Origin of the sequence: Flavobacterium sp. LHD-80, assembly GCF_030929605.1 — a bacterium.
Lineage (GTDB): Bacteria > Bacteroidota > Bacteroidia > Flavobacteriales > Flavobacteriaceae > Flavobacterium.
The window spans coordinates 57,672-115,342 of record NZ_JAVFVS010000008.1; the positions used below are offsets into that span (position 1 = coordinate 57,672).

Consider the following 57,671-nt stretch of genomic DNA (forward strand, 5'->3'; position numbering starts at 1 on the left):
GGAGTAAAGAATCAGAATCAAATTTTCATAGCCTTTTCCTTCATTCTGAAAAACCTTTAATTTTTCTTCAAAAGAAAGTTCAAAAAATGGAATCAGAATTAAACAAGCGAATACAAAAGGCAAAAAATGCAAAAGATTGTATTTTTTATGCCGATTTTGATTGGTCAATGCCGAGGTATATAAAAACAAAAATGGTCCTTGGAGCAATGGCATTGGAAGTTCAAAACCTAACAAAAACGGAAATGAAGCAAAATCATTTTTATAATGCAGATAGTACAAAAACAAATGAAATCCGGTAAAAAACAGCCAGAACGCCAGAATTTTATCCGCTTCACTTTTATTTTTTTTGCTTGCAAGAATAACAACCAGAAAAAAGGTAATTATTATGCCCGTTAAGTACAACATGGTTTGGATTTTTGGTTAAAATCGTTTGTTGGAAATAGCTGGCAAGATAAAATATTTCTTGCAAATATTTGAAAATGAAATATTTTCTAAATATTATTTTTCAGTTTCTGATGTTTCGTCTGTTTTTTTGGTGTTTTCTTTTTTAAAACTTTCGTACCATTTTTCAATAGAAGGATAAACAAACGCAGCAACTTTTTTTACTGGATTGTAAAAAATAGATTTATCTAAAGTTTCTTGTTTCGCAAAAGTATTGTTGAAGTTTATTTTTTCGAATAAAGCAATAAAAATACTCATAATCAAGATGGTTTTTAAAACTCTGAAAAAACCGCCACCCAATTTATTTGCCCAGCCAAGGAAAGCAAAATCAGCAATTCCGGTTAATATTTTGGCTAAAAAATAAACACCAATTACAACGAGAATAAACGTTAAAATGAAAGCCGTAATTTGAATTGTGTTAGGATTCCACGAAACATGCTTCATGATCATTTCTTTCATTATAGACGAAAATTTAATCGCAAGATAAATTCCTAATAATAAGGAAATAAAAGAAGCAACTTCTACAAAAAGTCCGTTTTTAATTCCCTTGTATAAACTAAAAGCCAGAAGTGCGGCAACAATAATATCAAAAAAACTCATGTTTTGGTTTGGTGTTTAATGAGGCGCAAATATATATCTTTTTTTAAGGTTCAGAGATTCAGAGTTACAAAGTGACAAAGGTTTTTTGAGAACAAAAACGTGGCAACTTTTCATTGTGTTTATTTTTTTAAGGTCTTTGGAATCGAAGTCCGTATCTTTGCCAACTAAAAATTTATGTTTTGAAATTTATAATTCACAATTCATAATTCACAATTATAAAAAATGTCTAGAGATACACAACTAAAAGAGCGCTGGGAAAAGCTCGTCGATATACTTTCAAATCAATTTTCGCAAGGTGAAGATTTAGATTTGGATGCCATAATTTACCTAATTGGAGTTCAGGAATTCGGGAAAATTCACCGTGAATTTAAAAAAGATGAAAAACTGAATTTAATGCACATTGCAATTTGCAGATTATTAGAGCCATACGGATTTTACGAATTCGAATATTTTGACGAAGACGGCTGGCCACATTACAAAGTAAAAGAGCAATTACCGCCACTAAAAGCCGGAGAACAATCGGTTTTGATGAAAGAAGCTATTGTAAGTTATTTTTTAGAAAGAAATCTGATTGAGTAGTTTTAGCCACAATCGCAGTCACAGTTTTTAGAATTATTGATTTGTAAACTGAAATCTGCGACTGTGACTGCACACTTTAAACTAAAAACACTAAATTTGTATTCTCAATTATCGAAGGAAAAATGATAGATAAGATAAAACAGCACATAGAGGAAGCTAAATCCTTTAATGAGAAAAATAAAGAATCGTTAGAACAATTCCGTATTAAATATTTAGGAAGTAAAGGTTTGTTGAAAGAACTTTTTACTGAATTTAAAAATATTCCGAACGACCAGAAAAAGGATTTTGGGCAAGTAATCAATACTTTAAAAGCAGTTGCTGAAGAAAAAGTAAGAGTAATTCAGGAAGAGCTTGAAAGCAAAGAAGAAACAAAAGGTATTTTTGGTGATTTAACTCGTGCTGCAGAACCAGTAATTGTTGGTTCTCGTCATCCGATTTCGATTGTTAAAAATCAAATCATCGATATTTTTGCCAATATTGGATTCAATGTTTCTGAAGGTCCTGAAATCGAAGACGATTGGCATAACTTTACTGCGTTGAACTTGCCAGAATATCATCCGGCGCGTGATATGCAGGATACATTTTTCATTCAGACAAATCCAGATGTGCTTTTGCGTACGCATACATCATCGGTTCAGGTGCGTTATATGGAAAATCATAAACCACCAATTCGTACTATTTCACCGGGACGTGTTTTTCGTAATGAAGCAATTTCATCACGTTCGCACTGTATTTTCCATCAAGTGGAAGGATTGTACATTGACAAAGATGTTTCTTTTGCGGATTTAAAACAAACGTTGCTTTATTTCACAAAAGAAATGTTCGGGAAATCTAAAATTCGTCTTCGTCCGTCTTATTTTCCATTTACAGAGCCAAGTGCCGAGATTGATATTTACTGGGGTTTAAAAACCGAAACAGATTATAGAATCACAAAAGGAACGGGTTGGTTAGAAATTGGAGGTTGCGGAATGGTAGATCCAAATGTTCTTAAAAACTGCGATATTAATCCAGATGAATACAACGGTTTTGCTTTTGGAATGGGAGTAGAGCGTATCGCAATGCTTTTATACCAAATTGGCGATATCCGTATGTTTTATGAAAACGATGTTCGTTTCTTAGAGCAGTTCAAAGCAAATATTTAATTTTAAGTCCAAAGTCGAAAGTCCAAAGTCGAAAGTCTCACTATGATGACTTTACAACTTTTGACTTTCGACTTTTGACTTTATGACTTTTGACTAACATGAAAAAAGATATAATAATTCCAGAAGTTGAAAACGTTTTTCTTGCAGCAGTGCAGGAGTGGAGTGACGATTTTATGGAAAAAGTATGGTACGCGTACTTGGTTAACGACAGTGATTTTAATTTAGATAGCGTAATGGTGGTTTCAAAAGCATTTGGAACTATTGACGGCGAAATGAAAAAAACATCCGTTTTGCGTCATGCTTTTGTTGAAGTTCCTTCGGTTTCCGTTGTGAAAATAGAATTGGTAGAAAAAAGCCTTTTAGCACTTAATAACGAATTTATGGTAACTTTCTTCATCGGAAATACTTTGTACGATAAGAAGTTCATTTTTAAAGCGAATTCAATCAATGAAAACAGTACCGAAGAAGTACCGATTTTGTTTGTTGAAGGGATTATGGTGAAGTAGTGTTCAGTATTCAGTTTTTTAGTGTTCAGCCACAGTCACAGTATTCGCTAGAATAGGAGTCTGAAATTTTAAAAAATAAAAAAAGTCCGAAAAAATATTTTTTCGGACTTTTTTATTTTACTGTAACTGATCACTAAAAACTGACCACTGAATACTTAATCCAAAGACTCCGTTAATTTCTTAAAAACAGACTTCGCATCTTTTCCTTCGTATAAAACCGCATAAACAGCGTCTATAATTGGTGTTTTTGCTCCGTAGCCTTGATTTAGTTTATAAGCACTTTTTGTTGCATAATAACCTTCGGCAACCATGCTCATTTCCATCATAGCGCTTTTTACTGTATATCCTTTTCCAATCATATTTCCGAACATTCTGTTTCTAGAAAAAACCGAATATCCTGTAACCAATAAATCGCCTAAATAAGCTGAATCATTAATGTTACGTTTCATTTTATGCACTTTGCGGATGAATTTTTTCATCTCACGAATTGCATTACTCATCAAAACGGATTGGAAGTTGTCGCCATAACCTAAACCATGAGCGATTCCGGCAGCAATGGAGTAAATATTTTTAAGCATTGCAGCATATTCAGTACCAATAATATCATCAGAAATTTTGGCTTTGATATAATTTCCAGAAAGCGTTTTTGCCATATTGCAGGCTTTTTCTGGGTCACCACATGCGATTGTCAAATATGAAAGTCTTTCTAATGCCACTTCTTCAGCATGACAAGGACCTGTTATAACACCAATATTGTAATATGGAATATCGTATTGAATATGGAAATGTTCTCCAACAATTAAACTTGTTTCGGGAACAATACCTTTAATAGCCGAGAAAATGATTTTGTCCGATAAAGAAACGGTCATGTTTTTCAGTTCGGCATCTAAAAAAGCAGATGGAATAGCGAAGATTAAATAGTCTGCGTATTCAATTGCTTCGTTGATATTGTTAGTTAATTTAAGTTTTTTGATATCAAATTCAACCGAACTTAAATAATTTGGATTGTGTTTGTATTTTTGAATGTGCTCGATTGCAGCGTCATTACGCATATACCATGCAATCTCAGATTGATTAACGCATAACATTTTTGCAATTGCCGTAGCCCAGCTTCCTCCTCCAATGACTGCAAACTTTAAATTTTCGCTCATTATTTTAATAATTTAAAACAAAAGTACTTAATAATGTAGTAATAATACAAAATCTGTTTTAAGAAATTTATGAAAAGCCTTTAAAAACAACGGTTTTTCAAAAGGTTAGAAAAAAAATAAAAAAATATTTCGTCTTCTATACAATAAAATAATAACCCTTACGTTGTAAGTGATTATAAATTAGAATTTTAATGAGTTTAATAAAAATTGAGTTAGTTAGTTTTGTTTTAGTATTTTAAAAAGGCGCTCTTAAACTAGTTAAGAACGCCTTTTTTCATTAGTTGGCAGTTTTCAGTCTTTTAGTGTTCACTGTTTACTTTAACTGACCACTAAAAACCTGACCACTGAATACTTAATAACTAAGTTCAACGATAGATTTTACTTTTTCTAAAGTTACTAATTGATTTTCTCCTAAACCTTTCCAGCCTCTTTCGTCAAAACGATTTACAATAAAATCAGCTGTTTTTGAGTAATCATCAGTGTATTGAGAAAGTTTTGTGTCCATTCCCATTGTATGGAAAAACTCCACAGTTTTATTAATTGCTTCTTTTGCTACTTCGTCATCAGAACCAGATAAATTAAAAATTCTTCTTCCGTATTGCGCCAATTTGCCTTTTTTGGTTTCAAACATTACGTTATACAAACTTGGTCCAATAATCGCCAAAGTTCTTGCATGGTCAATTCCGTAAAGTGCAGTCAATTCGTGTCCAATCATATGGGTTGCCCAGTCTTGCGGAACACCTTTTTGAATCAATCCGTTTAACGCCATGGTACAGCTCCACATAAAATTCGAAGCCAAAGTATAATCTGTTGGATTTTCAACAACTCCTGGACCAACTTGAATTAATGTCTGAAGAATTCCTTCGGCAATTCTGTCTTGGAGAAATCCTTCGTGCGGATACGTTAAGTATTGCTCCATTACGTGCGTGTAAGCATCAACAACGCCGTTTTGAATTTGTCTTTTAGGTAAAGAAGCAATTACAGTTGGATCGCAAATGGAGAATTTAGGGAATAACGCGCTTCCGCCAAAAGCCAGTTTTTCTTGAGTTGATTCAATCGTAACTACAGATCCTGAATTCATTTCACTTCCTGTTGCCGGCAATGTCAAAACAGTTCCAAAAGGAATTGCATTTTCCTTAATCAAAATTCTTTTTTGAAGAATATCAATTGGGTTTCCTTCAAAATTCACTGCAGCCGAAATAAATTTCACACCGTCAATTACAGATCCACCGCCAACAGCAAGAATAAAATCAATTTTTTCTGCTTTGATGATTTCAACAGCTTTCATTAAAGTTTCGAATCGCGGATTTGGCTCGATGCCACTAAATTCTACAATTTCAAAACCTTTTAAGTTTGCGATTACTTGATCGTAAACACCATTTTTAAAAATACTTCCGCCACCGTAGGCCAATAAGATTTTAGCATCTTTTGGAACTAAAGTCGAAAGTTTCTCAATTTGTCCTTTTCCGAAAATCAAATTTGTCGGATTGTATAATTCAAAGTTTAGCATTTTTTTTAAGGTTCTAAGATGCTAAGGTTTTGAGGTTCTAAGTTTTTTTCTTTGAACTTATTCAGTAAACTTAGCATCGTTAATTATTTAATTTTTTATTAATTCGAGAGAATAAGGGAATGAGTCATTAAGTTACTAAGAGAAAAACTTAGAACCTTAGCAACTCAGTTCCTTAGTCCCTTTTTTAGTTCAATTTCTGTAATAATTTGCCAGCCACTAGTTTAGATGATGCTGGATTTTGTCCTGTAATTAAAAGTCCATCTTCGACTGCGTATGGTTGCCAATTTGGTCCTTTTGAAAAAATTCCTCCATTTGAAGCTAATGCATCTTCTAATAAAAACGGAACTACTTTAGTTAAACCAACAGCTTCTTCCTCTTCATTAGTAAAACCGGTTATTTTTTTGCCTTTTACTAAATAAGCACCATTAACTTTTACATTTTTTAATACAGCAGGTGCATGGCAAACAAAAGCAACGGGCTTATTGTGTGTGTAAAAAGATTCGATCAAAGCAATTGAACTTCTGTCTTCGACTAAATCCCAAAGCGGACCGTGACCTCCTGGATAAAAAACAGCATCGTAGTCTTTTTGGTTTACTGTCGAAAGTTTTAAAGTATGTTTTAATTTTTCTTGTAAAACCTTATCTGCATCAAAACGTTTTGTGTCTTCAGTTGCAGAAGATGGATCGGCACTTTTTGGGTCAATTGGAGGTTGTCCTCCAAGCGGTGATGCAATTGTGATTTCCACTCCTTGATCTAATAATTCATAATAGGGTGCAGCAAATTCTTCTGACCAAAATCCTGTTTTTTCTCCTGTATTGCCCAGTTTATCATTGCTGGTGACAACAAATAATACTTTTTTCATACTTTTTTTATTTGATTTTTGAGCCAAAGCAGTTGTGCTTACAGCTGTAAATGCAATTATTGCGAGTAATGCTATTTTCTTCATAAGATTAAATTTTTGTCAAATTTACGTCTTAAGTGATATTAGTAAAAATAAAATAAACTATGTTTGTTATAAATAAATTTATGTCATGGTAAATCTAGAATGGTACAGAACATTTAAGGCTGTTTATAAAAATGGAAATTTTTCAGTTGCAGCAAAAGAATTATTTATGAGCCAGCCTGCGGTAAGTCAGCAAATTTCTATGTTAGAAGCTCATGTTGGTAATAAATTATTTAATCGAAAGTCAAAAGGCGTAGAACCAACCGAATACGCTAAGTTACTGAATAATTTGATAATAGATGCGCTGGACCGACTCGAAAGCGTCGAAACTGGTTTCAGAGCAAAGGCCGAAGATGCAAATCGGTTAATTTCGGTTGGAATTTCTAGACATCTTTTTGACTGTGTCGGTGCGCTTTTAATTTCAAAGTTTGATTTGATTGATTTTACCTTTGCAGAAAATGATGAGCTTTTTGATTTGGTAAATTCTAAAAAGCTTGACTTTGCGATTACGACAAAAAGATTTGACACTTTTGATACCATTTACGAGATTGTCGGCAAAATAAAACTGATATTGGTTGCGCCATCAAGTTTAGATATAACAGAATTTCGTCAAAGATTAAAAGCCGATAACTTTACAGAAATTGAACAATGGCTAAATGCCCAGAAATGGTACAGTCATGATGCTAGAATTCCGCATATAAAACTTTTTTGGCTTCATGCTTTTAATAAAAAAAGGCCGTCAATGGTTCCAAATTATATTATTCCTTCGGAATCAGAAATGCTTAGGCTTTTGGCTAAAAATGAAGGAATAGCAGCAACGTGGAATTGCAATGCGAGAAATTATATTAAAGAAAATAAATTGCAACTGGTTTGGAACAGTTTTCACGTTCCAGAAGAATTTGTGTATTTATTGGCTCCAAAAAATAACAACTTAAAATCGTTTTTTGATACTATCGAGAAAGAACTGAAACTGTTTTTTGGTAATAGATTGTAATTTGTAATCAATTGAAATGCAGAAAAATAGTGATTTTAAAGTGTGAAAATTCTTTAATTATGTTTTGAATTTGTTTTTTAAAGAGATAAATTTGAGAAACGAACCACTAAAAGTTTTCAATTATGAAAAAGATCACAACAATTTTGATGCTTACTTTGATGTTCTTTATGAATAATTCTTGCAGTAAGAGTGACGATGCTGCAATTGTAGATTGTTTTGGAGAGTCAATTTTAACTGAATTAAAACATTCAGCAGATGCTGGTAATTCGAAAATTATAAATTACTCAATTCAATATAGCGGAAGCAATTCTGTAGGCTCTGTAAAATGGAATTTTGGTGACGGAACTCCTGTTCAAACCGTAAGCAGTGCGACTGGAGCGGTATCGCATACGTACACAACTGCTGGTACTTTTGAAGTAAAAGCTGACGTGGCAATTTCAAAAGGCGGAGGAAGCTGTACAGTAAGTCCAAAGAAAAGTGTCACAGTGAATTAGTATAAAATAAAAAAGCCTGAATTTTAAATTCAGGCTTTTTTATTTTATTGCTTTGTATTTGTCAAATGACAATATTATGTATCTACTTTTTATAAAAATTATTGTGATCAATATAATCCCAAACTTTTGGCGGTAATAAAGGTTGAATATTTTTTCCTTCTTTAATGCTGTTTCTTATAAAAGTAGATGAAATTTCAACAATTGGCGCATCAATAATATGAACTTTTGGATGCGATTTCAATTCGATATTTTCCTCTTCTTCAGAAATGCGAGGATAAACGTAAATGTCGTAATGATCTAAAATTACTTCGTAGTTTTTCCATTTATGAAGCGTTTTTAAATTGTCTTCGCCCATAATCAAAGAGAAATCATGATTTGGATATTTCTCCTGCAAATGAACTAAAGTATTTACCGTATAATTAGGCTGTGGTAATTTGAATTCAATATCCGAAGGTTTAATTTTTGGATAATCTTCAGTTGCCAAATAAACCATTTGAAGGCGCTGTTGGTCGTCTAATAAAGTTGCCTTCTTTTTTAACGGATTGTGAGGCGTAACCACCATCCAGACCTGGTCTAAATCGGCAAACTCAGCCATGTGATTGGCAATGATTAAATGACCGACATGAATAGGATTATATGTTCCGAAATAAAGACCTATTTTCATAGTTCAAGTGACTAGTAATTAGTAAAAAGTGATTAGTCTTTTAATGTCTTGGAAAAAGCATTAATCATTTTTGATTCTTCTTCAATTTGATTTAAAATTTCTTTGTAAAGAGTTTGGCTAGTAATAAAACCAAGATCATTCGCAATCAGTAATTGAGTTTCAATTTCGAATAATGAACCTCTAGAAATATTTAAAAAATGACTAAAAGATTTACCTGTATTTCTACCATAGCCTTCTGCTATATTTGACGGAATCGATACAGAAGCTCTTTTTAATTGACTAGTTAGAGCAAATAACTCTTCTTTAGGGAATGATTTTACCAATTGATAAACTAGAAACAATTTTAATTCCTTTTTGCCAAATCAATAAATCTTTATAAGATCTAATTTCACTCATTTTTTATTGCTATTTACTAATTACTCCTCACTAATTACTATTTAGAAACAAAATCTTTCACCAGCTGATATGCTTCTTCTTTAGCCGTATCTAAATCGTAATTTTTGATAATAGTATCAAATTGTGGAGCAGTTGCCAATTCAACAGAAGCTTTTGCAATTCGCATATTAATTTTATCGTCGCTTTCAGTCGAACGTTGTTTTAATCTTCTTTTAAGTTCGTCAACACTTGGTGGCTTTACAAAAACTGCCAAAGTTTGGTCAGGGAATTTATGCTTGATACGCAATCCTCCGGCAACATCAATATCAAAAATTACATTTTTTCCTAAAGCCCAGATTCTTTCAATTTCTGCTTTTAAAGTTCCGTAGAAATTATCGCGGTAAACTTCTTCCCATTCTAGAAATTCTTCGGCTTTAATGTGTTTTTTGAATTGTTCCAGCGAAATAAAATAATAATCCTTTCCGTGTTCTTCTTCTCCGCGTGGGTCGCGTGAAGCTGCAGAGATCGAAAATTCTAAGTTTAAATCTTCTTTCCCTAATAAATGTTTTACTATAGTTGTTTTTCCTGATCCCGACGGTGCCGAAAAAACAATTAATTTTCCTTTATTCATTATTGTTATGCTTTAGGCTTTAAGCAATATGCTTTAAGCTTTAATATTTGTGCGGTATTTTGCCTATAGCTTATTGCTTAAAGCTTACAGCGTTTAAAGAACATTTAAAACCTGCTCCTTAATTTTCTCCAATTCATCTTTCATCATCACCACCAATTTTTGCATTTGAGCGTGATTTGATTTAGATCCCATTGTATTGATTTCACGACCCATTTCCTGAGTAATAAAACCTAGTTTACGGCCATTAGCTTCTGTTCCTTTAATCGTTTCTAGGAAATAGTCTAAATGATTCGTTAAACGTACTTTTTCTTCCGTAATATCAAGTTTCTCTAAATAATAGATTAATTCCTGTTCAAAACGATTTTCATCAACATTAACCTGTAATTCTGAAATTGCAGTTTGCAAACGATCTTTGATAGCCTGAACACGTTCTGGATCAAGAGCCAAAGCGTCGTCCATATATTGACGAATATTTGCAATTCTAAGGTTGAATTCTTTTTCAAGCGATTCACCTTCGTCTTTTCTAAAAGTTAAGATGTTCTGTAAAGCTTCTTCAATGATAACCTGAATTTGTTCCCAGTCATTTTCGTCGATTTCTTCGCGTTCTGTTTTTAATGTATCTGGCATACGAACAGCCATTTTCATTAATTCAGTCACATCAGCGTCTGGATATACTTGTTTAAGTTGCTCAATGTAGTTTTTTACAACAGGAACGTTTACTTTAGTCGAAGTTTGTTCAGCAGTGCTTTCAATATAGATTCCGAAATCAATTTTTCCTCTTTCTAGTTTCGTAGAGATTTGCGTTCTTAAACCTAATTCCATTTCGCGGTAAAGCGACGGCATTCTTACGTTTAAATCTAAACCTTTGCTGTTTAGAGATTTTACTTCAACGGTAATTTTTTTTGTAGGCAATTGCAAAGAAGCTTTGCCAAACCCTGTCATAGATTGTATCATATAATTGAGTATAAAGGCGCAAAGATAATTAAAAGTTTGCTCTGTTTATGACGTAAAATACTATTCTATTGTATAGAAAGGCTGTTTAATGATTTTTTTCGACGAATTTTCCAATTTTGAAAGACGTTGTTTGGTAATAAAAGATAATTTGGGCGTGACCCTATTTACAAAAGGCGCTATTTAACCAGCCGCTTATTGTGCGCCTTTCGTAAATAAGGTCGGGCTATCCGCGCTACTTCGGTAGCCAGCTTCTATCCCTCACGCGAGCAGTCGTATTAAACAAATCTTGTAATTTAACTTAAAACCTTTATTACCTCTGCTACATTTTTTTGGCTGTTGCCAATGTAGATCTTCCCATCAATAATAAAAACCGGACGGCTTAAAAAAGTGTAATGTTCTAAAATATACTTTTTAAAATCAGCCTCAGTAAGAGATTTGTTTTTTAAATCCATTGATTTGTACAATTGTGCTTTCTTGCTAAATAATGCCTCATAGCTTCCAGAAAGCTTGTACATCTCTTCCAGTTCAGCCTCCGTAATTGGGTTTTGTCTGATGTCCTGAAAAACTAAATTGTTTTCAGGTAAACTTTTAATGATTTTTCGGCAAGTATCGCAAGACGCCAAGTAGTATATTTTGTTCATTTTTTGAGAATTTTGTTAGACATACAAAGAAAATCCATTTAAATCTTAAAATTGTCTAATTTTAGAAAAAAAATATAATTATGAAATCTGTTTTTGAAGTTCAAAAAACCATTAGAGAAATTCTTTTGAAGATTTTAGACAATCACTCATTAGAACAATTAAACAAAATTCCGGAAGGATTTAGCAATAACCTGATTTGGAATATTGCGCATTGCGTAGCATCACAACAAGTTTTAGTCTATAAATTATCAGGTTTGCCAACATTAGCTTCTGAAGAATTTATTTTGAAGTATAGAAAAGGCACAAAACCAGAGGGAGATGTTTCTCAAACCGAAGTTGATGAAATCAGGAATTTACTTTCAATAACTTTAGAGAAAACGATTAAAGACTTTGAAGCAAATGTTTTTGTTGATTATAACGAATATACAACTAGCTTAGGTTATACGCTTAAGGATATTAACGGTGCTCTCGATTTCAATAATTATCATGAAGGAATTCATACCGGAATTGCAATGAGCATCAGAAAGTTTGTTTAAAAAAAAATCCTGCTCCAAGCAGGATTTTTTTTTTTATTCTATAATCGTTTCGATCGTTACTTTCATAGCGCCGGCACCTTTGCTTTTTGTGATTTCCATAAAAGCTCGTTTTGAAAGGTCAATTTCACGAGTCCTTACAAACGGACCACGATCCGTAATTTTTACAATTACAAATTTTCCGTTAGCTTCATTCGTTACCTTAACTCGGGTTCCAAAAGGAAGTTTTTTGTGTGCTGCAGTGTATTTGCTGTTGCTAAAACGGCTTCCGTCTGCTGTTTTCTTTCCATTAAAACGATCTGCATAGTAGGAGGCATGAGCGTTTTTTTTGTAAGTTTTTAATTTTAATCCTTTGTCCGTAAAAACAGAGTCTGTTGGCATCGGAATTAAATTTGGTTTTGTCAGGGTGTCTTGAGCTTTTGGCTCAATAACCGGTTTTGTTTGGCTTATAACGTAGGTAAAGCAACTTATAAAAGCCACCGTAAGCGTTGTGAGTATAAAGTTTTTTTTGTTTCTCATGGGTTATTTTTTTCAGACTTGGGGAGTTTGTACAAATAATATGCCATTATAAAAAAAGTCCTACAGAATTAGGACTTTTTTGTTTAGAACCAAAGGTTCCAAGGTATTCTGCTTAAAATAAGCAATAATCCTAAACCATAAAAAATAGCAAACGTTTTAAATTTTGCTTCACTGTTTATTAGTTTTTTATGTTTAGACCATCCAATAGTAATTAAAATGATGGCAATAATGTTGATAAGAGGGTGCTCAAGCGAAGTAAGTCTAAGCTCAGCATTAGTCATTTCTCCAAAAGCAGCTTTTCCAAGCGGAGACACAAAATAAAGAATTAAACCAACCAATAATTGAGTGTGCGTACCAATTAAGGCAAATAAAGAAATTTTACGGTCTTTGGCTGTAAACTCTTTTTTAGAATTTAGACCTATCAATGCATTTATAACTGCCACTAAAAGAAGCAGTAATGCCAAGTAAGCCCAGCCTGAATGGAATTTTTGTAGAAAATGATACATAAATTATGTTTTTTGTTTTAAACAAATATAGAAAAAAAGGCCATAAAAAAAACGGCATTAAACTAAAAGTCAATGCCGTTTTATTATTTATTAAGATTCTAAATTTTAGAAATCGTAACGTAATTGGAAGTTCCAAGTTCTTCCGAATCCAAAGAATACTTGGTTAGCAGTAGCTACACCATCGTAAAGTAATCCTTTAGAAGCGTAAGTTCCGTTTGCTCCTGGTTGTTGTGTACCAGAAACTGGAAGGTTGTCATCAGCAAAGATGTTAGTTCTAGACTCAGCGATGTAAGTTTTGTCAAACACGTTGTTGATGTTTAATCTGAAGTTTACAGATTTGTCTTTGTTTTGACCAACTAACATTTTGTATGACCAACCAGCATCAACTAAACCATAAGCAGGCAATTGTAAAGAACCTTTGTTTGTTGCTGAAGTAAAGTTAACTGGGTTGATACCAGCATATAAATTGTCATTGTAGTTGTAGTTAGCATCTAAAAAGAATCTTGTTAAAACTTCGTAAGAAGCTCCTAAAGATGCTGTCATTTGAGCTGCATCACCAACTTTTACACCATCCATGTAAAGAGTAGCTGAAGTATATCCAGGAACTGGAGTGTTGTCAGCTGTATAGTAAGCATTTGCTTTAGCGTTTCCTTTGTACTCCCAGATTCCGTAAGAGAACATACCTGTGATTTTTAATTTCTCAGTAATGTTTGAACTACCTTCAAACTCAATTCCTGAGTGAACTTCGTTAAGACCTACATACTCTGTATAAGTTGTGTTTGCAGGAAGACCAGGAACTGCGTTAGCTGGAAGAGCATTACCTCTTAAGTATCTATCATCCCAGTTTGTGTTGTAAACGTTTAAGCTACCAGTAAAGAATCTAGAACGGAATCCGTAACCTGCTTCAAATCCTAAGATTTTCTCGTTAGTTAAGTTAGGGTTAACTGTAGATCTGTTGTTAGGATAAACTGAGTTAAAGAAAGGTTGTTTTGAATAATAACCTGCGTTAACAAATACATTGCTTTTTTCGCTAATGTTGTAGTTTGATCCTGCTTTTACGTTACCACCTAATACATTTTCGTATGGAGTAGATCTTAATGGATCTCCAGCTTTGTATACGAAATCATCTTCTCTTTTGTATCCTTGTTGAGAAATAGCTCCTTGAACAAATGCACTTAAGTTATCTTTAGAGTACTCTAATTGAGTAAATAAACCATACCATTTTACATTACCAGTACTATTGAAAGAGATTTTTTCATAGTTCTTTTTGTCGAAAGGATTCCATTGAACACTTGTTGGGTAAGTAGTTGTAAGGTGTCTTCCGTTTGGTTTTAAATCAGCGATGAAATTATCGAAATATTCTCCACCACCTAATAAGTCATTTAATACAGTATAGTGGTATCCTTTGTAAGTTCTTCCGTCAAAACCGAAATCTAAAGTTAAAGTATTAGATAGTTTTTTGTTTAAATTGATTACAGCACCATACCAGTCATGAGAGTTGATAGATGAAGTTTGAGAAATACCTGAAGTATTTGTAGTCGTTTGTGCATTCCAATCAGTGTTTGATCCACTGAAGTATGAACTGTTTTGGTAAACTCCACCAATTTTTGTTCTTGTTTGAAGACCATTAAGACCTCCAATTGTTACAGATTGTCCTGAGTTGTAAGCTACAATCTTATCATAATCAATTAAACCGTCAGCTCTTCTGAAAGCCAATACGTCATTGTATGCTTTTCCTTTGATACCTCCAGTTGCACTAGCTCCTGCACCACGTCCCCAAGATGCATAAAGCACTGTAGAAAGTTTTGTAGTTTCGTTGATAGCATAATCCCAGTTAAGAGATGCAATTGGTTTGTGGTAGTAGTTTTTTCTGATGTTGTATTGCTCACCATTCAAATATCCTGTATCAGCATTGTATCTTGTGTTTGGTTCATCAAGAGTACCATATTGTTGGTAAGTTGCAATAGTAGAAGCAGTAGTTCTTTGGTTGTGCCATTGTGGCGCACCAGTTACTGTTAATTGAATATCGTGTTTGTTATTTTTAGTAGAATATCCTAAAGCAACAAAATAGTTAGATCCTTCAAATTGAGTTCCTTGGATATATCCGTCTCCCATTGTTTGAGATAATAATACAGAAGCTGAAAGTCCGTTGCTTAATTTACCTGTACTGTATGAACCTTGAATTTTGAAATTTCTTGCATTTCCAAATCCAGAAGAGAAAGATCCTCCTTCTTTTTTGTCAGAAGTTCTTGTGATTACGTTGATTGTTCCTCCAACAGAAGGTGTAGCAAGTTTAGAAGCTCCTAAACCTCTTTGAACTTGAATAACAGATGCAACATCTGATAAACCAGCCCAGTTACTCCAGTAAACAGAACCATTTTCCATGTCGTTAACCGGCATACCATTAATCATAACAGCGATGTTGTTTTGGTTGAAACCACGAATGTTAATTCTCGCGTCTCCAAAACCACCACCTGATTTAGTAGCATAAACTGAAGGAGTGTTTTTTAAGATCTCTGGAAACTCTTGAGTTCCAAGTTTTTGCTGAATTTCAGCTGCTTTAATTGTAGACACAGCAACCGGAGTTTTTCTGTCTTTAGCAACGTCAATTACAGTACTTTTAACTACAATTTCGCTTAATTCGTTTGAGTTAGAAGCTAAAACAATCTCGCCTAAGTTTGTAGTTGAGCCATTTGATACTGTAAATTTTACAGTTTTGTTGTCATAACCTATGAAAGAGATAACAATCTCTCCCGAACCTGTTGTTGAATTGATAGTAAATTTACCATCGAAATCTGTTGAAGTAGCTGTAGATGATCCTTTGATCGCTACGTTTGCTCCTGGTAATGAACCGCCCGTTCCGTCGGTAATTGTACCAGTCACTTTTCCTTGAGAAAATACGGTTGAAACTATCATAAAAAATAGTCCAGTAAGTAACCAATTTTTCATTTTCTTCATTTGTTATTTAGTTTATTGTTTTTGGCAAAATTATAACATTAAAATCAGATTATGTTATCAAAATGTTAAGAAAAATTAGTTTTACGTTTTATGCTGCGCATTAAAATGATTTTTTCTTTTTTAGTTAAATTAAATAACAGTTTTTTGAATTTAAAGTGCTGTTTTTTGTTAAAATGATAATGATTTGAACAGTCATGTAGCCGTAAACCTGCAAAAAGATATGTTTTGTGGCTTTTTTATAGGTGTTTTATACGAAAAAACGCCTTAAATTTTATTAAATTAAGGCGTTTCAGTTTGTTATAAAATTAAGATTTACTTGTTTCTCAAAAAGTGATTTAGTAAAAATGTAGTTGAACTGTCATGTGTCTTAACAGTTTTAGAATTTATTTCGTCTAAAATTGAATTCGCTAACTGTTTTCCTAATTCAACTCCCCATTGATCAAAACTGAAAATATTCCAGATAATTCCTTGAACGAATATTTTGTGTTCGTATAAAGCAATTAACGAACCTAAGCTTTTTGGAGTTAATTTTTCAATCAAAATTGTATTTGTTGGTTTGTTTCCAGTAAATACTTTGAAAGGCAATAAATAAGAAGCTTTTTCTGCAGAAAGCCCTTGTTTGTCAAATTCAGCTTGAACTTGTGCGGGCGTTTTTCCGTTCATTAAAGCTTCAGTTTGAGCAAAAAAGTTTGACATTAATTTGTCATGATGATCTTCATTTCCGTAAAGCGGTTTAATAAATCCAATGAAATCTGTTGGAATTCTCTTTGTTCCTTGGTGAATTAATTGGAAGAAAGCATGCTGTGAGTTTGTTCCTGGCTCTCCCCAAATAATTGTTCCAGTTTGATAGTTAACTGGTTTTCCGTCACGGCCAACACTTTTTCCGTTGCTTTCCATAGTTGCCTGTTGCAAGTACGGAGCCAATTTTGATAAATATTGTGTGTACGGAATCAAAGCTTCACTTTCGGCATCATAAAAATTATTGTACCAAACACTTAATAAAGCTAGAATTACCGGAATGTTTTCATCAAATTCTGCCGATTTGAAATGCTCATCCATTTCATTTGCACCAACTAATAATTGGTTATAATTGTCAAAGCCAATTGCTAAAGCTATGCTTAAACCAACTGCACTCCAAAGAGAAAATCTTCCTCCAACCCAATCCCACATCGGGAAAACATTGTCTGGATTAATTCCGAATTCCGTTACTTTTTGAATATTTGTAGAAACGGCTGCAAAGTGTTTTGCAATATCTTCTTGCGAAGCCGATTTCAAAAACCATTCTTTTATTGTTTCTGAATTCGAAAGTGTTTCCTGAGTTGTAAAAGTCTTAGAAACAATTACAAATAAAGTAGTTTCAGGGTTTAGTTTTTTGATAACTTCATTTACGTGATCTCCATCAACGTTTGAAACAAAATGTAAGTTTAAATGATTTTTGTAAAATTGTAAAGCTTCAACCGCCATAACTGGTCCAAGATCTGAACCTCCAATTCCAATATTTACAACATCTGTAAATGCTTTTCCTGTAAAACCTTTTCTTTGTCCAGAAATTACTTCTTCTGTAAAGTTTTTGATTTTATTTTTTACTTCATAAACTTCCGGAATTACATTTTCTCCGTCAACATTAATTACTGCCGATTCCGGAGCGCGTAAAGCCGTATGTAAAACTGCACGGTTTTCTGTTCTATTGATTAATTCTCCTCCAAAATAAGCAGTAATTGCATTTTTTAATCCAATTGAATTAGCCAATTCTAACAAAAGAGAAATAGTTTCTTGACTAATATTGTTTTTAGAATAATCAACTAAAAAGTCGTTCCATTGTAAGTTGAATTTTTCAGCACGGGCATTATCTTGCTCAAATAATTCTTGTATCGTAGTTTCGTGAATTGCATTATAGTGGTTTTGCAGATTTTTCCACGCCTCAGTCCCAGTTGGGTTTGTTGTGTTTAAAGCCATTTGTATTTTATTATGTGGTTTGTTTTTTCAGAAACACAAAAATACTGAAATAACTTTTAAAAGGGTAGCGGTTCACGATTATATAACAATTAGTTACGAAAACGTTTTATTGATTATGACTTGAAATTGTTCAAAATTTTAAAATTAATCAGCAATAAGAATTCTAACTAAAAGCGCTAACGGGAAAATTATTGAACCAAGAATAAAGATAGTTTTGCCATGTTTTCGGTCTGCTTCATTATAGGAGTAAACACGTTCACCGTTTGGTAATGTTTTTTTAGAAGTCCAAAGAGAATAACCAATAACAATTCCTATTCCGCCACCCAAGAGTGAAAATAAATATCCGGCAATTATCCAAGGTTTTTGATTCTCTTCTGGTTTTGCTAAAATTTCCAGACGTTCTTTTTTTAAAGAAGCCAGCATATCTGGATCGATATTTTTGCCTCGTTCTGTCAAAAGTTTTTGTGCTAATTTATAATCAAAAACATTCCATTCGTCTGATTTTAAAAGAACATCATATAATTCTTCATTCGAAAAACTTAAAAGATAATAATCTTTGTCAACATGATTTAGAAGGTTTTCGGTGTCTTTTTCTAAAATTTCTTGGGCTTTTGTAAAATCAGCTGGATCAATCTTAATTTCATACTGATTTTGTAATGTGCTTCCTGAAAAAGTAATATCAACAGGTGCTATATTATCTGCTAAAACTGTTTTGATATTGTTGTTATTTAATAATATTTCAAATTCTTTGGCTTGAATTCGAGTTGGGAAATTCTTAAAAGCAATAAAATTTTCAGTCATTATTTGGGGTTGGTTTTTGATGTTTTTATTCTATTCTTAAAAGTTTAATTTTCACAGAAGCAAAAGATTTCATTTGTAGATTTTTTTCTTGCAATATAATATCTATCCGTTTTTATAATTTCAAAATCTGTGTTATTTATTTCAATGTAATTTGGGAACCAATTTGGTTTTAGTTCGTCGTATTTTTTTATTTTTTGTTGAAATGAAAATAGAGGAACTTTTTTACTGTTCAAGAATAAGGAATCGTAACTCTTATTATTAGAGTAATTAAATTTTACAAAGTTGCAAGAGCCAAGTAGAGAACTGCTTTTTAGATTATAAGAATCCGATTTTATGATATTTGGAAACCAACCGGTTAACCTCAAATTAGTTTCTGTTTTATAATCATTATATGTGTCAAAACTAATTTCAAACGGTTTGTTTTGACATGAAATTAAAGCAAAAAGGAGAAAATATTTTAGCAGTTTTTTCATAAATCAGATTACCAAACCTTCCACCAAGGTTTTTTATTTACTTCGATAGTTTTCTTTTCGGTATCAATTTCTATTCTTTTTGAAGGTTCCATTTTAATTTTCGAATCATCAAAAAATAGTTCTCCATTTTCATTCATTCCAATTGGAAGTTTGGTTCTTTCTTTCCAATCTTCGGTTTGTAATTCGGGAATTAGAGGTGAATTGACTTTGTCGCGGAATTTTTTTCTTGCCTTTTCTATAATTTCTTCTTCCAGATTTGAAGATGAATTTTTAAAAAGCGTTAAAGAATTGTCTGGAATATTTAAAAGAAAAACTTGAGTTTTATCTCCAATTTTCTGAATATCCAAAACTTTAAAATACGCAATTGTGTCCAAAAGGAAATGTCCAATTTTAGCAGAATCAGGATTGAATTTTGATAAATCTTTGGGATGGGAACTTGCAATTAAATATCTGAAATTTCCCGAAAGCCCACCGCCAATGGAAGTCATATCAGTAAATCCTTTTTCCTGAATGATCTGTCCGACTTTGTAATTCGAAATTAAATTTTCAGATAAATTGGTGTCTCTGTAAAATAGCTTTAAGCCAGAAAAAGTTTCACTGTAAATTGCTTTAAGTCGAGCGTTTTTCATGTTTTGCTATTTTTTGAATTGAATTTTAAAGATTCCCAATACTATCCAATTCTCTTTTCAAAGGTTCGATTTGTTTTGTAAAACGAGTTTTGTCATTACCAGTTAAAGATTCTCCCGTTGGCAAGTTGAGACGAAGTGCATCAACCTGAACACCATTTTTCCAGAAACGATAACAAACGTGTGGGCCTGAAGCTAAACCTGTGCTTCCAACTAAACCAATTGTCTGTCCTTGCGTAACACGTTGTCCGCGGCGAACCAAGATTTTAGACATATGTAAATATTGAGTAGAGTAGGTTCCGTTGTGTTTTACTTTTACAAAGTTTCCGTTTCCTGCAGTATATCCAGTTGCTTCAACAACTCCAGAGGCAGTTGTAGAAATTGGAGTTCCTCTTGGAGCCGCATAATCGGTTCCTTTATGTGCTTTCCAAGTATGTTGAACAGGGTGAAATCTATTCATTGTGAATCTAGAAGTGATTCGGCTGAATTTAATTGGCGTTTTTAGAAAGAAATTTTTAAGTGTTCTTCCTTGATCATCATAATATTCAATTTTGCCTGAAAGTGTATCTTTTTCAAAAGGAAATGCATAGATTATTTTTCCTTTGTATTCAAAAAAAGCTGCTTCAAGTTCCTCAACACCATCATACGTTTTTCCGTTGATGAATCTTTCAGTAAAAATTAATCCGTAGCGATCCCCTTTTTTAAGTTTGAAGAAGTCAATCGACCAAGAAAAAACTTTTGTAATTCTGCTGGCAAGCGCTGTCTCAACACTTTCGTTTCCTAAAGTTTCAGATAAAGAACTTTTTAAAACGCCACCAATTATTTTGCGTTTTAAAGTAACAGGTTTTATTTTTTTATATGCTTTTGCAATACTGTCTCTTAAATCAATAACATAATATGTTAGCGCATCAGGCTGATAAATAAAAACGTCAAGGTTGTTTGTTTTATTTTTTGAACGAAGCAAAGTGAAAGGTTTGCCGTAACGAATTGATCTAACATTAAAAGAATCTTTTACCTGTTCTACAATATCGTGTACTTTTTTGTTGCCAATATTTTGACTCTGAAAAATAGATCCAAACGAATCACCTTTTGAAATGGTGTCGTTTACAACATTAAAGTCTGCGTAATTAAAACCAAACTCTACTTTTTTAGTTTTTGGCTTCGTGATTTTAGTTTCAACTTTTTCATCCGTTTTATTGCATGAAAATACTGAGAACAAAAGGATTATAATTACAACTGCTTTTTTCAAACTTATACTTTTTTTAGGAAACTAAAGTGGTTATTCATTTCCCCAATTGGACAATTCTTCTTCGGTCCACAATTTAGGAAAAAAGATGCGTCTTTGGTATTTTGGATGCATATATTTTTGCCAGTCACTTCCTCCGGTCGCTTCACCGTTGCCTTTTCCACTTTCCAAAATATATTTTCTCGCAGTATTAAGATGCTGCATTACCCAAGTAATATTTACAGTTTTGTCATAATGGCGCATTGCCTCAATCAATTCTGTATTTTGTTGATCTTCAATAGGAAGCTGTGTGAATTTTTGCCAAATATTTTTCGTTTTAAACGATGACATTTGTCTTAAAAATTGCTCTTTGTATTTTTTTTCAAACTCGTTAAGCAAGTATGATTTTTCGCCAGTATGATAATCTTTTCCAGCCGCTTGCCAATAAAGATGTTCGAAACTGGTTTCTAAATCGGTATTTTCGTCAAAGTTTGCTTTGTATCTTCTGTCGGTCAAATTGATAACATCTGTCGATGCAAATTCAATCATTCTGTATTGTGCACTTTGAAAACCACTGGCAGGAGTAAGTGTGTTTCTGAATTTCATATATTGATCAACCTCCATTCCGTTTTCCATAATGCTGAAAGAGTTTGTTAGCATGTCGAAATAACGTGTAACTCTAGAAAGCCTTTCGCTGAAAAAATCTACCTGAATATTTTGTTCTTCAGCGATTTGATCGATTTCCCACAAAATCATTTTAAAGATTAATTCGTTTACTTGATGGTACATAATAAAAACCATTTCATCAGGAAGTGTGGTGCGCTGTATTTGTAAATTTAAAAGCGCATCGGTTTGAATGTAATCCCAATATGTAATTGGTTTTGACCAAAGCAATCCTTCTAACTGAACATCAGTTTTTTGATTTATAGCTTGGAATTTTTGATCAATTTCTTTTAAAATTGATTCGGAATGATCAGTAAGGTTCATTATTTTTTAACTTTAAATGGATTTTTTAATCCTTTATATTCATCAAGATCTGCTTTGAGTGATCCTACGGCAAGATCTGCTTTAATTCTAATAGGAACTTTGTTGTCGTCGTCTGTTATCCAGAGTGTTAGACTTTCTTTTTCTTTGAAGACTCTGCCAGTCTGTACAAGAGGTTTGAAAACCATTGTAGAAACGGTTCCAAATTTAGTCGTAATATCTTGACGGCCTACATATTTTAACTTAAATTTTGTGATTTCGTCATCAAAAAACATGTCAATTGTTATTGCTTCGCCTGATTTTAATTTGTCAATATTAGGATGATTTCTTAAGTAGTAAAATGAGGATACAATATCTTGCACATTATCAGTGATTACAATCGTTTTTTCAGATTTTCGTTTGTAATCTTTTACCAAAACCCTATTTTCTGCCTGATTAAAAAAACCTTCTTGATTTTTGGTGTAGCCACCTTCGTCAATTTTTCTAACATATCGGTATGGACTTCCAGATTCTTTGTCAAAATAGCTTTCGTACAAATCTTCGACTTTAAAGAAAAATTTTGACATACCAGTTGTGTAACCTTTACCCACGGCATGGTATACTTTTTTATTGTTTACCGTGGCATCTTTAACTTCAAGTGTGGCGTATCCGGCGTTTACAATTCCGTAATGAATTCTGAATTTAAAAAACTCTCCCGTTCCGAAAGCGTCTTCTTTTTGTGTGTCAAAACTAAAGGCTGTGAGGATGAATATAAAGAGGATTAATTTTTTCATAGTACTGTTTTACAAATATTTATGAGGATAATTGCAAATTCTATTCCAAATGTACCAAAACAAAAAAACTCAGTCAAGTAATGACTGAGTTTTTATGCTATTAACTAACCAAAAAACTATAAATTATGAAATTTATATCAATCCAAAAGGAAACCACCCCTTTTGTTTTGCGAGTGCAAAGATAGATAGAAAGTTCAAAAAATAAATAGTAAAAGTCAAGTTTAACATAACATTTGCATAAAAACCATCGATTTACAGAGAATTTTTCTACATAATGTAAAAATAATGCGTTTTTATAGTGTTCCTCTCAATTCTTGTTCTCTTTCAATTGACTCAAACAGAGCCTTAAAGTTGCCTGCGCCGAATCCTTTTGCACCCATTCTTTGAATAATTTCGAAGAAAAGGGTAGGTCGGTCCTGAACTGGCTTCGTAAAAATTTGTAAAAGGTAGCCGTCTTCGTCGGCATCGACCATGATAGCTAATTTTTCAATTTCATTAATATCTTCTTTCATCATATCCATGTGAACGCCCAATCTTTCTGGAATTGCTTCATAATATGTATGAGGAGGAGCTGACAAAAATTCAACGCCACGAGCTCTTAATTGTGATACTGTTTTAATTATATCATCTGTAGCAATAGCAATGTGCTGAATTCCAGGCCCACCATAGAAATCTAAATATTCTTCAATTTGAGATTTTTTCTTTCCTTCGGCTGGTTCGTTGATTGGGAATTTGATTCTTCCGTTTCCGTTTGACATTACTTTACTCATCAATGCAGAATATTCTGTTGTGATTTGTTTGTCATCAAAAGATAAAAAGTTTACAAATCCCATTACGTCTTCGTAGAATTTTACCCAAGTATTCATTTCATTCCAACCCACATTTCCAACCATATGATCAATGTATTTTAATCCTGTTGGTTCTGGGTTGTAATCCGATTTCCATTCTTTGTAACCTGGCAAGAAAACACCATTGTAATTTTTTCTTTCTACAAAAATGTGAACCGTTTCTCCGTAAGTGTAAATTCCAGAACGGATTACTTGACCAAATTCATCTTCTTCAACAGTTGGTTCCATAAAAGAACGTGCACCACGTTTCATTGTTTCTTCGTAAGATTTTGTAGCATCTTCAACCCAAAGTGCGGCAACTTTTACTCCATCACCATGTTTTTTCAAATGTTCGTTTATTGGAGAATCGGCTGTTAAAGGCGTTGTTAAAACAATTCTGATTTTGTCTTGTTTTAAAACATATGACGCTTTGTCTTTTACTCCAGTTTCCAAACCGGCGTAAGCCAATGACTGATATCCGAAAGCTGTTTTATAATAATGTGCAGATTGTTTTGCATTGCCTACGTAGAATTCTACATAATCTGTTCCTAATAATGGAAGGAAATCTTGCGCTCCTTCAAATATTTTTTCTAATCCGTATTCTACTGATTTAACTTCTTTACTCATGATGTTTATTTGTTTAATCGGTTAATCGTTTAATTGATTTTTCCGAAATGTTGTGTTTAGATTTTTTAACCGCAAAGTACGCAAAGGCAATCGCAAGGTTCGCAAAGGTTTTATAGCGATCTAACCGCAAAATCCTTGCGAACTTTGCGGTTAGATCAAGACGATAATTACTCAGTCCATGACTTGTAGTAATGACCATCGTCCAATCCCATAGCTTCTTCCGTTACCATTAATGGTCTGAAAGTATCAACCATAACGGCTAATTCCTGAGTTTCTTTGTGGCCAATACTACGTTCCATTGCGCCAGGCGCAGGTCCGTGCGGAATTCCTTTTGGGTGTAAAGTGATGTGACCCTGCTCAATATTATTACGGCTCATAAAATCGCCATCTACATAATATAGAACTTCGTCAGAATCTATATTGCTGTGATTGTATGGCGCTGGAATGGCTTTCGGATGATAATCGTAAAGTCTTGGGCAGAATGAACAAACGACAAAAGTTGCCGTTTCAAAAGTTTGGTGAACCGGTGGCGGTTGGTGGACACGCCCCGTTATAGGTTCAAAATTGTGAATTGAAAATCCGTATGGGAAATTATATCCGTCCCAGCCCACAACATCAAAAGGATGTGTAGCATAAACCACTTCGTGAATCATGCCTTCTTTTTTGATTTTAATTAAAAAATCACCTTTTTCGTCGTGCGTTTCCAATTCGCTTGGCAAAATAAAATCACGCTCACAAAACGGAGAATGTTCCAAATGCTGACCTGATTGATTTTTGTATCTTTTTGGAGTATAAAATGGAGAATACGATTCTACATAAAATAGTCTGTTTTCTTCCGTTTCAAATTCTATTTGATAAATGATACCACGCGGAATAATTAAATAATCGCCATATTCAAACGGAATATTTCCTAACATGGTTCTTAATTTTCCTTTTCCTTTATGGATGAAAAGCATTTCATCGGCATCGGCATTTTTGTAGAAATAATTTCGAAGCGATTCTTTCGGCGCAGCCAAACCAATAATACAGTCTTTATTGACTAACATTGCTTTTCGGCTATCTAAAAAGTCGTTTTCCGGTTTTAATTCAAAACCTTTAAAAAGTAATGATTTTATATTTTTTCCGATTGCAATTTTTGGTTCAACCGAATACGAGTTTAAAATTTCTTTTACCTGCGTTGGTCTGTGAACATGATAAGATAATGATGAATGTCCGTGAAAACCTTCAGTTCCAAATAATTGTTCGTAGTAAAAACCACCGTTTGGTTTTTCGAATTGGGTGTGTCTTTTTTGAGGAAAATCTCCAAGTTTATGATATAATGGCATGGCTTTTCAATTAGATAATTTTTAAATTAATTAGATAATTCGAAAATTTGAATTGTGTGAACAGATAATCAAGTCAACTTTAGTATTGACTAATTATCTCAATTCGATAGCTTCATTCAGGATTTCTCTTGATGAGGAATTGAAGATACTCTAATAAACCTGTCCAATTTGTTTTCATTATAACAAATGTCGTAAATTTTTGCGAGTAAAAATAGAAATTATATTATTTATAACTAAAAGATATTTTAATTTTTTTGATATAATTTTTTGATAGCAAAAAAATAGCATGATTTTATTGCACTATTCTCGTTTAAATTCTAAAACAAGAATCCAATGCTAAACCATGTAAAGCTTTTAGACATTTCTGGGGACCAAGATTGTTTGATTTCAATTGGGCCAATAATAGTTTCCAAGCCGTAACCTACAGCGTAACCCGAATATTTTGGCATCGAAATCCAATCGACTGTGGTAAATATGTCATCGCCTAGATTGGCATAATTTGCAGAGAAATTGATATGATTTTTTTTGATGAATTCGTAGTCAAGCGTAATATCGGTTTTTATATAACTGTTTCCAGCGATGCTCAAGAAATCATAACCATAGAAATAATTAAAATTATTGATTTTGCTGTAGCCGTAACCACCCAAAATAAAATCAAAATAAGGAACACTATCACTGCCAATATTAAATCCGGCGTCCGCACCAATTTTAACAGTAGCTCTTCTAAATAATGTTTTGGCAAATGCAATTTCAGCTTTTGCCATTGAAAAAGGTTTGAAATTATTGTTATAATCAGATGAGGCTAAATAAGTTTGCACGTCACTTGAGAAGTATAATCCAGAACGCGGAAAGCTTTTTTTGTCAAGTGAATCATATTTTAAATATCCAAAAACGCTGAAATAATTACTTTTATCAATTGTGTTGCCATTATTTGAAAGTGTTGGGGAATCAATTTTTAAATACTTGTATTCCAAACCGCCACCCATTAAGAATTTCTGAACAAAAATGGTCTGAAAATAGGCTTGATTAGTAAGGTCAAAAAAGTCAACGTTAATTAGATTCACATTTGGATTTGATACTTCGAGCTGACTAATGCTTCTAGTCACATTTCGGTTAAATTGATTCAATCTTGAACGAAACCCAAAACTGATGTTGAATCCGTTTTCAATATAATAGTTCAAATCGTATCTAAAGTTGTCTCCCAAAATAATGTCGAATGAAGTAACATCATTTTTTAGAAATGTTTTTTTATGAGTGAGGTTCAATAAAATGGCACTTTTATACAATCCGTCATAATGTAATCCGAGTTTTAGATACGTTTGCGTTGGATTTTCTTTTAAAACCAAGTCTAAATTATCAGCTTCGCCATTTGGCTCTAGACAATATGAAATCGTACTGAAGTTTTCAGTAGCATTTAAATTGTTAATTCCGGTTTTTAAATCGTGATAGGTAATGGTGCTTTCTGGCTTGAAACGCAATTTACCATTGATGTATTCTTTGGTATAATTGTCTAATTGGTCAACATTTATTTTTTTAATTTCTAAAGTATCCGAACTGATTTTTAGCTTGGGTTTTTTATAAAAAGTTTCTTCGTTTACCAATGATTTGATTTTTTCGTAAACAGCAAAAGTAGCTTCTTCACCTTTTCTAACTATTTCTTCGCCTTTGTCAAAAGAAATCACACCAAAATCACGAATATCTGGTTTGATATAAATATCCGTGTCTTTTACTTTGCTTTTCATTTTTTCAATGGATTGAAGATTAGTGATCTGAACTAATATTCTTGTGGCATTTTTTAATTTTTTACGATTCATCAAATCGTCTTGAACGTCAACTCCAATAATAATGTCAGCACCAAGATTTCGTACTTCTTTTATCGGATAATTGTTTACAACGCCACCGTCAACAATCAAATTGCCATCAATTTCAACTGGAGTAAATAAAGACGGAAAAGCCGCACTGGCCATCATAGCCTGTACGAGATTGCCTTTGTTGAGCAAAACTTCTTCGCCGGTTTCAATATTTGTTCCAATACATAAAAATGGAGTAGGCAGTTGATTGAAGTCGCGTACATGACGAACATTTCGGGTCAAACTGCTTAAAAGATTGTAATTGTACATTCCTTTTGAAAGCGCTTCAGGAATTCCGATTCTGAAATTACTAAAAGGCAAAGTAATGGCGTACAACTCATCATTTTTTTTGCCGTAAAAGTTTTTAGAGGAACGTGGAATGTAGTCGTTTATTAGTTCGTCAAAATTTGTTTTTTTGAAAATCGAATCAATTTGTGAAGCATTATAACCAGATGCATAAAGTCCGCCAATTACAGCCCCCATACTAGTTCCGCCAATATAATCGATTTTGATTCCAGCTTCTTCCAAAACTTTCAAAACACCAATGTGTGCAAAACCTTTTGCGCCTCCACCGCTTAAAACCAAACCAATTTTTGGTCTTTTTACGCTGTCTTGTTTTTGTTCTTGCGAAAATGATTTTTCAGGAAAAAATAAAAATATCAAAAGCACGACCGCTACGCACCAAACAGAATTTGAGAAAAATCCTTTTGATTGATTATATGCAATGTAAAGCTCGTTTGGGCGCATAAAAAATAGCTAGTTGGTTTTGTAAAAGTCGACAATTTTTTTGGCTTTTGAAACTCCTATAACAGCAGATATTTCTTTTTCTGATGCTAATTTTAATCTTTTAACACTTTTAAAATGCTGAATCAAGGTAAGCATTGTTTTTTCGCCAATGCCCGGAATACTTTCTACAGATGAATTGAGCGCTGCTTTGCTTCGTTTATCGCGATGAAATGTAATACCAAATCGGTGCGCTTCATTACGCAATTGCTGAATCACTTTTAACGTTTCTGATTTTTTGTCAAGATATAACGGAATTGAATCGCCAGGATAAAAAAGCTCTTCAAGTCGTTTTGCAATTCCAATAATGGCAATTTTTCCGCGCAAGCCTAATTCATCAATACTTTTTAGCGCTGCAGACAATTGTCCTTTACCACCATCAATGATAATTAATTGTGGTAACGGTTCATTTTCTTCTAATAATCTTTTATAGCGTCGGCCAACAATTTCGGTCATCGAAGCAAAATCATCTGGGCCTTCAACGGTTTTTACATTAAAATGTCGGTAATCTTTTTTGCTTGGTTTGCCATCTTTAAAAACCACACAAGCCGCGACCGGATTTGTTCCTTGAATATTCGAGTTATCAAAACATTCAATATGACGAGGTTCAACAGGCAATCGCAAATCTTTTTGCATTTGCGCCATAATTCTGTTAACATGACGATCTGGATCTACAATCTGTAATTGTTTCAATTGTTCGATTCGGTAGAATTTTGCATTTCGAATAGATAAATCCAGAATCTGTTTTTTGTCTCCAAGCTGTGGAACGGTTGTTTTAATATTTTCTCCCAAATCAATTTCGAACGGAACAATGATTTCTTTTGATAATAATTGAAAACGTTCACGAAGCTCAACGATTGCCAATTCTAGTAATTCTTCATCCGTTTCATCCAATTTTTTCTTCATTTCCAAAGTATGCGAACGAATAATAGAACCGTGTGAAATCTGTAAAAAGTTAACATAAGCCGCACTTTCGTCAGATACAATTGAGAAAACGTCAATATTGGTAATCTTCGGATTTACAATTGTTGATCTTGATTGGTAATTCTCAAGAACTTCGATTTTTTCTTTGATTTTCTGTGCTTCTTCAAACTGTAAATTTTCGGCATATTTTATCATCAACCGCTTGAAATCTCTCATACTTTCTTTGAAATTCCCTTTCAGAATTTCGCGGATCGCATCAACTTGCCTTTGATATTCTTCTAAAGGTTCCAAACCTTCGCACGGACCTTTGCAATTGCCAATATGATATTCCAGACAAACTTTAAATTTCCCCGAATCAATATTTGATTTATTCAAATCATAATTGCAGGTGCGTAGCGGATACAATTCTTTGATTAATTCTAAAATGGTATGAACCGTTTTGAAACTGGTGTACGGGCCAAAATATTCAGAACCGTCTTTGACCATTCTTCGCGTTGAAAATATTCTCGAAAAAGGTTCTTTTTTGATGCAAATCCAAGGATAACTTTTATCATCACGAAGCAACACATTATATCGTGGTTGCAATGTTTTAATTAAATTGTTTTCTAATAAAAGTGCATCGGTTTCAGTGGGAACAACGATGTGTTTTATAGTAACAATTTTCTTGACCAAAACATTCGTTTTGGCTGTATCATGAATTTTATTGAAGTAGGATGAAACCCTTTTTTTTAAGTTTTTTGCTTTTCCAACATATAAAATCTTCCCGTCTTTATCATAATACTGATACACGCCAGGATTATCTGGCAAGGTTAGAATTTGAAGGTCTAAGGATGATTTTTGCATTCTTTTTTGTTTCTGAGGAAAGGTGATGAGCATTTTCAAAAATCATTCCGATTTCTCAAAAAAAGCGCTGCATCGATTTAGTTTCAAATTTACAAAATCAAAAGAATAATTTCTATATTTAGCTTTTATAATTCTACATGAAAAATAGTAAGCCTTTGGTTATCTTCGACGAGACAATTTTGCCTGGAGAAAGCAGAACAATTAATGTCGAAATCGCAAGATTGCATACCACTACAAAACTGAACATTCCGGTAATTGTGCGCCGTTCAAAGATTGAAGGTCCTGTTGTTTTATTTTCGGCAGGAATTCATGGCGATGAAATAAATGGTGTTGAAATTGTGCGGCAAGTTATCAGCAAAAAAATAAATAAACCAGCCCGCGGTACCATTATTTGTATTCCAATTATCAACATGTATGGTTTTGTAAATAAATCGCGCGAGTTTCCTGATGGACGCGATTTAAACCGAGTTTTTCCGGGAAGCAAAAAAGGTTCTCTCGCAAGCCGATTTGCTTATCATATCGTTGAAGAAATTTTACCAATTTTAGATTACGCAGTTGATTTTCATGCCGGAGGTGCAAGCCGATTTAATGCTCCGCAAATTCGAATCACCGAAAACAATCCTGAATTGAAAGTTTTAGCCGATGTTTTTAACGCGCCTTTTACTTTGTATTCAAAAAATATAAGCGGTTCGTTTAGAAAAACTTCTGAAAATGCCAATGTCAAAATGCTTCTTTTTGAAGGTGGAAAATCTTTAGACATCAATAATGATATTGCAAATGAAGGTGTTCTTGGTGTAAAACGATTATTGAATTATCTTGGAATGCTCGACTCAAAGCAACTTGTCGAAGCTGCACCAATACCTTCTATTTATATTAAATATTCTTTTTGGCTACGAGCTAAATGTTCAGGTTTACTGCATGATTTTAATTTGGTTGGAAAATTTGTGACCAAAGGAACTATCTTGGCCATTATCACTGATCCCTTTGGTAAGTTTGAACAAAAAGTAAAAGCGCCTCACGACGGTTTTGTAATTAATGCCAATCATTCGCCAATTGTGTACGAAGGCGATGCGATTTATCATTTATCTAAAAATAGCCCTGTACATGACGACGAATAAAAAAGAACTTAGATTGCATTATAAAAACCTCAGAAAAGCACTTTCTGAAGAGGAAATTGAAGAGAAAAGTCTGGCTGTAGCCAATAATTTAATTCAGTTGCCAATTTGGGATAAAACTTATTTTCATGTTTTTCTTCCAATAGTAGAACATAAAGAAGTTGATACGGAATTTGTACTGCATTTGCTTTCGGGAAAAGATAAAGAAATTGTGATTTCGAAAAGTGATTTTGAAACCAGAGAAATGACTCATTTTTTACTGACAGATAATACCAAAATCAAAAAAAACGAGTATAATATTCCAGAACCTGTAAACGGACTTCAGGTTCCGAGTTCAAATATTGATGTTGTTTTTGTGCCGCTTTTAGCATTTGATATCCACGGAAACCGAGTGGGTTACGGTAAAGGTTTCTACGATAAATTTTTATCTGAATGCCGACAAGAAACTATAAAAATTGGACTTTCTTTTTTTGAGGCCGAAAATCAAATCGATGATGTTTTTGAATCGGATGTGAAATTGGATTATTGCGTGACGCCTGAGAAGGTTTACGAGTTTTAATAAATCTTCTCCAACGATTGTCGATATGCTGGACGTAGACGCACTGCTGGGCGCCTCTACGATATGCGTTGGGTTGATAATTTAGATAGCAATAATTTCCGCAATCAAAATCGTAGAGACGCACAGCAGTGCGTCTACACAAAGTTTGTCAATATGCATTGAGGAAATAACTATTGGTATAAATAAATTTTTAATTGATTCTGAATTGAATTTATATTTACTTATATCACTTATATGGTTTAAAACCAAAAAAAAGAAAATCCCAAACCTCAATTTTACAATTGGAATTTGGGATTTTTTATTTGAAATTTTAAAACTTATTTCACTTCTTTAATAGTCGAACCATCAATCCAGCCTTCGGTTCCATCGGTTAATTCGATTTTTTTCCATTGGCCTAAAACTTCGGTTACATACACTTTTGCACCTTCGTGTAATAAGAAAATGGCAGAACCACCTTTTTGAGGTTCACTTCGAACTTCGCTCATTTCAGCAAATACAATTGCCGGACGATCATTGTCAAAATGGCTTTTTTCAGACATTCCAGCCGAAACACTCAATGCCAACGCCACCAAAAGAACAAACATTCCGATGAAGTAAATTCGTTTTGAAAGTGTAAGCTGTGAAAAATAATAACCAATAAAACTCAGCAAGAAAAGAAATGCAATTCCAACAGAAATTTTTGCCCAAGTATTATAATTAAAAATGCCAGTAAAGTTCTGGATCAGCTTTGCAAAACCTACTTTTGGAACTTCTTTAATCTCGTCGATTGTTAGTTTTTTGGCAAACTTTAAATTGTTCAGCGTTTCTGGATCATGAGGTTTTAAAACTAAAGCTTTCTCATAATTATAAATTGCTGGAGCCACTTTATTCAGCTTATAATAACTATTAGCCAAATTAAAATACAACTCAGCCGATTCTTGCTTGTTTTCTTTTATAACACCTTCATATGCCAGAACAGCTTCCTGATAATTGCCTCTTTGGTACATCGCATTTCCTTTTTCAAAGCTGCTCTGAGCAAAGAAAACTTGTGTGATTAATAAAAAGAGATATACTATATTTTTCATTTTCTAGATTTGTAATACGATTTTCAACTTTGCGAACTTAAAACGGCGCAATCTAAATCAAATTTCTTAGCTCCCGATAGCTATCGGGATTGCGGTTAAAAAATTAAACAATTTGCTTTTCTAATTCTGAAATAATCAAAACAGCTTTATCAAAATCCTGCTGAATCGAAGCACTTGATGCCGGAGCATATCTTGCAAATTCGCAGTTTTCAGTCAAATTAATAAAACTCTGAACCGATTCTGGATTTGCATTTCTAGATAATAGCAACTCGCGAATATTGTCTTTGCTCATTTCCGAAGTTTCAATATGCAGTTTTGCTTTCAGGAAATTATGCATCGCTTTCTCCAAAGCAATATAAAATGGCTCTTTATTATTAAGCTGTTTTTTAGCTTCAGATAAATATTTCTTCGCCAGTTTGTTATTCATTTTAATTCGGTTTCCAGCAACGTCGCCATCAATAGCTTCTTTTTTCTTCTTAGCAATAATGATAATTGGCAAAATAATGAAAGGCGATAAAAGCAATGCATAATATAAATCAGAACCGTAAAAATCATCTTTTTCGACAGAAACTAATGTAGTTCTAGATTTGATGTATTTAAACTGATCTGTTTTTGAAATAATATTTTTAGCAGCACTTGCTGTACTGTTTGCTTCCGCCTGCATTGGTCCGTCTAAAACGTCAATCGCAATTTCTTGTGAAGTAATTGTTTTGTATGAACCTGTGCTTAGGTCAAAATAAGAAAACTGCATTGGTTTGATAATGTATTTTCCTTTATACTGTGGCACAATAGTGTACTTGTCAGATATTCTTCCTGACATTCCAGCTAATGAAGTTGTAATTTTTTCATCATGAACGGGGTCGTACATTTCCAAGGCATTTGGCACAACTGGTTTTGGCAAAGTAAACAATTTCATGTTTCCAGTTCCATTTGCACTCACAATTAAATCAAGACCTTCGCCACTTTTTACACTTGTTTTTGAAGGCGTAACCACGAAATTAAATTTACCAACTGCACCGCTGAAACCTTCTGGTTTTCCAGTTTCAGGAAGTGGTCTCACGTTTATAGTTTTGGCTCCAGCCGAAACAACTTTATTATCATCAACTACGATTTGCTGGCCAAACATATCACGACGATTTGTAGGCAATTGTACGCCAATGTCTAATGAAAGTGGTTCGATCGTTAATTTTCCTGATTTTTGAGGATATAGAATGGTTTTTTTCAAGATTACAAAATAACATCTCTGACCTTGAAAAGTTCCTTCTTCAATGGATAATTGTTTGATGTCAATATTTTGATTCCAGAAATCATTGTATTTTGGTTTTGCCAATTCTTTAAAACCGGTAACGCCAATATTATTGAAATACAATTTATAAACAACCGTAATTGGTTCGTTTAGATACGGATTTGTTTTTGAAATTTCGGCAACAAGATTAAGTGTTTCACTGCCTTGTCCTTGAGGTCTGTCATTTGGATCTCTTTCTTGAGCAACGGCATTTGTGACAACAATTTTTATAGGAGAAGTTTTGTAGATCTGCCCATTAAATTCAATTGCAGCCTGGCGTATCGTTACATTCCCTTTTTTGTCAGGTTGTAAAATATAAGAGTATATTTTTTGAAAAGAGCTTCGGCCATTTATCCATGATTGACTAATCTGCTGGCTTGGCCCGGCTACAATTTTAAATCCTTCAAAATTAGGTTGTTCAAAGTTGTCTCCATCAACATTCATGATGAAGTCAATTCGAAGCCTTTCATTGAGTCCAAGCGTGTTTTTACTGACTCTGGCTTCAAACTGAACTTGAGCCAAAAGTCCTTGAAAAGTGAATAGAAATAAAATTAAAAATCTTTTCATTAAGTTGTTTAATCGTTTATTTGTTTTAACCGTTTAATCGTTTTTTATATTGTTTAATCGTTTAACTGTTTATTCGATTAAACAAATAAACGGTTAAACGATTAACCCAAAAATCCTACCAGTCTTTTTCAGCTTTCTTAGGGCTTCCTTTTACTTTTTGGGCGTTTACTTTATCTTGAATTTTCTTTTCTTCGTTGTTTACGGCATCCAATAAATTCTGAACTCGTTCTTTAGATATTCCTCCAGGCTGTGGTTTCGGTTGTCCGTTGTTGTCTGATTTGTCATCTTTCTTCGGATCATTTTTACCATCTTTTTTGTCCTTATCTGGATCGCCTTTGTCGTCTTTTTTATCTTTATCCTTGTCCTTGTTTTTATCTTTGTCCTTGTCTTTGTCTTTATTTTTATCCTTGTCTTTATCCTTTTTGTCTTTGTCCTTATTTTTATCGTTTTTAGGCGGATTTTCTTTTAGTTTTTGTTTGGCTAAAGCATAATTATAACGCGTTTCGTCATCTGTTGGGTCATTTCGAAGTGCTTCTTTATACGCTTCAACAGCTTGCGTATAATCTTTTTCTTTCATGAAAACATTTCCTAAATTGTGATATGCTTTGTGTTTTTCAGGACGTGTTTTGGCATTTTTTATCGCTTTCGCAAAAGCATATTTAGCTTCCGAAATCTGGTTTTGTTTGTATATCGTATTTCCTAAATTGTATGAAGCAGCCGCTTTTTTTGGAAATTTTGACTGCGAAATTCTGTAATTAGCTTCGGCATCAACAAATTTATTCTGTTTATATTCTTCGTTCCCGTCTGGCAATGTTTTGTCTTTCTCCTGAGCAGAAACTGCTAAAGAAAACGTTAGTAAAATATAAAGAAGTAAATTTTTCATTCTAAATTTTTATTTTTTTGTTCCAAGATTTTAGCAGAACAATTATTTCTTTTCGTTAAATAAATTCAACTCTTTTATCCAATTTGTTTTTCTTTCCAATAAGAAAATGTCCAAGAATAATAGCAGAAAAGCAAAACAAAGGAACCATTGAAATTGCGATTGAAATTCGGCCATTTGTGTTGCTTCAAATTCTGTTTTCTGGATATTGTTCAAAGCGTTTTTTACGTAATCCAAAACTTCTTTAGTATTTCCGCCGTAAACATAACCACCTTTTGTTGCTTTTGCAATCGTTTTTAAGCCTTCTTGATTTAATTTAGTGATTACAATTGCTCCATTTTGATCTTTTTGATGATTTCTTACAATTCCATTTTCTTTTAATGGAATAGTACCTCCTTTTTCAGTTCCAATACCAATTGTAATGATTTTCATTCCCAATTTGTTGGCTTCTTCTGCGGCAGCAATTGCGCCTTCAGAATGATCTTCTCCATCAGAAATCAAAATCAATAGTTTGCTTGTTTTGCTTTTTTCATCAAAATAAGTTGCTGATAATCGAATTGCTTCATCAAGCGAAGTTCCTTGAGACGAAACCATATCTGGACTCATACTTTGAAGGAACATTTTAGCAACGCTGTAATCGGTAGTAATTGGCAAAACCGGGAAAGCACTTCCTGCGTATGCCACAATTCCAATTCGGTCGCTTCCTAACTGATTGATAATTTGCGAAACAATTTGCTTGCTTTTTTCTAAACGGCTTGGTGCAACATCTTCAGCAAGCATACTTTTAGAAACGTCGACAGCAAAAACAATATCAATACCTTCACGTTTTACGGTTTCCATTTTAGTCCCAATCTTCGGATTCACTAAACCTATAATTAAGCAGGCAAGTGCTAAAAGTATAATCGATAATTTTAATACTGGTTTGAAAACAGAACTTTCAGGGCTCAGCTTTTTGACCATTTCGACATCACCAAATTCGCGTTGTTTTTTTCGCTTCCAATATACATTGAAAAGAAAAATACAAACCAAAATTGGCAGTAAGAATAAAAGGTATAAATATTTTTTTTCGTCTAATTCCATTTCTTAATTCTAGTTTTCAGTTTTCAGTTACAGTTTTCAGCTGTAAGCTGAGAACCGTGACTGTGACTAAAATATTAAATAAAGCTTCTGTAAACTGTATTTCTTAAACCAACTTCTAACAGCAATAAAAGAACTGCGAATGAAACAAAAAATCTATATTTTTCGTCATAATCGTAGAACTTTAATTCTTGTATTTCGGTTGTTTCTAATTTGTTGATTGCGTTGTAAATTTGGGCAAGTCTGTCGTTGCTTGTTGCTCTAAAATACGTTCCATCCGTTTTGCGGGCGATGCTTTTCATTAACTGCTCGTCAATTTCTACTTTTTGCAATTTAAATAGGAATCCGCCGTTAGGTCCATACGCATATGGAGATTCAGCCATTCCATTACTTCCAATTCCAATTGTGTAAACTTTGATTCCGTATTGTTTTGCAATATCGGCAGCAGTTTCTGGCTCAATAAATCCGGCATTATTAACACCATCCGTCAATAAAATAATAACACGGCTTTTTGCTTTGCTATCTTTAAGACGATTTACTGCTGTTGCAAGGCCCATTCCAATTCCGGTTCCGTCTTGCAATGCATTATCATACTTAATTTCTTTAATTGCTTCTAAAATAATCGCTTTGTCACTTGTAACAGGTGTTTTTGTATACGCTTCAGAAGCATATAAAACCAACCCGATTCGATCATTTGGTCGTTCTCCAACAAAATCTGCAGCAACTCTTTTTAAAGCTTCCATACGGTTTGGCTTTAAATCTTTTGCCAGCATACTTCCAGAAACGTCAATTGCCATTACAATATCAATTCCTTTAGTTGTTTTGGTTTGATTGCTCACATCAACCGTTCTTGGTCTTGCTAAAGCAATAATCAAAGAACATAATGCAAGAATTCTGAAAACATATAAGCTAGGTTTTAGTTTTACCAGCAATGATTCGCTGTTTTTAAAACCTGTTGTCGAACTCATTTTTAAAGTTGCAGATTGCTGATTTCTTTTCCAAAAATACCAAGCAATGACAACCGGAATCAAAAGAAACAGCCAAAAGAATTCTGGATTTAAAAAAGTGATCTTTCCCATTAGTTGCTAGCTTTTTTAAGTTCAACAGAATTTAAAATTCGGTCAGTAATAGTATTTCCATAGCTGTCGCCTTCTTCATGCGAAATGATAATTTGCTGTAATCCTTGTTCTTGTTTGAACAGAAGAATTTCATAATACACTTTTGTACTGCTTTTAGTAATAGGATTTATAACCGTCATTGTGCCGTATCCTTTTAAGCCCTGGACGCCTTCGTTTGTTTGATAATCTTCTTGTTTTACAATAATATTTTGTCCGCCTTGAGCTTCAATGATTTTTAATGAACCTTCTAACGTTTTAGCCAAATCAATTTCTGTTGGAGTTTTAAATTTACTCGTTGAAATTGCAATATAAAAATTGTCAGTCATGCCTCCATAAACAAAAAGTTGCATTTCCTTAATCAACGCCATGGCATCTTTCGGAAGAACTTTCAACGGATCCATTCGTTTTAAAACTTTTGGAGTTTCAATTAAAACGCCAGGATTTCCGTATTCACTTTTTACCCATTCGCTTTCTAGAAGACGCTTGGTTGGGTTCAATAAAATGGTATCTTTTACATTCGTGAAACCTTTTACAGCAATCCAAACGGCTGTTGTTGCAATCAATAAACCAATAACAGAGGCTACAGCAATAGAAATACGTTTGTTTCTTTGTTTCTTTAATTGAAGTTTTATCTGCTTTTGTCTTTGAGCTTCATTTAGTAATTCATCTTCTTCTGATGGAATTTCAGTCGGAATTGCATTATCCAGCGTTAAAATTACTTTTTGGATTTTGTTTCTGTCATCAGTAATTTCAAAATCTAATGGTTTTGATTTTGCAAATTTTACTAAATCGGCCTGACGTAAAACGCGTTCTAAATTTTCAACCGTTTCCGGCGTTAAAGTCATTTTCTTTTTAGTCGATGCTGTTCTGATGGCTTGAATTAGTTCTGAAGTTGTGCTTTCCATTGCTGGAATGTGAATGGCTTCTTCGATATAATTTCTGGCAATATCAGTTAGTTCGCTGTAGTATTCTTTGATTTCACCTTTTTGAACCAATTCTTTTTGTTCCAAGTTGTTTAAAAGGCTTGTCGCTTTTTCGATTGGCGTTTTATAAACTTCTTCTTCGATTTTCTTTTGTTGGCGTTTTTTTACGTACCAATACACAAAAGCACCGATTCCAAGAATAATTAATACTGCTAAAACATATTTCCACCAATTTCCAAGACCTTCGTCTCCAGTACTGATGTCTTTGATGTCGTACATTTTTTGCTGTAAAGTATCGACTTTTACATTGGCAACTTCAACTTTAATAGAATCAGAGAAAAATGGCTTTTTGTCGATTAAAATCTTAACTGGCGGAATAGTATATTTTCCAGAATCAAATTGTGTTAGTCCATATTTTTTGATCAGCTCATAATTGCCGTCTTTCTTTACCGTATCAATAGGATAAGATTGAATAACTTCTAAAGGCCCAAATGTTTTTTGTTTAGGAAAAACAACTTTCGATTTTGAACTTACAACTGTTTTCAGCGTAAGTTTAAACTCGGCGCCAATTTTGTTTTTAGTAGTATCGATGCTTGTTTCAACTTGTTTTTGCTGCGCAAAACCTGCCGAAGTAAGTAAAAATAAAAATATGTAAAATTTTAATTTCATTTGATTAACGATTGAAGATTAACGATTTTTGATTTTTGATTTTTCCTAAGATTGTCAATAGTTTCTAAAATGGTAATCTTTAATTTTTATGAATTATTTTTTGATGTTTTAATACTTGATACAAAAATTGAGATTAATTGATTCGCTTCTTCTTTTGCTTTTGTTAGACTCTCTAAATCTGCTGTCAGGTTTGCTTTTTCTATTATTTTTAAACAAACAAATGTTTCTCTTAATTCTTTCAGGCAAATTCCCATTTTATGAATAAAATCTTTTTTGCTTTCTGCACTTTGCGCTTCACCATAATTTAAAGCTGGTGATGTACTAGAACGGGTTATTTGTCCTAATAAATGATTCCCAGCGTAGTTTTTTTCAAATTTAATAGTGAGTCTTATTATGCTTGCGGCAAAATCAATCAATCTATTTTCTAATTGTTGTTTATTCATTTTTTAAATCTTAAGCATCTACATCCATCAAAAATCAAAAATCTTTATCTCGATTTGAAATAGCCTAATAATTTAGTTACATAATTTTCGTCGACTCTGGAATTTACTACACCAGCGCCCGATTTACTAAATGTTTCTTTGAAATAATTTACTCTTTCTTGATAGTGTTTTTCGTAATTCATTCGAACCGTTTTTGATCCTGTGTCAACCAGAATTGTTTTTCCGGTTTCAGCATCAAGCATATTTACCATTCCTAAATTTGGAATTTTTTCTTCGCGAATATCATACACACGAACTCCTGTAAGGTCATGTTTTTTTGAAGCAATTTTTAATGTTTGCTCGTAGTTTTCAGACATAAAATCTGAAATCATAAAAACAATGGCTTTCTTTTTCTGAGTTCCGGATAAAAATTTCAAAGCTTCAGAAATATCCGTTTTGTTGCTTTTAGGTTCAAATTCGATTAATTCACGAATGATTCTCAAAACATGCGAACGGCCTTTTTTTGGAGGAATGTACAATTCGACATTATCAGAAAACAAGATTAATCCAATCTTGTCATTGTTTTGTGTAGCCGAAAAAGCCATCGTTGCCGCAATTTCGGTTACGATGTCTTTTTTAAATTGGCTTTTTGAACCAAAACTTTCTGAACCCGAAATATCAACCATTAAAACCATGGTCAATTCGCGTTCTTCTTCAAAAACTTTAACGTGAGCTTCATTGTAGCGTGCGGTTACATTCCAATCGATGTTACGAATATCATCGCCATATTGGTATTGACGCACCTCGCTAAAAGTCATCCCGCGCCCTTTAAATGAAGAATGGTACTCTCCCGAAAAGATATGATTGCTCAGTCTTTTGGTTTTGATTTCTATTTTCCGTACTTTTTTTAAAAGCTCTTTTGTATCCATTTTTTATTAGTGTTCAGTGATCAGTTAGAAAGTGTTCAGTGAAGTTCAAAATCTAAAAGGTCTTTCTGTCTTTTGTTAGTGTTCAAGAATCAAAGTATCAGTTTGCTGACTGAATACTAAAACCTGAACACTGAGCACTTTTTTTAAGGTACTTCAATCTCGTTTACGATTTTGTTGATAATGTCTACAGAAGTAATGTTTTCGGCTTCAGCCTCATATGTTATTCCAACTCTGTGACGTAAAACATCGTGTACAACAGCACGAACGTCTTCTGGAATTACATATCCGCGACGTTTGATGAAAGCGTAACATTTAGCTGCATTTGCTAAATTGATACTTCCACGCGGCGATGCTCCAAAACTGATAAGAGGTTTTAAGTCGGCTAATTTGTACTTCTCTGGATAACGAGTAGCAAAGATGATATCTAAGATATATTTTTCGATTTTTTCGTCCATGTAAACTTCACGAACAGCTTCTTGCGCGCGCAAAATTTGATCTACAGAAACTACAGGATTTACTTTTTCATAACTTCCTTTTAAATTTTGGCGAATTACAAAACGTTCTTCGTCAATTTTTGGGTAGTCAATTACGGTTTTCAACATGAAACGGTCAACTTGCGCTTCAGGAAGTTGGTACGTTCCTTCTTGCTCAACAGGGTTTTGAGTTGCCAATACTAAAAACGGACGATCTAATTTGAAAGTCGTGTCACCAATAGTTACTTGTTTTTCCTGCATCGCCTCCAAAAGTGCAGACTGAACTTTTGCTGGAGCACGGTTGATCTCATCGGCAAGTACGAAGTTGGCAAAAATTGGCCCTTTTTTAATAGAAAATTCGTTTGCTTTGATGTTGTAGATCATTGTCCCAATAACATCGGCAGGTAATAAATCCGGAGTAAACTGGATACGGCTGAAAGAACCTTGAACTGCTTGAGAAAGTGTGTTAATTGCTAAAGTCTTTGCCAAACCAGGAACACCTTCTAATAAAATGTGCCCTTGTCCTAAAAGACCAATTAATAAACGTTCGACCATATGTTTCTGGCCCACAATAACTTTGTTCATTTCCATTGTAAGAAGGTCTATAAAAGCACTTTCTCTTTCAATTTTTTCATTTATCGCTCTAATGTCTAAAGTCGTTGTATTTTCTTCCATATAAATATTTTTAAAAGCCTTTTTGAACCTTTGATTTTTACGCCTTGTTTTTGAGAGTGCAAATTGAATATTTTTTGAGAAGTAAGATGTTAAAGAATGGTTAAAACTTCGACCAAAGACCTAATTTTAAGGACGAATTGTGAATCTATTTTTATATTTTTAAGAACTTTGATGGATATGTTTTTAAAAAGCATATTTATTACCAAAAATAACGCAATATAACCATGAGCAAAACAACATTATCGCCTATTATTTCAGGCACTATGAATTGGGGAATCTGGGACAAAAACCTTTCAACTAAAGAAATGGAAAACTTGATACAAATTAGTATCGAAAACAAAATTACCACTTTTGATCACGCCGATATTTACGGCGATTATACCACCGAAGCTGATTTTGGAAAAGCCTTCAAAGCAAGTAAAATTTCCCGAGAAAAATTACAATTAATTACCAAGTGCGGTATTCAGATGATTGCTGAAAAACGACCGGAAAACAAAATCAAACATTATGATTATTCTAAAGACTATATAATTTGGTCTGTAGAAGAATCGCTTAAAAAGCTAAAAACAGATTATATTGATGTGTTTTTACTGCACAGACCAAGTCCGCTAATGCAAGCTGATGAAATTGCTGAAGCAGTTGAGAAATTAAAATCGGATGGGAAAATTATTGATTTCGGACTTTCGAATTTTACTAATTCTCAAACGGAATTAATTCGCCAGAAAACAGAAGTAAGCTATAATCAGGTGCAATTTTCGGCAACGCATTTTGAGCCAATGGTTGACGGAAGTTTGGATTATATGCAGACGCACGGAATTCGCCCGTTATCTTGGAATCCGCTTGGAACTGTTTTTAGAGAAGATACCAAAAAAACACGTCGATTGAAAAAACTGTTTTCAGTGTTATTAGAAAAATATCATTTGGGTGCAGATACACTTTTGTTGGCTTGGATTTTAAAACATCCAGCAGGCGTTATTCCAATTGCAGGAACGGTTAACGTTGCCAGAATTCAATCTTTATTGAAAGCGGTTGAATTAGATATGGACAAGGAAGACTGGTTTGCAATCTGGACGGAAAGCATGGGCGACGATGTGCCTTAATTTTTAGTATTCAGTTTACAGTTTTTAGTGTTCAGCTAAAAAGCTATTAAAAAAATATTGGCCACAGATTTTACAGATTAAACGGATTTGCACAGATTTAAATCATTGTAATCTGTAAAATCTGTGGCTAAAAAATAAAAAAAAATGAAAAAAGCAGCCCTAATTACTGGAGCAACAAGCGGAATTGGAAAAGCAACCGCACAAATATTGGCAAAAAACAATTATAAAATTATTCTTTGCGGAAGACGTAAAGATCGTTTAGAAGAATTAGAAAAAGAACTTTCGGCTTTTACAGAAGTATATTCTTTATCATTTGATGTTAGAGATAAAGACGCTGTTTTTGCAGAAATTGGTTCATTGCCGGCAGATTTTTCGACTATTGATGTTTTGATTAATAATGCAGGAAATGCGCATGGTTTAGATCCGATTCAAAATGGAAATATTGACGATTGGGATGCCATGATTGATATTAACGTAAAAGGACTTTTGTATGTTTCAAAAGCAATTATTCCGCAGATGATTGAAAGAAAATCGGGTCATATTATTAATATTGGATCCATTGCTGGAAAAGAAGTGTATCCAAACGGAAATGTTTATTGCGCTTCAAAACACGCTGTTGACGCAATCAACAACGGAATGCGAATGGATTTAAATCCTTACGGAATTAGAGTAGGAGCAATTCATCCCGGAATGGTAGAAACAGAATTCAGCGAAGTGCGTTTTAAAGGCGATGCCAATAGAGCTTCAACTGTATATAAAGGCTTAGATGCGTTGCAAGCAGAAGATATTGCAGATATTATTCATTTTGTAGTTTCAAGAAAGTATCATGTAAATATTGCTGATTTAATTGTGTTTCCAACGGCGCAAGCCTCAGCAACAATTGTTAAAAGAGACTAACTTAGAATTTTAGACTAACTTAGACTTCTTAGAATGAATGTCTAAGAAGTCTAATGTCTAAGAAGTCTAATATCTAAAAATCTAAGAAGTCTAAAACAAATGATTAATAAACGCCTTTTAATAAAGAATTTACTTGCTCACAATGACGAGAGCAGTTTTTATGATAAAAAAAGGCAATTGAATTTGCATTCGCGAGAAGGCAAAGGAAAATTTTTAAAACACATTTGCGCGCTTTCAAATTCAAATCCAACTAATAATTCTTATATCGTGGTTGGAGTCGAAGATCAGGACAACGAAATTGTTGGTGACGATTTTTTTGATGATAGTAGAATTCAGAATTTGGTCAATGCTTTTCTTGAAAATCCACCAAAAATTCAATACGAGAATGTGCCATTTCCTAATCTTCCAAAAGATAAAGTAATAGGATTGGTGACTATTAAACCCAAAAGCAAAATTTCCTATTTTAAAAAAGGAATTCACACCATTCTTGCTAACAGTATTTTTGTGAGGCGTGGCAGTAATTCGATTCCTTTAGAGAATCACGAGGAAGTCGAGAAGAATTATCAAAATACAGAAACCGTAATCGGTATCGAAAACAGTTCCCGAAACAGCATACAATATACTTTAGACGGTGTTTTTGATTTTATGAATTTCAGACATAAAGATATGTCGCCAAAATATCATGTTTTTAAAGAATTATTTGTGATTTGCTGGGCAGGAGTTCCTAAAAAATCTCGAGACAAAACTTTTCTTTCGCGCGTTGACATTGAATTAATCAACGAACAAATTAAACTTTTTTATTCCGCTCAGGATGTTGTTACGATTGTTTACAACGACGACAGTTTTACAATAACCGAATATGTTCCACTTGGATTAAATGACAAAACAAGTTATTATCCTTTAGAAGAACAAACGATTCATTTTTTTGATAACGGCTATTATAAAATTGATCGTAAAATGCTTTTTCAACCGCCAGAATTCAACAGAAAAATGCTTTATCATATTTACAATTCAAATATCGCATTGCTTCAAAAATTGCAAAAAGGATTTGCTTTGTCTGAACGTGAATTAATTGATCTAGAAAATCTTCCTTCTACTTTTATGATTTGTTATTTGAATGGTTTTGACGAAGCGAAACAAAAATTAATCGATTCAAAATTGTTGTTGAAACCTTTTTCTCAAGTGTATTTATCATTTAAAGAAGCTTTAAGAATTCTTCGTAAAATGAAATATGATGTTCAGTGACGTATATTAAGCATAGTTTTCAATAAATACATCTTCAATCTTTTTTAAGTTGTCATTTTCCTCAAATTGCAAATGACTCATTTCATTATTGTAGAATTTCTCTATAAAAAGTTTAATTATATACATAACTTCTGTTCTATTGTCGCTGTTAGTCAAAAGTTCTTTTACTAAATAATTACTTAGTTTTAATTTCTGATTTTTATACTGGCTTGACATCAAGTCAGAATCTGAATCTTTATGTAAGATAAGCATTTTATCAACCTTATCTATTTCTTCTATCAGGTCTAAAATATGATATAGCTTATTATCTTTCATTTGTTATAAATTAAAATTTTATTTCTAAAAACCCTTTTGATAGTTTATTCCCTCTAATTCTTCTCGTTTTTGTAAATCGATCAAGCCAGTAAGCCTTATCACTTATGTATCTGAAATTGTTAATATGATTTTCGGGATAAACCTCAATAATATAAGCATCAACCCCATAAATAATTTCTGAATTAGGATATTTAAATGGATCTAAATTTGAGCCTAATTGAGTAATTATTTCGTGATCTAAAAACGTGACTAAATCAATATCTCCAGGATTGTTCTTTTTTGTTACGTAAGATCCATTAATCCATTGATGTAGTTCATCTAATTTACATACTTTTTTGAAATCCTCATTATATTTAACATAAGCTTCGAAAATTTCTTTTCTTTTTGTAGAGGGAATCTTTAGTACGAACTCATTTTCTAGTTCTTGAATTGTTGAGTTGATTTTGTTATCAGGAACTAATAATCCTGATTGATTAAAGGTTAGCATTTGTACGACAAAATTAAAATAGAATCCAAATATAATAAAATATAGGAAAATACTTATATTTTGTTTTGCTTTAGATTTAGTGGTTTTAATAAATTATACTTAAAACGATTATTGATATTTCAAATATTGGTTTACCTCTTCGTATGGAAAAAGCACTTCTTTTGGCCCGTCAGCATATGATGCAGCTTCATATGAATTGTAATATAAAAGAAGACCTTCTTCCGTATAAAAAATATTCTGAGGTAATTGGAATTTGTCGTTTTCAAACATTAATCCTGTTGCATTGATATTTGCTTTGGAGGGAATTTTATATTTTGCTCTGAATTTTTTTTCGGCGAAAGCCAAAAACTCTTTTTTGTTTATAAATAATTGATCAGTAAAAATTGTTTTTCCGGTTTTTGGATCAAATAATAAAGATCGAAAGCCTTGATATCCGTGAGCACCGCCAGTAAAAGTGTAATGATCAATTTTGATGTTTAAAATAGTTTCTGAATGAAATTCGACGTTTCCAACAATTTTTCCTTCCCATCCAAAAGTTTCAGTTGGAAATTTTTTGTGCATTTCTTCGTAGGAATCAATAAAAGATTTTGATAAAGTGTTGTAATCGTTTGCTTTTGCAGGATCTTCCCCAAAATAAACAATTTCCTTTACGACTGAAAAAACCTTTTTGTTTATACTGTCGGCAACAATTCCTTTATTTTTTGCAATCGGAATATCAATGGTGATTTTTGGACAATCATTTTTGCAAGGAAGATGCGATTTTTCTTCAAATGTTTCATTTTCAAATGAAAGCTCTTTGTTACAACTTGTGAATATCAAAAACAAAAAGACTAAAAAAGTACAGTGTTTCATATATGTAAAAGTTATTTGTTAGGAGACATAAAAGGTAACACTTTTTTTTGAAATGAAATTTAGCTTTTGCAAAAGTCTGGCTGGCAGGGATTTTTAATCAAAAAATGTTAATTATATACAAAGGTAAGAACTTGTATCAGGATTAGAATAAATTAAACGGTAAATTTGTACAGTATTTAAGCATTTAAAATTTGTAACTATATGAAATTCAACACTAAAGTAATACATGGGGGCCAACACCATGATCCAAGTACGGGAGCAGTAATGCCTCCTGTTTATCAAACTTCAACTTTTGTTCAAACAAGTCCGGGAAAACCTTTGGCAGATTATGAATACAGCAGAGCGTCTAACCCAACTCGTAGTGCTTTAGAAAATGCATTGGCAAGTATTGAAAATGGTACGCGCGGATTAGCTTTTTCATCTGGTTTAGCGGCAACGGATTGTATTTTAAGATCATTTAAAGCAGGCGATGAAATCATTGCGATGGATGATTTGTATGGTGGAACGTATAGAATGTTTTCTAGAATTTATAAAGATTCTGGGATTAAGTTTCATTTTGTTGATATGACAGATCTGGAGAAATTGAAATCGTTGATCAATGAAAATACAAAATTAGTTTGGGTTGAAACGCCTACAAATCCGTTAATGAAATTAGCAGATATTGAAGAAGTTGCTAAAATCACAAAAGCAAATAATATTTTATTTGCAGTTGATAATACGTTTGCAACTCCGTATTTGCAAAAACCACTTGATTTAGGAGCTGACATCGTAATGCACTCGGCTACAAAATATTTAGGAGGACATTCTGATGTAATTGCAGGCGCTTTAATTGTAAAAGATGAAGCTTTAGGCGATCAATTGCATTTTCAGCAATTTGCAACTGGTGCAACGTTAGGACCAATGGACAGCTTTTTGGTTTTAAGAGGAATAAAAACACTTTCGCTAAGAGTTCAAAGACACTGTGAAAACGGAGAAAAAGTAGTAGAATTTTTGAGTAATCATCCAAAAATCAAAACGGTTTATTATCCAGGATTAAAAAATCATCCGTTTCATGAAATTGCTAAGAAACAAATGAAAGCTTTTGGTGGAATGGTTTCGTTTACTTTTAAATCGGGCAAAAAAGAAGATTCTATTGACTTTTTAGAGAAACTGAAAGTATTTACACTTGCAGAATCTTTAGGTGGAGTTGAATCATTAGCAAATCATCCGGCTTTAATGACGCATGCATCAATTCCTGCAGATAAAAGAGCTGAAGTTGGTATCACTGATGATTTAGTAAGATTAAGTGTTGGTATCGAAGATGCAGAAGATTTAATCGCTGATTTAGAACAGGCTTTAGCATAAAAATAATTTCTAAATAAAAAATCCCAAATTCCAATTTTAGTTATTTTGGAATTTGGGATTTTTATATTTTGAAATTTAATTATTTCTAGAACTCTAAGTAATAGATGTAACCAAAGTTAAACCATACTTGCCAGTCATTTGATTTGTTTTCTTTGTAAATATCTTTATTTGGATTCAAACCATCAATCCAGTCACTGCTGTACATTTGAAAACGAGTTTCAAACATTAAATCACTCATTTCTGTCAATTTATAATGAACACCAACGCCACCAGTTGCAGAAACAACAACTCCGGTTTCAGTAGAGAACCCGTGCGGTCTTCCATCAGAAGGTGTTAAATATTTTCCAACAGTAACATTTGGAAGCGTTAAATCGCCTAAATGTGAACCAACCTTAGCAGAATAATAATTTACTTGAAATCCAGCGCTTAAATACGGACTGAAGCTACCAACTGTATTTTCGAAATCATGTATTTTGATAAAAGAAAATTCTAATTGAGATCCCAATCCTACTGTTGTCGTGCTTGCATGCATGTTTTTTAACATAATAACAGCTGGAGTTGGTGGATTTTTTTCAACCCATTTTCCAAAGTGCTTTAACTGTGTATGGCTAAATGACAATTCAGATCGAACTTTAAAGTGTTCAGTAAAAAAACTTTCTCGGTTATTAGCAGCTGAAAAGTTGATAAAATGCATAAGTCCGATGCCATATCCACTATTTCCAACGTTAGTGTCAAAATTGTTTCTTTGTCCAAAATCTGACTGCAGTGTGACAGGTCCTGCGAATATTCCTATTTCTTGTGCTAAATCTGATTGAGCGTTGGCTGTAGAACTGATTCCAAGAATGGCAAATAGTGTGATAATTACGGGTTTGAGCATAGTTTTGGGGCTTTCAAATCTTGGCAAATATATAAAAAAGCTTGTGCAAACAAAACATTAAATACTTCTATTAAAAAATTAGTAACAAAACACTTAATTTTCTGACTTTAAGTGTGATGATTTGATGTAATTCCGGACGTGTAAAATTGTATTTTTCCTTTTGTTTAGAAATTACACAATTCTTCTTCAAAAACGAAAAAAAATAACAAATCATCATTGTTTTGCCTTATCTTTGCATGTTGTTACGAAAACGTTTTCTATGGCGTATTTTCGTATTATAATTAGATGTAAGCTAAAAACTATTATTTGAATAATTGATTTAAAAATGGAACAAAAAATAAATGAATTTATGGCTCTAGTTGAGTCAAAAAATCCAAACGAACCAGAATTTCTTCAAGCTGTCAGAGAATTTGCAGAAACAGTAATTCCGTTTATTGCCGAAAGAAAAAAATATGATGGAAAAAATTTACTTTTAAGAATAGCTGAACCAGAAAGATCTATAATTTTTAGAGTTCCATGGGTAGACGATAAAGGAGAAATTATTGTAAACAGAGGATTTAGAATCCAAATGAATTCAGCAATTGGACCTTACAAAGGTGGAATTCGTTTTCATCACACAGTAAACTTATCAGTTTTAAAATTCTTGGCTTTTGAACAAGTTTTTAAAAACAGTTTAACAACTCTTCCAATGGGAGGAGGAAAAGGAGGTTCTGATTTTGATCCAGAAGGAAAATCTGATGGAGAAATCATGCGTTTCTGCCAATCATTTATGACAGAATTATGTCGTCATATTGGTCCAGATCTTGACGTTCCTGCAGGAGATATTGGTGTTGGAGCAAGAGAAATTGGTTATTTGTTTGGTCAATATAAAAGAATCAGAAATGAATTTACTGGAGTTTTAACTGGAAAAGGTTTGGCTTACGGAGGTTCATTAATCAGACCAGAAGCTACAGGTTACGGTGTGGTATATTTTACAGATCAAATGCTTCGTACTATAGGTCACGATATTAAAGGTAAAAGAGTTGCGATTTCTGGATTTGGAAATGTGGCTTGGGGAGTTGCACTGAAAATAAATGAACTTGGAGGAAAAGTAGTTACTATTTCTGGTCCTGATGGTTATATTTATGATGAAGATGGAATCTCTGGAGAAAAAATCGACTATATGGTTGAAATGAGAGCAACTGGAGATAATAGAGCTGAAAGATATTTAGAGAAATATCCAAATGCTGTTTTCCATAAAGGAAAAAGCCCTTGGGAAGTAAAAGTTGATATTGCGATTCCATGTGCGACTCAAAATGAGTTAACTGGCGAAGATGCTAAAAAACTTATTGATAACGGCGTTTTATGTGTAACTGAAGCAGCAAATATGCCTTCTACTTTAGATGCAATTAAACTTTTCTTAGATAATAAAGTTCTTTTTGCTCCTGGAAAAGCAGCTAACGCTGGTGGAGTTGCGGCTTCTGGATTAGAAATGACGCAAAACTCTATTCGTCTTAACTGGACAAGTGAAGAGGTAGATTTGAGATTAAAAGATATCATGGTTGGAATTCACAATCAATGTAAAAAATATGGTGCTGAAGAAGATGGTTATGTAAACTACGTAAAAGGAGCAAACATTGCCGGATTTGTTAAAGTTGCCGATGCTATGCTCGCTCAAGGTGTAGTATAATTTTAGTTATAGTTTTTTGAAGTGCCTTCATTTGTCTTTGTACAATTGAAGGCATTTTTTTATTTATAAAAAAGAACAAAAAACAAATACTTTCGTTTGTAGTATATTTGCCTATCTGAATGCATAAAATAATGAAGAAAAGTTTTCTGTATGTTTTGTTTTTACTTCTGTTTCAATTTGCTTTTTCGCAGAACAAATTGTCATGGCAGGGTTATTTTTCATTTAACGAAATAAAAGATATTTCAGAATCTTCAACAGGGGTTTATGCGGCCTCAGAAAATGCTCTGTTCGTTAAAAATGCTGCTGCAAATACAAGTAAAACAATAACAACTGTTGACGGACTTTCTGGTCAGACAATTTCGGCGGTTTATTATAGTGAAGCTTTCAAAAAAACAATCGTCGGCTACGAAAATGGTTTGATGATTGTAATCAATGAAACTGACGGCAGTATGCTGAAAGTGGTAGATATTATCAATAAACAATTAGCTCCAAATATTAAAAAAATCAATCATTTTATGGAGCATAACGGGCTGGTTTATGTTTCCTGTGATTTTGGAATTGTGCAGTTTAATTTGACAACTCTACAATTTGGAGATACCTATTTTATTGGAGATAATGGTGCCGAAATCAGTGTAAAACAAACAACGTTTTTTAACGGATTTATTTATGCAGCAACTTCAAGCGGCATCAGACGCGCCGATATTACAAGTCCAAATTTAAATGATTTTAAACAGTGGTCTGTTGTAAATATTGGCGATTGGTCTAGTGTTGAAAGTGTAGACACAGAACTTATAGCTATTAATTCTACCGGTTATATTCATCGATTTAACTCAAGTAATTTTATTGGTTTTTCGCAGTTGCCCCAAGCTTCGGTTGATATGAGGTCAAAAAATCACAATTTATATATAACAATACGCAATACCGTTTATGTTTATAATAACCAAATGGTTTTGATTCGCCAGATCAGTAATTCTCAGGTTTTAGATAATACTATAAATTTTACTTGCGCAACAGCTGTAGGTGATGTGATTTTTATTGGAACAAAAGAAAAAGGATTATTCTCTTCATCGCTTTCAAGCAATGGCGCTTTTACAAATAGTACGCCAGCGGGACCCGCACGAAATAATATTTTCTCGATGGACGTCACTACAAATGTTCTTTGGGCAGTTTATGGAGATTATGACACTTATTATAATCCGTATGATCTAGATAGTTATGGAGTGAGTAAATATAATACTTCTGGCTGGCTAAATATTCCGTATTCTTCTGTTTTAAATGCAAAGTCGATTACGAGAGTTATTGTTAATCCGAAAAATGAAAAACAAGTTTATGCAAGTTCTTTTTTTTCTGGGTTACTCCGAATAGAAAATGATGTTCCGAATCTTTTGTATAATGAAAAAAATAGCGGTTTAGAGTCGATTACTACCGAAGGACCAAATTATATTGATGTTCGTGTAAACGCAACTGCTTTTGATAAAACAGGAAATCTTTGGGTAACCAACAGCCGAATTAAAAACGGATTAAAGGCTTTAAAGTCGAATAATCAATGGGGAAGTTATGCAATGACTTCAATTTTAGATGATGCCGAAGCCAGCAGCTACGCCAGTATTTTAGTGGATAGAAATAGTGTAAAATGGATTGCCACAAATCGCGACGGCGTTATTGGTTTTAATGAAACAACAAATACATTCAAAAAAATGACTTTTGGTGCCGATGCCGGAAATCTACCAATTGCCGATGTGAGAGCGCTTGCAATTGATACTAAAAATCAGCTTTGGATAGGAACAACAAAAGGTTTGCGTGTTTTGTCAAATGTTGGGAATTTTCAAAATGAAAGCCAGTTAAAAGCGAATCCAATTATTATTACAGAAGATAATTTAGCTCAAGAACTGCTTTACGAACAATTTATAACTTCCATCGCGGTTGACGGTGCAAATAATAAATGGATTGGAACGAGTGATTCTGGGGTTTTTATGGTTTCTCCAAACGGACAAGAAACGAAATATCATTTTACAATCAGTAATTCTCCATTACCGAGCAATGCTATAAATGAGATTAAAATAAATAGTGCCACCGGTGAAGTTTTTATTGCAACGAATAAAGGATTGATTTCTTTTAAAGGAATTGCCACCGATGCAAATGAAGATTTAAATAGTGTCTATGTATATCCAAATCCAGTTCGACCAACATATTCCGGAACAGTAAAAGTAGCAGGATTATTAGATAAAGCGAATATTAAAATTACTGATATTGAAGGGAATTTAGTTTACGAAGCCACTTCAGAAGGCGGAACAATTGAATGGGATACAACTGCTTTTGGGAAATATAAAGTTTCTTCAGGAGTGTACATGATTTTTATTTCTGCGCAAGATGGTGGTGAAACTAAAGTGAAAAAAGTGATGATTATTCGTTAATAGATAAGTATTCAGTGTTCAGTTTTTGGGTGTTCAGTTTTTTTGTGAATTTGCTCCAATCTGAAACTTGAAACTTGAAACCTGAAACAAAAAAAACAAAAATTTTGCTCGTTAAAACCAAAGCCATAGTAATCTCCTCCTTAAAATTTCAGGAAAAAAGTTTGATTGTAAAATGTTTTACACTTTCAAACGGACTGAAATCGTATTTCGTGCGCGATGCTTTTTCGAGTCGGAAAACGAGTCAGAAGATTGCTTATTTTCAGCCGTTGTCGATTTTAGAAATCGAGGCTATTCATAAGAATAAGGGGACTTTGGAAAATTTTAAAGAATTGAAAACGGCAGTTCCTTTTCAGACGATTCATACAGATATTTTTAAGAGCACGATGGTCATGTTTTTGTCTGAAGTGCTTCATTATTCGATTCAGGAAGAAGAGAAAAACGAATCGCTTTTTTTGTTTCTAGAAACCGCTTTGACCTGGCTGGATCATCACGACGAAATTTCTAATTTTCATTTGATTTTACTTTTAGAAATTACAAAATATTTAGGTTTTTATCCGGATATTTCTGAAATCGATTTGCCTTTTTTTGAAGTAAACGACGGAGTTTTTACTCATTTTCAAAAAGGAAATGTGTTGACGGAACATGAAACTAATTTGTTTAAAAAGTTAATCGATTTAAAATTTGATAATGATCAGAAAGTCTTTCATGTTTTAGAAAGGCAAATACTGCTTAAAATTTTAATTGATTACTACAGTTTTCATTTGGACGGATTCAAAAAACCTAAATCTTTAGAGATTTTAAAAGAAGTTTTCTCTTAAATCAACAAAAACGGCAATATTTTTTGCGGAATCTACCTGAAATTACCTCAAAGCGGTCTTTTTTCCGTTATCTTTTATCTATTTTCCTCAAAATTCCTTACTTTCGCACCTCGTTTAAGAAAAGGATAAAATGAGCACAAAATTTACTGAATACAAAGGACTTGACTTGCCAACGGTAGCGTCTGAAGTTCTTGATTTTTGGAAGAAAGAAAATATATTTGAAAAGAGTGTAACTACTCGCGAAGGTGCTGAGCCTTTCGTATTTTTTGAAGGTCCGCCTTCAGCAAACGGATTACCAGGAATTCACCACGTAATGGCGCGTGCGATTAAAGATATTTTTTGCAGATATAAAACTCAAAAAGGTTTTCAGGTAAAAAGAAAAGCCGGATGGGATACTCACGGTTTGCCTGTAGAATTAGGTACCGAGAAAGAATTAGGAATTACAAAAGAAGATATTGGCAAAACGATTTCGATCGAAGAATATAACGAAGCGTGTAAAAAAACCGTGATGCGTTATACCGACGTATGGAATGATTTGACCGAAAAAATGGGTTATTGGGTTGATATGGAAGATCCATATGTGACGTATAAGCCAAAATACATGGAGTCTGTTTGGTGGCTTTTGAAACAAATTTACGATAAAGGTTTGTTGTACAAAGGATATACGATTCAGCCGTATTCTCCAAAAGCAGGAACTGGATTATCTTCTCACGAAGTAAATCAGCCTGGAGCTTATAGAGATGTTACGGATACTACGATTGTAGCGCAATTCAAAACTTTGCCAGAAACATTACCAAGCTTTTTACAAGGTTTTGGAGATATTCACATTTTAGCTTGGACGACAACTCCTTGGACATTGCCATCGAATACAGCTTTAACAGTTGGGCCAAAAATCGATTATGTTTTAGTTAAAACTTTCAATCAATATACTTTTGAGCCAATCAATGTTGTTTTGGCTAAAAACTTAGTTGGAAAACAATTCGGAAAAGGATTTTTCTTAAGTGAAGATGATGCTGATTTTGATAATGTGAAAAACGGAGACAAAAAACTTCCATATAAAATCTTAACTGAAGCAAAAGGAAAAGATTTAGTAGAAATCCGTTACGAGCAATTATTGCCGTACGTATTGCCATATCAAAATGCTGAAAATGCATTTAGAGTAATTGCCGGAGATTTCGTTACTACAGAAGACGGAACAGGAGTTGTGCATACAGCGCCAACTTTTGGTGCGGATGATGCTAAAGTAGCAAAAGAAGCAAAACCAGAAGTTCCGCCAATGTTGGTTTTAGATGAAGAAGGAAATGCAGTTCCGTTAGTTGATTTACAAGGAAAATTCACTTCTCATGTTGGTGAACTTGCAGGTAAATATGTGAAAAACGAATATTACGATGCAGGTCAGGCTCCAGAGAAATCTGTAGATGTTGAAATTGCTATTCGTTTAAAAGAAGAAAACAAAGCTTTTAAAGTTGAAAAATACGTGCACAGTTATCCACACAGCTGGAGAACTGACGAGCCGTTATTATATTATCCCCTAGATTCATGGTTCATCAAAGTAACCGATGTAAAAGATAGAATGTTCGACCTGAACGAAACTATCAATTGGAAACCTAAATCTACTGGTGAAGGACGTTTTGGAAATTGGCTTAAAAATGCCAACGACTGGAACTTATCTCGTTCTAGATATTGGGGAATTCCGTTGCCAATTTGGAGAACTGAAGACAAAAAAGAAGAAGTTCTTATTGGTTCTGTTGAAGAATTATATAATGCGATCGAGAAATCTATCGAAGCTGGTTTTCAAAAAGAAAATCCGTTTAAAGGTTTTGAAATCGGAAACATGTCTGAATCAAATTATGATTTAATTGATTTGCACAAAAATGTTGTGGATCAAATTACGTTGGTTTCGGCTTCAGGCCAGCCAATGAAACGCGAAAGCGATTTGATCGACGTTTGGTTCGATTCTGGAGCAATGCCTTATGCACAATGGCATTATCCTTTTGAAAATCAAGACAAAATCGATGGAAATAAAGATTTTCCTGCGAATTTCATTGCAGAAGGAGTGGATCAAACACGTGGATGGTTTTATACATTGCATGCTATCGGAACATTGGTTTTTGATAAAGTAGCGTATAAAAACGTAGTTTCAAACGGTTTGGTTCTGGATAAAAATGGAATTAAAATGTCTAAGAGTAAAGGAAATACGATAGACCCTTTTAAAACCATTGAAGAATACGGTCCTGATGCCACACGTTGGTACATGATTATGAATGCAAATCCGTGGGATAACTTGAAGTTTGACCTTGAAGGAATTGCTGAGGTTCGCCGTAAATTCTTCGGAACTTTATACAACACTTATTCTTTCTTTTCGTTATATGCTAACATCGACGGATTTAAATATGCTGAAGCGGAAATTCCTTTAAACGAAAGGCCAGAAATCGATCAATGGATTATTTCTGAGTTGAATACTTTAGTGAAATTTGTTGATGAATGTTATGAAGATTATGAGCCAACAAAAGCGACAAGAGCTATTTCTGAATTCGTTCAGGAAAACTTAAGTAACTGGTATGTTCGTTTATGCCGTCGTCGTTTTTGGAAAGGAGAATATGCTAAAGATAAAATTGCAGCTTACCAAACGCTTTATACTTGTTTATTAACGATAAGCAAATTAAGCGCTCCGGTCGCTCCTTTTTTCATGGATAAATTGTACAGAGATTTGACCGCTTCGACGGGAACCGAGGATTTTGCTAGTGTTCACTTGGCTGAATTCCCAAAATTTGTCGAAAACTTTGTTAATAAAACGTTAGAGAGTAAAATGCAGAAGGCGCAAACGATCTCATCTTTGGTTTTATCACTACGTAAAAAAGAGATGATTAAAGTTCGTCAACCTTTGCAAAAGGTAATGATTCCGGTACTTGACGAGAATCAAAGAGCTGAAATCGAAGCAATTTCTGACCTGGTAAAAGCCGAAGTAAACGTTAAAGAAATTGAACTTTTAGATGATGCTTCTGGTATTTTGGTGAAACAAATTAAACCTAATTTTAAGGCTTTAGGACCACGTTTTGGAAAAGATATGGGTCTGATTTCTAAGGAAATACAAGCTTTTTCGGCAGAGCAGATTAATGAGCTGGACAAGCAGGGCACACTGGATATTGTTATTTCTGGAAATAATGTAACTTTATCACTAGAAGACGTCGAAATAACATCTCAGGATATTGAAGGTTGGCTGGTTGCAAATTCAAACGGAATTACAGTTGCGCTTGACATTACAATTTCTGAGGAATTAAAAAATGAAGGTATCGCGAGAGAATTGGTGAACAGAATTCAGAATATCCGTAAAGATTCTGGATTTGAAGTTACTGATAAGATTAAGGTACAGATAAAGAAGGACGGCATTTTAGAAGATGCAGTTTTGAAAAACTTAGACTATATTAAGTCTGAGACACTTACGGATGATTTGGTTTTTGTGGATGCTTTAGAAAACGGCACAGAAATTGAGTTTGATGATATTAAAACAATGATATTAATTTCAAAATAATATAAAATGATAGATGAAATTACAAGATACTCTGACGCAGATTTAGCAGAGTTCAAAGAAATAATCCAAGCAAAAATTAAAAAAGCACAGGAAGATCTTGATTTGATCAAAAGTGCTTATATGAACGATTTGAATAACGGAACAGACGATACTTCTCCAACTTTTAAAGCTTTTGAAGAAGGAAGTGAAACAATGTCTAAAGAAGCA

53 protein-coding genes (2 of these 53 cut by a window edge) are annotated in these 57,671 nt (G+C 33.4%); 17 read left to right on the top strand and 36 right to left on the bottom strand.

Features of this window, described 5'->3' with window-relative positions; genetic code table 11:
- Together RB619_RS11665 and RB619_RS11670 are read right to left on the bottom strand one after the other, a co-directional pair.
- Positions 1-405 carry the 5' end (the start) of a helix-turn-helix domain-containing protein gene (locus tag RB619_RS11665; protein ID WP_308097600.1) on the bottom strand. It extends 696 nt beyond the left edge of the window, so the window shows 405 of its 1,101 coding nt (coding positions 1-405); its start codon is at positions 403-405; the stop codon falls past the left edge of the window.
- 93 nt (positions 406-498) lie between these two features.
- Positions 499-1,041, bottom strand: coding sequence for a CvpA family protein (locus RB619_RS11670; protein ID WP_308097602.1), 543 nt, complete (start codon positions 1,039-1,041; stop codon positions 499-501).
- Between the two features lie 222 nt (positions 1,042-1,263).
- Between RB619_RS11670 and RB619_RS11675 the strand changes: the two genes are divergently transcribed.
- The 3 genes from RB619_RS11675 (at position 1,264) to RB619_RS11685 (ending at position 3,268) form a co-directional block, all read left to right on the top strand.
- Positions 1,264-1,620, top strand: coding sequence for a hypothetical protein (locus RB619_RS11675; RefSeq protein ID WP_142451474.1), 357 nt, complete (start codon positions 1,264-1,266; stop codon positions 1,618-1,620).
- A 122-nt stretch (positions 1,621-1,742) separates the two neighbouring features.
- Positions 1,743-2,762 (top strand): phenylalanine--tRNA ligase subunit alpha, encoded by a 1,020-nt coding sequence (gene pheS, locus RB619_RS11680; protein ID WP_308097606.1) that lies wholly within the window; start codon positions 1,743-1,745, stop codon positions 2,760-2,762.
- Positions 2,763-2,860: 98 nt separating this feature from the next.
- Positions 2,861-3,268, top strand: coding sequence for a hypothetical protein (locus tag RB619_RS11685; protein WP_308097608.1), 408 nt, complete (start codon positions 2,861-2,863; stop codon positions 3,266-3,268).
- A 155-nt stretch (positions 3,269-3,423) separates the two neighbouring features.
- Here the strand turns inward: RB619_RS11685 and RB619_RS11690 are convergent, their stop codons facing one another.
- The 3 genes from RB619_RS11690 to RB619_RS11700 all read right to left on the bottom strand — a co-directional run bounded on the left by RB619_RS11690 (position 3,424) and on the right by RB619_RS11700 (position 6,875).
- Positions 3,424-4,419 (bottom strand): NAD(P)H-dependent glycerol-3-phosphate dehydrogenase, encoded by a 996-nt coding sequence (locus tag RB619_RS11690; protein ID WP_308097609.1) that lies wholly within the window; start codon positions 4,417-4,419, stop codon positions 3,424-3,426.
- 352 nt (positions 4,420-4,771) lie between these two features.
- The gene (locus RB619_RS11695) at positions 4,772-5,929 is read right to left on the bottom strand and encodes an iron-containing alcohol dehydrogenase (protein ID WP_308097611.1); all 1,158 of its coding nucleotides are present in this window, start codon (positions 5,927-5,929) and stop codon (positions 4,772-4,774) included.
- Between the two features lie 184 nt (positions 5,930-6,113).
- A complete protein-coding gene (locus tag RB619_RS11700) occupies positions 6,114-6,875 on the bottom strand; it encodes a type 1 glutamine amidotransferase domain-containing protein (protein ID WP_308097613.1) in 762 nt (253 codons plus the stop codon).
- An 85-nt stretch (positions 6,876-6,960) separates the two neighbouring features.
- Here RB619_RS11700 and RB619_RS11705 point away from each other — a divergent pair, with 85 nt between their 5' ends.
- Positions 6,961-7,866 (top strand): LysR family transcriptional regulator, encoded by a 906-nt coding sequence (locus tag RB619_RS11705; RefSeq protein ID WP_308097615.1) that lies wholly within the window; start codon positions 6,961-6,963, stop codon positions 7,864-7,866.
- Positions 7,867-7,988: 122 nt separating this feature from the next.
- Positions 7,989-8,360 carry a PKD domain-containing protein gene (locus RB619_RS11710; RefSeq protein WP_308097617.1) on the top strand — a complete coding sequence of 124 codons (372 nt, stop codon included), beginning with the start codon at positions 7,989-7,991 and terminating at the stop codon, positions 8,358-8,360.
- Between the two features lie 82 nt (positions 8,361-8,442).
- On the opposite strand, the gene nadD is transcribed toward RB619_RS11710, so the two are convergent.
- The 5 genes from nadD to RB619_RS11735 all read right to left on the bottom strand — a co-directional run bounded on the left by nadD (position 8,443) and on the right by RB619_RS11735 (position 11,625).
- Complete coding sequence (gene nadD / locus RB619_RS11715; protein WP_308097619.1) at positions 8,443-9,024, bottom strand: nicotinate (nicotinamide) nucleotide adenylyltransferase; 582 nt, start codon at positions 9,022-9,024, stop codon at positions 8,443-8,445.
- Positions 9,025-9,056: 32 nt separating this feature from the next.
- Entirely contained in the window at positions 9,057-9,365 is a 309-nt protein-coding gene (locus RB619_RS11720; RefSeq protein WP_308097621.1) for a four helix bundle protein, read from the bottom strand.
- 92 nt (positions 9,366-9,457) lie between these two features.
- Positions 9,458-10,030: a guanylate kinase gene (gmk, locus tag RB619_RS11725; RefSeq protein WP_308097623.1), complete on the bottom strand. Its 573-nt coding sequence runs from the start codon at positions 10,028-10,030 to the stop codon at positions 9,458-9,460.
- Between the two features lie 93 nt (positions 10,031-10,123).
- Positions 10,124-10,984 (bottom strand): YicC/YloC family endoribonuclease, encoded by an 861-nt coding sequence (locus tag RB619_RS11730; RefSeq protein WP_308097625.1) that lies wholly within the window; start codon positions 10,982-10,984, stop codon positions 10,124-10,126.
- A gap of 293 nt (positions 10,985-11,277) precedes the next feature.
- The gene (locus RB619_RS11735; RefSeq protein ID WP_144336936.1) at positions 11,278-11,625 is read right to left on the bottom strand and encodes an arsenate reductase family protein; all 348 of its coding nucleotides are present in this window, start codon (positions 11,623-11,625) and stop codon (positions 11,278-11,280) included.
- 80 nt (positions 11,626-11,705) lie between these two features.
- Between RB619_RS11735 and RB619_RS11740 the strand changes: the two genes are divergently transcribed.
- Positions 11,706-12,161 (top strand): DinB family protein, encoded by a 456-nt coding sequence (locus RB619_RS11740; protein ID WP_308097629.1) that lies wholly within the window; start codon positions 11,706-11,708, stop codon positions 12,159-12,161.
- 33 nt (positions 12,162-12,194) lie between these two features.
- On the opposite strand, the gene RB619_RS11745 is transcribed toward RB619_RS11740, so the two are convergent.
- From RB619_RS11745 to uvrC, 13 genes are all read right to left on the bottom strand, one after another.
- Complete coding sequence (locus RB619_RS11745) at positions 12,195-12,677, bottom strand: septal ring lytic transglycosylase RlpA family protein (protein ID WP_308097631.1); 483 nt, start codon at positions 12,675-12,677, stop codon at positions 12,195-12,197.
- 83 nt (positions 12,678-12,760) lie between these two features.
- Positions 12,761-13,183: a hypothetical protein gene (locus tag RB619_RS11750; protein ID WP_308097633.1), complete on the bottom strand. Its 423-nt coding sequence runs from the start codon at positions 13,181-13,183 to the stop codon at positions 12,761-12,763.
- A gap of 105 nt (positions 13,184-13,288) precedes the next feature.
- Positions 13,289-16,141, bottom strand: a complete 2,853-nt coding sequence (locus tag RB619_RS11755; RefSeq protein WP_308097635.1) for a carboxypeptidase-like regulatory domain-containing protein — start codon at positions 16,139-16,141, stop codon at positions 13,289-13,291.
- 312 nt (positions 16,142-16,453) lie between these two features.
- Complete coding sequence (gene pgi, locus RB619_RS11760) at positions 16,454-18,097, bottom strand: glucose-6-phosphate isomerase (protein ID WP_308097637.1); 1,644 nt, start codon at positions 18,095-18,097, stop codon at positions 16,454-16,456.
- A 144-nt stretch (positions 18,098-18,241) separates the two neighbouring features.
- Positions 18,242-18,898 (bottom strand): hypothetical protein, encoded by a 657-nt coding sequence (locus RB619_RS11765; RefSeq protein WP_308097639.1) that lies wholly within the window; start codon positions 18,896-18,898, stop codon positions 18,242-18,244.
- Positions 18,899-19,379: 481 nt separating this feature from the next.
- Complete coding sequence (locus RB619_RS11770; protein ID WP_308097641.1) at positions 19,380-20,000, bottom strand: hypothetical protein; 621 nt, start codon at positions 19,998-20,000, stop codon at positions 19,380-19,382.
- Between the two features lie 25 nt (positions 20,001-20,025).
- The gene (locus RB619_RS11775) at positions 20,026-21,246 is read right to left on the bottom strand and encodes a peptidoglycan DD-metalloendopeptidase family protein (RefSeq protein WP_308097643.1); all 1,221 of its coding nucleotides are present in this window, start codon (positions 21,244-21,246) and stop codon (positions 20,026-20,028) included.
- A 30-nt stretch (positions 21,247-21,276) separates the two neighbouring features.
- A complete protein-coding gene (locus RB619_RS11780) occupies positions 21,277-22,209 on the bottom strand; it encodes a tryptophan 2,3-dioxygenase family protein (RefSeq protein ID WP_308097645.1) in 933 nt (310 codons plus the stop codon).
- Positions 22,209-22,979, bottom strand: coding sequence for a DUF3108 domain-containing protein (locus RB619_RS11785; RefSeq protein WP_308097647.1), 771 nt, complete (start codon positions 22,977-22,979; stop codon positions 22,209-22,211). The genes RB619_RS11780 and RB619_RS11785 overlap by 1 nt, the downstream gene beginning before the upstream one ends.
- 293 nt (positions 22,980-23,272) lie before the next feature.
- A complete protein-coding gene (hppD, locus tag RB619_RS11790; protein ID WP_179004192.1) occupies positions 23,273-24,433 on the bottom strand; it encodes a 4-hydroxyphenylpyruvate dioxygenase in 1,161 nt (386 codons plus the stop codon).
- A 167-nt stretch (positions 24,434-24,600) separates the two neighbouring features.
- Positions 24,601-25,758, bottom strand: coding sequence for a homogentisate 1,2-dioxygenase (locus RB619_RS11795; RefSeq protein ID WP_308097650.1), 1,158 nt, complete (start codon positions 25,756-25,758; stop codon positions 24,601-24,603).
- Positions 25,759-26,075: 317 nt separating this feature from the next.
- Positions 26,076-28,355, bottom strand: a complete 2,280-nt coding sequence (locus tag RB619_RS11800) for a patatin-like phospholipase family protein (RefSeq protein ID WP_308097651.1) — start codon at positions 28,353-28,355, stop codon at positions 26,076-26,078.
- A gap of 9 nt (positions 28,356-28,364) precedes the next feature.
- Positions 28,365-30,158, bottom strand: a complete 1,794-nt coding sequence (uvrC, locus tag RB619_RS11805; protein ID WP_308097653.1) for an excinuclease ABC subunit UvrC — start codon at positions 30,156-30,158, stop codon at positions 28,365-28,367.
- Between the two features lie 137 nt (positions 30,159-30,295).
- Here uvrC and RB619_RS11810 point away from each other — a divergent pair, with 137 nt between their 5' ends.
- Both RB619_RS11810 and RB619_RS11815 read left to right on the top strand, forming a co-directional pair.
- Positions 30,296-31,276, top strand: a complete 981-nt coding sequence (locus tag RB619_RS11810; RefSeq protein ID WP_308097655.1) for a succinylglutamate desuccinylase/aspartoacylase family protein — start codon at positions 30,296-30,298, stop codon at positions 31,274-31,276.
- On the top strand, positions 31,263-31,832 hold the full coding sequence (locus RB619_RS11815; protein WP_308097658.1) for a 5-formyltetrahydrofolate cyclo-ligase: 570 nt from the start codon (positions 31,263-31,265) through the stop codon (positions 31,830-31,832). The genes RB619_RS11810 and RB619_RS11815 overlap by 14 nt, the downstream gene beginning before the upstream one ends.
- 317 nt (positions 31,833-32,149) lie before the next feature.
- Here the strand turns inward: RB619_RS11815 and RB619_RS11820 are convergent, their stop codons facing one another.
- The 9 genes from RB619_RS11820 to RB619_RS11860 all read right to left on the bottom strand — a co-directional run bounded on the left by RB619_RS11820 (position 32,150) and on the right by RB619_RS11860 (position 41,914).
- Positions 32,150-32,896, bottom strand: coding sequence for a tetratricopeptide repeat protein (locus RB619_RS11820; protein WP_308097660.1), 747 nt, complete (start codon positions 32,894-32,896; stop codon positions 32,150-32,152).
- Positions 32,897-32,999: 103 nt separating this feature from the next.
- The gene (locus RB619_RS11825; RefSeq protein WP_308097661.1) at positions 33,000-34,748 is read right to left on the bottom strand and encodes a BatD family protein; all 1,749 of its coding nucleotides are present in this window, start codon (positions 34,746-34,748) and stop codon (positions 33,000-33,002) included.
- Between the two features lie 115 nt (positions 34,749-34,863).
- Positions 34,864-35,631: a tetratricopeptide repeat protein gene (locus RB619_RS11830; RefSeq protein WP_308097662.1), complete on the bottom strand. Its 768-nt coding sequence runs from the start codon at positions 35,629-35,631 to the stop codon at positions 34,864-34,866.
- Between the two features lie 42 nt (positions 35,632-35,673).
- Entirely contained in the window at positions 35,674-36,708 is a 1,035-nt protein-coding gene (locus RB619_RS11835; RefSeq protein ID WP_308097664.1) for a VWA domain-containing protein, read from the bottom strand.
- A gap of 74 nt (positions 36,709-36,782) precedes the next feature.
- Entirely contained in the window at positions 36,783-37,784 is a 1,002-nt protein-coding gene (locus RB619_RS11840; protein WP_308097665.1) for a VWA domain-containing protein, read from the bottom strand.
- The gene (locus tag RB619_RS11845; protein ID WP_308097667.1) at positions 37,784-39,415 is read right to left on the bottom strand and encodes a hypothetical protein; all 1,632 of its coding nucleotides are present in this window, start codon (positions 39,413-39,415) and stop codon (positions 37,784-37,786) included. Before RB619_RS11845 ends, RB619_RS11840 begins: the two co-directional genes overlap by 1 nt.
- A gap of 86 nt (positions 39,416-39,501) precedes the next feature.
- Entirely contained in the window at positions 39,502-39,858 is a 357-nt protein-coding gene (locus tag RB619_RS11850; RefSeq protein ID WP_308097669.1) for a four helix bundle protein, read from the bottom strand.
- 44 nt (positions 39,859-39,902) lie between these two features.
- Complete coding sequence (locus tag RB619_RS11855; protein WP_308097671.1) at positions 39,903-40,766, bottom strand: DUF58 domain-containing protein; 864 nt, start codon at positions 40,764-40,766, stop codon at positions 39,903-39,905.
- Positions 40,767-40,909: 143 nt separating this feature from the next.
- Entirely contained in the window at positions 40,910-41,914 is a 1,005-nt protein-coding gene (locus RB619_RS11860; protein ID WP_142451507.1) for a MoxR family ATPase, read from the bottom strand.
- A gap of 224 nt (positions 41,915-42,138) precedes the next feature.
- On the opposite strand from RB619_RS11860, the gene RB619_RS11865 reads away from it, so the two are divergent.
- The 3 genes from RB619_RS11865 (at position 42,139) to RB619_RS11875 (ending at position 45,156) form a co-directional block, all read left to right on the top strand.
- The gene (locus RB619_RS11865) at positions 42,139-43,014 is read left to right on the top strand and encodes an aldo/keto reductase (protein ID WP_308097672.1); all 876 of its coding nucleotides are present in this window, start codon (positions 42,139-42,141) and stop codon (positions 43,012-43,014) included.
- Between the two features lie 144 nt (positions 43,015-43,158).
- The gene (locus tag RB619_RS11870) at positions 43,159-43,911 is read left to right on the top strand and encodes an SDR family NAD(P)-dependent oxidoreductase (protein ID WP_308097674.1); all 753 of its coding nucleotides are present in this window, start codon (positions 43,159-43,161) and stop codon (positions 43,909-43,911) included.
- A gap of 99 nt (positions 43,912-44,010) precedes the next feature.
- Positions 44,011-45,156, top strand: coding sequence for an ATP-binding protein (locus tag RB619_RS11875; protein ID WP_308097676.1), 1,146 nt, complete (start codon positions 44,011-44,013; stop codon positions 45,154-45,156).
- A gap of 6 nt (positions 45,157-45,162) precedes the next feature.
- Here the strand turns inward: RB619_RS11875 and RB619_RS11880 are convergent, their stop codons facing one another.
- The 3 genes from RB619_RS11880 to RB619_RS11890 all read right to left on the bottom strand — a co-directional run bounded on the left by RB619_RS11880 (position 45,163) and on the right by RB619_RS11890 (position 46,810).
- Positions 45,163-45,471, bottom strand: a complete 309-nt coding sequence (locus RB619_RS11880; protein WP_308097682.1) for a hypothetical protein — start codon at positions 45,469-45,471, stop codon at positions 45,163-45,165.
- Between the two features lie 10 nt (positions 45,472-45,481).
- Positions 45,482-45,958 (bottom strand): hypothetical protein, encoded by a 477-nt coding sequence (locus RB619_RS11885; RefSeq protein WP_308097684.1) that lies wholly within the window; start codon positions 45,956-45,958, stop codon positions 45,482-45,484.
- A 108-nt stretch (positions 45,959-46,066) separates the two neighbouring features.
- Complete coding sequence (locus RB619_RS11890) at positions 46,067-46,810, bottom strand: DUF3298 domain-containing protein (RefSeq protein WP_308097686.1); 744 nt, start codon at positions 46,808-46,810, stop codon at positions 46,067-46,069.
- Positions 46,811-47,011: 201 nt separating this feature from the next.
- Between RB619_RS11890 and RB619_RS11895 the strand changes: the two genes are divergently transcribed.
- Entirely contained in the window at positions 47,012-48,154 is a 1,143-nt protein-coding gene (locus RB619_RS11895) for a cystathionine gamma-synthase (protein WP_308097688.1), read from the top strand.
- Positions 48,155-48,239: 85 nt separating this feature from the next.
- Here the strand turns inward: RB619_RS11895 and RB619_RS11900 are convergent, their stop codons facing one another.
- Complete coding sequence (locus RB619_RS11900) at positions 48,240-49,031, bottom strand: glutamate dehydrogenase (protein ID WP_308097690.1); 792 nt, start codon at positions 49,029-49,031, stop codon at positions 48,240-48,242.
- Positions 49,032-49,356: 325 nt separating this feature from the next.
- On the opposite strand from RB619_RS11900, the gene gdhA reads away from it, so the two are divergent.
- The 5 genes from gdhA to RB619_RS11925 all read left to right on the top strand — a co-directional run.
- A complete protein-coding gene (gdhA, locus tag RB619_RS11905) occupies positions 49,357-50,700 on the top strand; it encodes an NADP-specific glutamate dehydrogenase (protein ID WP_308097692.1) in 1,344 nt (447 codons plus the stop codon).
- Positions 50,701-50,831: 131 nt separating this feature from the next.
- Entirely contained in the window at positions 50,832-53,114 is a 2,283-nt protein-coding gene (locus RB619_RS11910) for a T9SS type A sorting domain-containing protein (RefSeq protein ID WP_308097694.1), read from the top strand.
- A 104-nt stretch (positions 53,115-53,218) separates the two neighbouring features.
- The gene (recO, locus tag RB619_RS11915) at positions 53,219-53,932 is read left to right on the top strand and encodes a DNA repair protein RecO (RefSeq protein ID WP_308097698.1); all 714 of its coding nucleotides are present in this window, start codon (positions 53,219-53,221) and stop codon (positions 53,930-53,932) included.
- A 130-nt stretch (positions 53,933-54,062) separates the two neighbouring features.
- Positions 54,063-57,464 carry an isoleucine--tRNA ligase gene (gene ileS, locus RB619_RS11920; protein ID WP_308097699.1) on the top strand — a complete coding sequence of 1,134 codons (3,402 nt, stop codon included), beginning with the start codon at positions 54,063-54,065 and terminating at the stop codon, positions 57,462-57,464.
- Between the two features lie 6 nt (positions 57,465-57,470).
- On the top strand, positions 57,471-57,671 hold the 5' portion of the coding sequence (locus RB619_RS11925) for a TraR/DksA C4-type zinc finger protein (RefSeq protein WP_012022792.1). Its footprint extends 180 nt past the window's final position; 201 of the gene's 381 nt are visible here — the first part of the coding sequence; its start codon is at positions 57,471-57,473; the stop codon falls past the right edge of the window.

Excerpts from the sequence above, each read along its gene's own strand:
- RB619_RS11670 (WP_308097602.1), bottom strand. The coding sequence starts at position 1,041 with ATGAGTTTTTTTGATATTATTGTTGCCGCACTTCTGGCTTTTAGTTTA.
- RB619_RS11675 (WP_142451474.1), top strand. The coding sequence starts at position 1,264 with ATGTCTAGAGATACACAACTAAAAGAGCGCTGGGAAAAGCTCGTCGAT.
- pheS (WP_308097606.1), top strand. The coding sequence starts at position 1,743 with ATGATAGATAAGATAAAACAGCACATAGAGGAAGCTAAATCCTTTAAT.
- RB619_RS11685 (WP_308097608.1), top strand. The coding sequence starts at position 2,861 with ATGAAAAAAGATATAATAATTCCAGAAGTTGAAAACGTTTTTCTTGCA.
- RB619_RS11690 (WP_308097609.1), bottom strand. The coding sequence starts at position 4,419 with ATGAGCGAAAATTTAAAGTTTGCAGTCATTGGAGGAGGAAGCTGGGCT.
- RB619_RS11695 (WP_308097611.1), bottom strand. The coding sequence starts at position 5,929 with ATGCTAAACTTTGAATTATACAATCCGACAAATTTGATTTTCGGAAAA.
- RB619_RS11700 (WP_308097613.1), bottom strand. The coding sequence starts at position 6,875 with ATGAAGAAAATAGCATTACTCGCAATAATTGCATTTACAGCTGTAAGC.
- RB619_RS11705 (WP_308097615.1), top strand. The coding sequence starts at position 6,961 with ATGGTAAATCTAGAATGGTACAGAACATTTAAGGCTGTTTATAAAAAT.
- RB619_RS11710 (WP_308097617.1), top strand. The coding sequence starts at position 7,989 with ATGAAAAAGATCACAACAATTTTGATGCTTACTTTGATGTTCTTTATG.
- nadD (WP_308097619.1), bottom strand. The coding sequence starts at position 9,024 with ATGAAAATAGGTCTTTATTTCGGAACATATAATCCTATTCATGTCGGT.
- gmk (WP_308097623.1), bottom strand. The coding sequence starts at position 10,030 with ATGAATAAAGGAAAATTAATTGTTTTTTCGGCACCGTCGGGATCAGGA.
- RB619_RS11730 (WP_308097625.1), bottom strand. The coding sequence starts at position 10,984 with ATGATACAATCTATGACAGGGTTTGGCAAAGCTTCTTTGCAATTGCCT.
- RB619_RS11735 (WP_144336936.1), bottom strand. The coding sequence starts at position 11,625 with ATGAACAAAATATACTACTTGGCGTCTTGCGATACTTGCCGAAAAATC.
- RB619_RS11740 (WP_308097629.1), top strand. The coding sequence starts at position 11,706 with ATGAAATCTGTTTTTGAAGTTCAAAAAACCATTAGAGAAATTCTTTTG.
- RB619_RS11745 (WP_308097631.1), bottom strand. The coding sequence starts at position 12,677 with ATGAGAAACAAAAAAAACTTTATACTCACAACGCTTACGGTGGCTTTT.
- RB619_RS11750 (WP_308097633.1), bottom strand. The coding sequence starts at position 13,183 with ATGTATCATTTTCTACAAAAATTCCATTCAGGCTGGGCTTACTTGGCA.
- RB619_RS11755 (WP_308097635.1), bottom strand. The coding sequence starts at position 16,141 with ATGAAGAAAATGAAAAATTGGTTACTTACTGGACTATTTTTTATGATA.
- pgi (WP_308097637.1), bottom strand. The coding sequence starts at position 18,097 with ATGGCTTTAAACACAACAAACCCAACTGGGACTGAGGCGTGGAAAAAT.
- RB619_RS11765 (WP_308097639.1), bottom strand. The coding sequence starts at position 18,898 with ATGACTGAAAATTTTATTGCTTTTAAGAATTTCCCAACTCGAATTCAA.
- RB619_RS11770 (WP_308097641.1), bottom strand. The coding sequence starts at position 20,000 with ATGAAAAACGCTCGACTTAAAGCAATTTACAGTGAAACTTTTTCTGGC.
- RB619_RS11780 (WP_308097645.1), bottom strand. The coding sequence starts at position 22,209 with ATGAACCTTACTGATCATTCCGAATCAATTTTAAAAGAAATTGATCAA.
- RB619_RS11785 (WP_308097647.1), bottom strand. The coding sequence starts at position 22,979 with ATGAAAAAATTAATCCTCTTTATATTCATCCTCACAGCCTTTAGTTTT.
- hppD (WP_179004192.1), bottom strand. The coding sequence starts at position 24,433 with ATGAGTAAAGAAGTTAAATCAGTAGAATACGGATTAGAAAAAATATTT.
- RB619_RS11795 (WP_308097650.1), bottom strand. The coding sequence starts at position 25,758 with ATGCCATTATATCATAAACTTGGAGATTTTCCTCAAAAAAGACACACC.
- RB619_RS11800 (WP_308097651.1), bottom strand. The coding sequence starts at position 28,355 with ATGCGCCCAAACGAGCTTTACATTGCATATAATCAATCAAAAGGATTT.
- uvrC (WP_308097653.1), bottom strand. The coding sequence starts at position 30,158 with ATGCAAAAATCATCCTTAGACCTTCAAATTCTAACCTTGCCAGATAAT.
- RB619_RS11810 (WP_308097655.1), top strand. The coding sequence starts at position 30,296 with ATGAAAAATAGTAAGCCTTTGGTTATCTTCGACGAGACAATTTTGCCT.
- RB619_RS11815 (WP_308097658.1), top strand. The coding sequence starts at position 31,263 with ATGACGACGAATAAAAAAGAACTTAGATTGCATTATAAAAACCTCAGA.
- RB619_RS11820 (WP_308097660.1), bottom strand. The coding sequence starts at position 32,896 with ATGAAAAATATAGTATATCTCTTTTTATTAATCACACAAGTTTTCTTT.
- RB619_RS11825 (WP_308097661.1), bottom strand. The coding sequence starts at position 34,748 with ATGAAAAGATTTTTAATTTTATTTCTATTCACTTTTCAAGGACTTTTG.
- RB619_RS11830 (WP_308097662.1), bottom strand. The coding sequence starts at position 35,631 with ATGAAAAATTTACTTCTTTATATTTTACTAACGTTTTCTTTAGCAGTT.
- RB619_RS11835 (WP_308097664.1), bottom strand. The coding sequence starts at position 36,708 with ATGGAATTAGACGAAAAAAAATATTTATACCTTTTATTCTTACTGCCA.
- RB619_RS11840 (WP_308097665.1), bottom strand. The coding sequence starts at position 37,784 with ATGGGAAAGATCACTTTTTTAAATCCAGAATTCTTTTGGCTGTTTCTT.
- RB619_RS11845 (WP_308097667.1), bottom strand. The coding sequence starts at position 39,415 with ATGAAATTAAAATTTTACATATTTTTATTTTTACTTACTTCGGCAGGT.
- RB619_RS11850 (WP_308097669.1), bottom strand. The coding sequence starts at position 39,858 with ATGAATAAACAACAATTAGAAAATAGATTGATTGATTTTGCCGCAAGC.
- RB619_RS11855 (WP_308097671.1), bottom strand. The coding sequence starts at position 40,766 with ATGGATACAAAAGAGCTTTTAAAAAAAGTACGGAAAATAGAAATCAAA.
- RB619_RS11860 (WP_142451507.1), bottom strand. The coding sequence starts at position 41,914 with ATGGAAGAAAATACAACGACTTTAGACATTAGAGCGATAAATGAAAAA.
- RB619_RS11865 (WP_308097672.1), top strand. The coding sequence starts at position 42,139 with ATGAGCAAAACAACATTATCGCCTATTATTTCAGGCACTATGAATTGG.
- RB619_RS11870 (WP_308097674.1), top strand. The coding sequence starts at position 43,159 with ATGAAAAAAGCAGCCCTAATTACTGGAGCAACAAGCGGAATTGGAAAA.
- RB619_RS11875 (WP_308097676.1), top strand. The coding sequence starts at position 44,011 with ATGATTAATAAACGCCTTTTAATAAAGAATTTACTTGCTCACAATGAC.
- RB619_RS11880 (WP_308097682.1), bottom strand. The coding sequence starts at position 45,471 with ATGAAAGATAATAAGCTATATCATATTTTAGACCTGATAGAAGAAATA.
- RB619_RS11885 (WP_308097684.1), bottom strand. The coding sequence starts at position 45,958 with ATGCTAACCTTTAATCAATCAGGATTATTAGTTCCTGATAACAAAATC.
- RB619_RS11890 (WP_308097686.1), bottom strand. The coding sequence starts at position 46,810 with ATGAAACACTGTACTTTTTTAGTCTTTTTGTTTTTGATATTCACAAGT.
- RB619_RS11895 (WP_308097688.1), top strand. The coding sequence starts at position 47,012 with ATGAAATTCAACACTAAAGTAATACATGGGGGCCAACACCATGATCCA.
- RB619_RS11900 (WP_308097690.1), bottom strand. The coding sequence starts at position 49,031 with ATGCTCAAACCCGTAATTATCACACTATTTGCCATTCTTGGAATCAGT.
- gdhA (WP_308097692.1), top strand. The coding sequence starts at position 49,357 with ATGGAACAAAAAATAAATGAATTTATGGCTCTAGTTGAGTCAAAAAAT.
- RB619_RS11910 (WP_308097694.1), top strand. The coding sequence starts at position 50,832 with ATGAAGAAAAGTTTTCTGTATGTTTTGTTTTTACTTCTGTTTCAATTT.
- ileS (WP_308097699.1), top strand. The coding sequence starts at position 54,063 with ATGAGCACAAAATTTACTGAATACAAAGGACTTGACTTGCCAACGGTA.